This window comes from Hymenobacter cellulosivorans, from assembly GCF_022919135.1.
In the GTDB taxonomy this organism is placed as follows: domain Bacteria; phylum Bacteroidota; class Bacteroidia; order Cytophagales; family Hymenobacteraceae; genus Hymenobacter; species Hymenobacter cellulosivorans.
Genome location: NZ_CP095049.1, coordinates 284,507 through 342,177, shown reverse-complemented (window position 1 = coordinate 342,177; position 57,671 = coordinate 284,507). Strand labels below are relative to the sequence as shown.

At 58.8% G+C, this 57,671-nt stretch carries 43 protein-coding genes (2 of these 43 running past the window's edge); 27 read left to right on the top strand and 16 right to left on the bottom strand.

Annotation, left to right across the window (positions count from 1 at the left end; all coding sequences use genetic code 11):
• The 4 genes from MUN80_RS01560 to MUN80_RS01545 all read left to right on the top strand — a co-directional run.
• Positions 1 to 262 carry the 3' end of a hypothetical protein gene (locus MUN80_RS01560; RefSeq protein ID WP_244718714.1) on the top strand. The gene continues 299 nt to the left of window position 1, outside the view, so 262 of the gene's 561 nt are visible here — the last part of the coding sequence; its start codon lies off the left edge, out of view; the stop codon is at positions 260 to 262.
• Between the two features lie 149 nt (positions 263 to 411).
• Positions 412 to 939, top strand: a complete 528-nt coding sequence (locus MUN80_RS01555) for a hypothetical protein (RefSeq protein WP_244718711.1) — start codon at positions 412 to 414, stop codon at positions 937 to 939.
• A gap of 201 nt (positions 940 to 1,140) precedes the next feature.
• Positions 1,141 to 3,081, top strand: a complete 1,941-nt coding sequence (dxs, locus tag MUN80_RS01550; protein WP_244718708.1) for a 1-deoxy-D-xylulose-5-phosphate synthase — start codon at positions 1,141 to 1,143, stop codon at positions 3,079 to 3,081.
• A 414-nt stretch (positions 3,082 to 3,495) separates the two neighbouring features.
• A complete protein-coding gene (locus tag MUN80_RS01545; protein ID WP_244718705.1) occupies positions 3,496 to 4,044 on the top strand; it encodes a YceI family protein in 549 nt (182 codons plus the stop codon).
• A gap of 45 nt (positions 4,045 to 4,089) precedes the next feature.
• On the opposite strand, the gene MUN80_RS01540 is transcribed toward MUN80_RS01545, so the two are convergent.
• Entirely contained in the window at positions 4,090 to 5,115 is a 1,026-nt protein-coding gene (locus MUN80_RS01540) for an SRPBCC family protein (RefSeq protein WP_244718703.1), read from the bottom strand.
• Positions 5,116 to 5,207: 92 nt separating this feature from the next.
• Here MUN80_RS01540 and MUN80_RS01535 point away from each other — a divergent pair, with 92 nt between their 5' ends.
• The gene (locus MUN80_RS01535) at positions 5,208 to 5,966 is read left to right on the top strand and encodes an alpha/beta fold hydrolase (RefSeq protein WP_244718701.1); all 759 of its coding nucleotides are present in this window, start codon (positions 5,208 to 5,210) and stop codon (positions 5,964 to 5,966) included.
• A gap of 44 nt (positions 5,967 to 6,010) precedes the next feature.
• Here the strand turns inward: MUN80_RS01535 and MUN80_RS26170 are convergent, their stop codons facing one another.
• Together MUN80_RS26170 and MUN80_RS01530 are read right to left on the bottom strand one after the other, a co-directional pair.
• Positions 6,011 to 6,301: an energy transducer TonB gene (locus MUN80_RS26170; protein WP_375373975.1), complete on the bottom strand. Its 291-nt coding sequence runs from the start codon at positions 6,299 to 6,301 to the stop codon at positions 6,011 to 6,013.
• A 332-nt stretch (positions 6,302 to 6,633) separates the two neighbouring features.
• On the bottom strand, positions 6,634 to 7,632 hold the full coding sequence (locus MUN80_RS01530; protein ID WP_244718699.1) for an aspartate-semialdehyde dehydrogenase: 999 nt from the start codon (positions 7,630 to 7,632) through the stop codon (positions 6,634 to 6,636).
• Between the two features lie 198 nt (positions 7,633 to 7,830).
• On the opposite strand from MUN80_RS01530, the gene MUN80_RS01525 reads away from it, so the two are divergent.
• The 5 genes from MUN80_RS01525 to MUN80_RS01505 all read left to right on the top strand — a co-directional run bounded on the left by MUN80_RS01525 (position 7,831) and on the right by MUN80_RS01505 (position 15,310).
• The gene (locus MUN80_RS01525; protein WP_244718697.1) at positions 7,831 to 11,217 is read left to right on the top strand and encodes a lamin tail domain-containing protein; all 3,387 of its coding nucleotides are present in this window, start codon (positions 7,831 to 7,833) and stop codon (positions 11,215 to 11,217) included.
• 198 nt (positions 11,218 to 11,415) lie between these two features.
• Positions 11,416 to 12,873, top strand: coding sequence for a DUF1800 domain-containing protein (locus MUN80_RS01520; protein ID WP_244718695.1), 1,458 nt, complete (start codon positions 11,416 to 11,418; stop codon positions 12,871 to 12,873).
• 151 nt (positions 12,874 to 13,024) lie between these two features.
• On the top strand, positions 13,025 to 14,236 hold the full coding sequence (locus MUN80_RS01515) for a DUF1501 domain-containing protein (protein ID WP_244718693.1): 1,212 nt from the start codon (positions 13,025 to 13,027) through the stop codon (positions 14,234 to 14,236).
• Positions 14,237 to 14,373: 137 nt separating this feature from the next.
• Entirely contained in the window at positions 14,374 to 14,769 is a 396-nt protein-coding gene (locus MUN80_RS01510) for an SPW repeat domain-containing protein (RefSeq protein WP_244718691.1), read from the top strand.
• A 166-nt stretch (positions 14,770 to 14,935) separates the two neighbouring features.
• On the top strand, positions 14,936 to 15,310 hold the full coding sequence (locus MUN80_RS01505) for an SPW repeat domain-containing protein (RefSeq protein ID WP_244718688.1): 375 nt from the start codon (positions 14,936 to 14,938) through the stop codon (positions 15,308 to 15,310).
• A 69-nt stretch (positions 15,311 to 15,379) separates the two neighbouring features.
• On the opposite strand, the gene MUN80_RS01500 is transcribed toward MUN80_RS01505, so the two are convergent.
• From MUN80_RS01500 to MUN80_RS01490, 3 genes are all read right to left on the bottom strand, one after another.
• Positions 15,380 to 16,222 carry a transporter gene (locus MUN80_RS01500; protein WP_244718685.1) on the bottom strand — a complete coding sequence of 281 codons (843 nt, stop codon included), beginning with the start codon at positions 16,220 to 16,222 and terminating at the stop codon, positions 15,380 to 15,382.
• 97 nt (positions 16,223 to 16,319) lie between these two features.
• Positions 16,320 to 18,581 (bottom strand): TonB-dependent receptor, encoded by a 2,262-nt coding sequence (locus MUN80_RS01495; protein ID WP_244718682.1) that lies wholly within the window; start codon positions 18,579 to 18,581, stop codon positions 16,320 to 16,322.
• A 102-nt stretch (positions 18,582 to 18,683) separates the two neighbouring features.
• The gene (locus MUN80_RS01490) at positions 18,684 to 20,051 is read right to left on the bottom strand and encodes an Nramp family divalent metal transporter (protein ID WP_244718679.1); all 1,368 of its coding nucleotides are present in this window, start codon (positions 20,049 to 20,051) and stop codon (positions 18,684 to 18,686) included.
• A 170-nt stretch (positions 20,052 to 20,221) separates the two neighbouring features.
• Between MUN80_RS01490 and MUN80_RS01485 the strand changes: the two genes are divergently transcribed.
• On the top strand, positions 20,222 to 21,211 hold the full coding sequence (locus tag MUN80_RS01485) for a cation diffusion facilitator family transporter (protein ID WP_244718676.1): 990 nt from the start codon (positions 20,222 to 20,224) through the stop codon (positions 21,209 to 21,211).
• 74 nt (positions 21,212 to 21,285) lie between these two features.
• Here the strand turns inward: MUN80_RS01485 and MUN80_RS01480 are convergent, their stop codons facing one another.
• Positions 21,286 to 23,853 (bottom strand): T9SS type B sorting domain-containing protein, encoded by a 2,568-nt coding sequence (locus MUN80_RS01480; protein WP_244718673.1) that lies wholly within the window; start codon positions 23,851 to 23,853, stop codon positions 21,286 to 21,288.
• Between the two features lie 303 nt (positions 23,854 to 24,156).
• Between MUN80_RS01480 and MUN80_RS01475 the strand changes: the two genes are divergently transcribed.
• Positions 24,157 to 28,965 (top strand): NIDO-like domain-containing protein, encoded by a 4,809-nt coding sequence (locus MUN80_RS01475; protein WP_511181442.1) that lies wholly within the window; start codon positions 24,157 to 24,159, stop codon positions 28,963 to 28,965.
• Between the two features lie 84 nt (positions 28,966 to 29,049).
• Here MUN80_RS01475 and MUN80_RS01470 read toward each other — a convergent pair whose 3' ends face one another.
• Positions 29,050 to 30,459 carry a PQQ-dependent sugar dehydrogenase gene (locus tag MUN80_RS01470; RefSeq protein WP_244718667.1) on the bottom strand — a complete coding sequence of 470 codons (1,410 nt, stop codon included), beginning with the start codon at positions 30,457 to 30,459 and terminating at the stop codon, positions 29,050 to 29,052.
• 161 nt (positions 30,460 to 30,620) lie between these two features.
• Between MUN80_RS01470 and MUN80_RS01465 the strand changes: the two genes are divergently transcribed.
• The 4 genes from MUN80_RS01465 to MUN80_RS01450 all read left to right on the top strand — a co-directional run bounded on the left by MUN80_RS01465 (position 30,621) and on the right by MUN80_RS01450 (position 35,649).
• Positions 30,621 to 31,085 (top strand): GNAT family N-acetyltransferase, encoded by a 465-nt coding sequence (locus MUN80_RS01465; RefSeq protein WP_244718665.1) that lies wholly within the window; start codon positions 30,621 to 30,623, stop codon positions 31,083 to 31,085.
• Between the two features lie 211 nt (positions 31,086 to 31,296).
• The gene (locus MUN80_RS01460) at positions 31,297 to 31,947 is read left to right on the top strand and encodes an HD domain-containing protein (protein ID WP_244718662.1); all 651 of its coding nucleotides are present in this window, start codon (positions 31,297 to 31,299) and stop codon (positions 31,945 to 31,947) included.
• Positions 31,948 to 32,070: 123 nt separating this feature from the next.
• Positions 32,071 to 34,524 carry a S9 family peptidase gene (locus tag MUN80_RS01455; protein WP_244718659.1) on the top strand — a complete coding sequence of 818 codons (2,454 nt, stop codon included), beginning with the start codon at positions 32,071 to 32,073 and terminating at the stop codon, positions 34,522 to 34,524.
• Positions 34,525 to 34,722: 198 nt separating this feature from the next.
• On the top strand, positions 34,723 to 35,649 hold the full coding sequence (locus MUN80_RS01450; protein ID WP_244718656.1) for a hypothetical protein: 927 nt from the start codon (positions 34,723 to 34,725) through the stop codon (positions 35,647 to 35,649).
• Between the two features lie 48 nt (positions 35,650 to 35,697).
• On the opposite strand, the gene MUN80_RS01445 is transcribed toward MUN80_RS01450, so the two are convergent.
• Positions 35,698 to 35,931, bottom strand: coding sequence for a helix-turn-helix domain-containing protein (locus tag MUN80_RS01445; protein ID WP_244718653.1), 234 nt, complete (start codon positions 35,929 to 35,931; stop codon positions 35,698 to 35,700).
• Between the two features lies 1 nt (position 35,932).
• On the bottom strand, positions 35,933 to 36,637 hold the full coding sequence (locus tag MUN80_RS01440) for a DUF2975 domain-containing protein (protein ID WP_244718651.1): 705 nt from the start codon (positions 36,635 to 36,637) through the stop codon (positions 35,933 to 35,935).
• 243 nt (positions 36,638 to 36,880) lie between these two features.
• Here MUN80_RS01440 and MUN80_RS01435 point away from each other — a divergent pair, with 243 nt between their 5' ends.
• Both MUN80_RS01435 and metK read left to right on the top strand, forming a co-directional pair.
• Positions 36,881 to 38,086 (top strand): family 1 glycosylhydrolase, encoded by a 1,206-nt coding sequence (locus tag MUN80_RS01435; RefSeq protein ID WP_244718649.1) that lies wholly within the window; start codon positions 36,881 to 36,883, stop codon positions 38,084 to 38,086.
• Positions 38,087 to 38,287: 201 nt separating this feature from the next.
• Positions 38,288 to 39,550, top strand: a complete 1,263-nt coding sequence (metK, locus tag MUN80_RS01430; protein ID WP_244718647.1) for a methionine adenosyltransferase — start codon at positions 38,288 to 38,290, stop codon at positions 39,548 to 39,550.
• Positions 39,551 to 39,656: 106 nt separating this feature from the next.
• Here metK and hpf read toward each other — a convergent pair whose 3' ends face one another.
• The 4 genes from hpf to MUN80_RS01410 all read right to left on the bottom strand — a co-directional run bounded on the left by hpf (position 39,657) and on the right by MUN80_RS01410 (position 42,445).
• Positions 39,657 to 39,956 (bottom strand): ribosome hibernation-promoting factor, HPF/YfiA family, encoded by a 300-nt coding sequence (gene hpf / locus MUN80_RS01425; RefSeq protein ID WP_244718645.1) that lies wholly within the window; start codon positions 39,954 to 39,956, stop codon positions 39,657 to 39,659.
• Positions 39,957 to 39,992: 36 nt separating this feature from the next.
• Entirely contained in the window at positions 39,993 to 40,880 is an 888-nt protein-coding gene (locus tag MUN80_RS01420) for a tyrosine-type recombinase/integrase (protein WP_244718643.1), read from the bottom strand.
• 137 nt (positions 40,881 to 41,017) lie between these two features.
• The gene (gene rpsU / locus MUN80_RS01415; RefSeq protein ID WP_100337199.1) at positions 41,018 to 41,212 is read right to left on the bottom strand and encodes a 30S ribosomal protein S21; all 195 of its coding nucleotides are present in this window, start codon (positions 41,210 to 41,212) and stop codon (positions 41,018 to 41,020) included.
• 93 nt (positions 41,213 to 41,305) lie between these two features.
• A complete protein-coding gene (locus MUN80_RS01410) occupies positions 41,306 to 42,445 on the bottom strand; it encodes an acyl-CoA dehydrogenase family protein (RefSeq protein WP_244718641.1) in 1,140 nt (379 codons plus the stop codon).
• 233 nt (positions 42,446 to 42,678) lie between these two features.
• On the opposite strand from MUN80_RS01410, the gene MUN80_RS01405 reads away from it, so the two are divergent.
• From MUN80_RS01405 to MUN80_RS01365, 9 genes are all read left to right on the top strand, one after another.
• Positions 42,679 to 43,608, top strand: coding sequence for a polysaccharide biosynthesis/export family protein (locus MUN80_RS01405; RefSeq protein ID WP_244718639.1), 930 nt, complete (start codon positions 42,679 to 42,681; stop codon positions 43,606 to 43,608).
• Between the two features lie 70 nt (positions 43,609 to 43,678).
• A complete protein-coding gene (locus MUN80_RS01400; RefSeq protein ID WP_244718637.1) occupies positions 43,679 to 46,144 on the top strand; it encodes a GumC family protein in 2,466 nt (821 codons plus the stop codon).
• A gap of 21 nt (positions 46,145 to 46,165) precedes the next feature.
• Positions 46,166 to 46,936, top strand: a complete 771-nt coding sequence (locus tag MUN80_RS01395) for a tyrosine-protein phosphatase (protein ID WP_244718634.1) — start codon at positions 46,166 to 46,168, stop codon at positions 46,934 to 46,936.
• 54 nt (positions 46,937 to 46,990) lie between these two features.
• Entirely contained in the window at positions 46,991 to 48,010 is a 1,020-nt protein-coding gene (locus MUN80_RS01390) for an NAD-dependent epimerase/dehydratase family protein (protein ID WP_244718631.1), read from the top strand.
• Positions 48,011 to 48,098: 88 nt separating this feature from the next.
• On the top strand, positions 48,099 to 49,496 hold the full coding sequence (locus tag MUN80_RS01385) for a tetratricopeptide repeat protein (protein WP_244718628.1): 1,398 nt from the start codon (positions 48,099 to 48,101) through the stop codon (positions 49,494 to 49,496).
• Positions 49,497 to 49,677: 181 nt separating this feature from the next.
• Entirely contained in the window at positions 49,678 to 50,508 is an 831-nt protein-coding gene (locus MUN80_RS01380; protein WP_244718625.1) for a phosphosulfolactate synthase, read from the top strand.
• Between the two features lie 193 nt (positions 50,509 to 50,701).
• Positions 50,702 to 52,036 carry a PQQ-dependent sugar dehydrogenase gene (locus tag MUN80_RS01375; protein WP_244718623.1) on the top strand — a complete coding sequence of 445 codons (1,335 nt, stop codon included), beginning with the start codon at positions 50,702 to 50,704 and terminating at the stop codon, positions 52,034 to 52,036.
• 126 nt (positions 52,037 to 52,162) lie between these two features.
• Positions 52,163 to 52,837, top strand: a complete 675-nt coding sequence (locus tag MUN80_RS01370; protein WP_244718621.1) for a DedA family protein — start codon at positions 52,163 to 52,165, stop codon at positions 52,835 to 52,837.
• Positions 52,838 to 52,934: 97 nt separating this feature from the next.
• Entirely contained in the window at positions 52,935 to 53,681 is a 747-nt protein-coding gene (locus MUN80_RS01365) for a shikimate dehydrogenase family protein (RefSeq protein WP_244718619.1), read from the top strand.
• Between the two features lie 53 nt (positions 53,682 to 53,734).
• Here MUN80_RS01365 and MUN80_RS01360 read toward each other — a convergent pair whose 3' ends face one another.
• Together MUN80_RS01360 and MUN80_RS01355 are read right to left on the bottom strand one after the other, a co-directional pair.
• Complete coding sequence (locus tag MUN80_RS01360; RefSeq protein WP_244718617.1) at positions 53,735 to 56,266, bottom strand: TonB-dependent receptor; 2,532 nt, start codon at positions 56,264 to 56,266, stop codon at positions 53,735 to 53,737.
• A gap of 212 nt (positions 56,267 to 56,478) precedes the next feature.
• Positions 56,479 to 57,671, bottom strand: the final stretch of a protein-coding gene (locus tag MUN80_RS01355; protein WP_244718615.1) for a TonB-dependent receptor domain-containing protein. It continues 1,393 nt past the right edge of the window; 1,193 of the gene's 2,586 nt are visible here — the last part of the coding sequence; its start codon lies off the right edge, out of view; it ends in the stop codon at positions 56,479 to 56,481.

Here is a 57,671-nt window from a genome sequence, read left to right as displayed (position 1 = left end):
TAGCGCCCCCGAGTACGTCGATCCGGAAACCCATATCGGCACAATGCGCATCATCTTCACCAGCGACCAGAAAAACATCAACGAGGGCGACGACTTCGACCTGACCGACGGCGGCACCGTGCTGAGCCTGGAGAAGCCCGGTTTGCTGGGCGGCGACTACAAGCAGCTTAGCCTGCTGGAAGGCGTCTACAAAATTATCCACGGTGATGGTACTGACCGCAACCCCTACGGCTACGTGGATGTGCCTGTGCGGTGTGAATAAGCACTACGCCTACTAACCCGGGGCCGGTTCTGCGGCCGGCTCCGGTTCTAGACTATCATTTGTGTATTTGTAATTATTGTAAGTATCTATTTTATAGTATTTTATCTTTTATTATTATGCGATTCAATATCTATACATCTATAGTGGCAATGGGGACGGTGTTGCTGTTGGCCAGCTGCGAGCAAACCACGGTAGCACCGACCCAGCCCCGCGCCACCGCCACCACGCAGCGCGTGGAAGTGGGCGACAAAATCATCAATCCCGTGGCCGGTACCGAGCAAACGGCAGGCCGTCTCATTGACTGGCGCTGGGGCCGTTGGGACCGAAACTGCGGGGGCGCGGGCATTTGCTATATCCGTATCTGGCTCACGCAGCATAACGTGGCTGAGTACCCAGTAGTAGGCGAGGGCACGGGCTTCCTAAGCGCCCCGGTTAACGTAGATCCTAAGACGAGCCAGGGCACCATCCGAATCATCTTCACCAAACAGCAGGAAAATATTGATGCTGAAAAGCTGTTCACGGTAGCCAAGGAAGGCACCACGTTCGATGACGAAACTGCCCACGCCTTTGGCTACTCGCAGGTCGTAATTCAGGCCGGCGACTACCCCATTATCCACGGTGACGGCTCGGCCACCAATCCTTTCGGCTACGTCGACGTGACGGCCGCTTGCAAATAACGGCCTAGCTTTAACGGCCGCCTAACTACCCTTCCCCGACGGGCTTGCCCGTAGTCACCCGACTCACTGCCGTGCCCACAACCGGTACCTGTGAAAAGTCGTACCTTTGCGTGTTACAAAGGCAAATAGTACAAAGCCGCTAACCTTTAGGCTCCTCTGTCTGTTGCCTTGCTGAAAATCCTCCCCTTGCCCTCTCTCAAGATGCTTGTCGAACCCGGTGAATTGCTGGCGGCCATAAACTCGCCTGACGATCTTAAAAAGCTCAGTGAAGATCAACTGGTTCAAGTCAGCCAGGAGCTTCGACAGTTCATTATCGACTCGGTTTCCATTTACGGAGGCCATTTCGGGGCCTCTCTGGGCGTGGTTGAGCTGACGGTAGCCTTGCACTACGTCTTCAATACGCCCTACGACCAGCTGGTATGGGATGTGGGCCACCAGGCTTACGGCCACAAAATCCTGACCGGGCGGCGCGACCGGTTCCCCACCAATCGTCGCTACGGCGGTATGTCGGGCTTCCCCAAGCGCAAGGAGAGTGAGTACGACGCCTTTGGGGTGGGGCACAGCAGCACCAGTATCGGCGCGGCGCTGGGCATGGCCGTGGCTTCCGACTATAAGGGGGAGAAGGACCGGCAGCACATTGCCGTAATCGGCGACGGGGCCATGACGGCCGGTATGGCGTTTGAGGCTCTTAACCACGCCGGCGTAGCCAACTCCAACCTGCTTGTTATCCTCAATGACAACTGCATGAGCATCGACCCCAACGTGGGCGCGCTCAAGGAATACCTTACCGACATTACTACTTCCCGCACCTATAATAAGGTGCGCGACGAGCTCTGGAACGTGCTGGGCAAGCTCAGCAAGTTTGGCCCCAACCCCCAGCAGATTGCCCGCAAGGTGGAGCAGGCCATGAAGGCTACGCTGCTTAAGCAAAGCAACCTGTTTGAGGCTCTCAACTTCCGCTATTTCGGCCCCGTGGATGGGCACGACGTGCAGCACCTGGCCACTATTCTGCGAGACCTGAAGACCATTCCCGGTCCCAAAATTCTGCACTGTGTGACCGTGAAAGGTAAAGGCTACGCTCTAGCCGAGAAAGACCAGACCCTGTGGCACGCCCCGGGTTTGTTCGACAAGATTACCGGCGAAATCCACACCAAGACCTACGAGAAGCCCCAGCCGCCGAAGTACCAGGACGTGTTTGGCCACACGATGGTGGAATTGGCCGAGCAGAACGACAAGGTGATGGGCGTAACGCCCGCCATGCCTTCGGGCTGCTCCCTGAACATTATGATGAAGGCCATGCCCGACCGCGCTTTCGACGTGGGCATTGCCGAGCAGCACGCCGTGACCTTCTCCGCGGGCCTGGCCACGCAGGGACTGGTGCCGTTCTGCAACATCTACTCCTCGTTTATGCAGCGCGCCTACGACCAGGTGCTGCACGACGTGGCTTTGCAAAACCTGAACGTGGTGTTCTGCCTCGACCGGGCCGGTTTTGCCGGTGCCGATGGCCCCACCCACCACGGTTGCTACGACATTGCCTATATGCGCAGCATCCCGAACATGGTGGTATCGGCCCCGATGAACGAGGAGGAGCTGCGCAACCTGATGTACACGGCCCAGTTGCCCGATATGGGTCCGTTCAGCATCCGCTACCCCCGCGGCGAAGGCATGATGCCCGAATGGCGTACGCCGCTTAAGAAAATCGCCGTGGGCACCGGCCGCGTGGTGCGCGAGGGCGAAGGCGTGGCGATTCTGAGTATCGGCCACATCGGCAACTACGCCGCCAAGGCTACTCAGCAGCTGGCCGCCGAAGGCCTGAATGTAGGGCACTACGATATGCGCTTTGCTAAGCCCCTCGATGAGGAAATGCTGGCCGCCGCCCTGAGCAAGTACAAAGCCATTGTAACGGTGGAAGACGGCTGCCTGCCCGGTGGTTTCGGCGCCGCCATCCTGGAGTTCATGGCCGACCACGGCTACTCGGTACCCGTGAAGCGCCTCGGCATCCCGGACCGCATCGTGGAGCACGGTACCCAGGATGAGCTCTACAAAGAGTGTGGCTTCGATGTTGCCGGTATTGCCGCCGCCGTGCGCGAAATGGCCGGCAAGGTAGCCGCTAAGGCAGCTGTTGAGAAAGTGGTTCTGTAAGGGAATTAGCTATAGGAAAAGCCCCGCTGGATTCGTCCGGCGGGGCTTTGTGTTTTACTGGACTTGTAGCTTCCGAAAGGGTTGGCGGGAAAAGTAAACGGCCAGGAATCCCCAAGCTCTGTTTAGGAGGTAAAAACCACTTGGAAAGAAGTGACTGAGAGGGAGAGATGTGCTGGATAATGCCCGGTGCGGCGCCCAATACAGCTCGCCCAGAGGAGAGATTATCAGAGCCCTGATTCAGGATGGGGTAGGAGCAGAGCAGAGAATCGGATGAACCAAATAAAAAATAATTGATGTAGGTACATTGATGTATGTACACTAGTTGTATATTTGCATCATCAATCAGCCGCAGCAGCTCTGGCTGCCGCAGCTGAGCCAGCATCAATCAAGAAACAACCCCAATTTCACCGCATCATGGCCACTACCAAATGGGCAATTGACCCCACGCACTCCGAGGTTCAGTTCAAAATCAAGCACCTCGTGATTTCGACCGTAACAGGCTCGTTCAAGAAGTTTTCGGGCGAAGCCATTACCGAAAATGACAGCTTCGAAAATGCCCAGGTAACCTTCTCGCTCGACGTGCACAGCATCGACACCAACCAGGAGCAGCGCGACGAGCACCTGCGCAACAACGACTTCTTCGACGTGCCGACCTACCCGAACATCACCTTCGTATCGACGGGCATGAGCAAGACCGGCGACGACACCTACAAGCTGCTGGGCAACCTGACGGTGAAAGACGTGACTAAGCCCATTACCCTCGACGTGGAGTACGGCGGCACCGCCACCGACTTCTACGGCAACGAAAAGGCTGGCTTTGAAGTAACTGGCAAAATCAACCGCAAGGAGTTTGGCCTAACCTTCAGCGCCGTAACCGAAACCGGCTCCATCGTACTCGGCGACGACGTGAAGCTGTTTGCCAACGTGCAGTTCGTGAAGCAGCAAGCCGAAGTAGCAGCCTAAGTCTAGCGGAATCCGGACCTAGGCCGGCGGATCTGCCCCGCCAGCTTAGTGCCGCCCCGATACAATTCCCGAAGCCGAAGTAGCCTGTGCTGCTTCGGCTTCGCTGCGTTTGGCCACCACCCGCAGGATGCGCGCCTGGATTTCGCTCATCACGTAGTCGGTCCACAGCCCGGCGTAGGGATTGAGGCGGGTGCTCAAGCGCTGCTGGCTGTAAAGGATAAGCCGGGTTTGGCCGGGGCCGGCGGGTTGCAGCTCATAGGTACCGCGCAGCACGTCGAAAAACCGGCCGCCGACGGTGACGTGCTCATCGAAGGTGGTGGGCGGAATAGTGGCCGTATTGGGCACGATGCTGAAGGAAATGCGCCGCAGCGGCTCCCACACGTCCACGGTTTCGATAAACTCGACGCCCCGCTCGAAAGTAGCGTGCCGCACCCCGCCCACGCCCTCGAAAGACAACGTCGCCTCCACCGGCCTTGGAAAGCCGATTTTGTCTATCAGGCTCGGGCCCAGGTCCTGGGCCGAAATGGCGGGCACTCGGATGATGTTGTGCCACACGGCCTCCACGGGGGCGTTAATCAGAATCGTGTTTTCGACGCGGCGAAAGTCGTCGGGGGCGGCAAACTGGCTTTCCAGGGGAGCGGCCACGAAAGGCAACAGGGCAAAGCCCGCCACTATGAAGGTGCTGCGCCGGCCATTCGGGCCGGGGCGGTTGCGGGTTAGAATCCGGTAGAAAGCCGCTCCCAGCAGGGACATAACCACGTAGAGCGGTGAAATAATCAGCAGGCAGATAAAACCTTCGAGGTGAAACACGAAGGCTGTCACCATAAAGAGGATAGAGGCCAGCCAGGGCCGCCATAGAAATGCAAATCCTTTGACGTCGGCAGAAGGGGCAAAGTGCTCGGTAACGGCACCCAGCCCCAGCGGAATCAGCACCAGAAAGCCCAGCATGAGCAACCCGCCGCCCTGGTTGAGCAACTCACTGGCAAAGGTGAAGCGGCCCAGCAGGGCGAAGAATAGGCCGGCCAGTACGGCAATGAAGTAATGGGCGTAGCGACGCTGAACGAAGGGCATGAGCGCAAGGAGAAGAGAAACGGCTGGGGCAAAAGTGCGTACTTGTGCCCAGTTCAACCCTATGCCGCCTTCTTGCGGTAGTCTTTTACTGTATGTCATCCGCTCAACCCACCCTGGTTTTCCTGCACGGCTTCGCCGAAAGCCGCGAAATCTGGTCCGACTTCTGCCGCGACTTTCCCGACGGCTACCGCGTCATCACTCTCAACCTGCTCGGGCACGGCACCAACATCCACGACGTGCGCGACTACTCCATGGAGGCCCAGGCCCGCTACGTAGCCGACAAGCTGCGCACCGCCGGCGTGGATAAAGCCTTGTTTGTGGGCCACAGCATGGGCGGCTACGCGGCCCTGGCCTTTGCTGAGCGGTGGCCCGAACGGGTGGCGGGCCTGTGCCTGCTCAACTCCTCTGCCTACGCCGACTCGGAGGAGAAAAAAGCCAACCGCGAAAAGAACGTGGCCTTCGTGGAGCGGCATGGCGTGGAGAAATTCATGGAGTCGTTTATCCGGCCCCTGTTTGCCCCGGTACACCGCGAGGCCATGCAGGCCCAGCGCGAGTTTCTGGAGGAAATCGGCAAAGCCACGCCCCTCGAAACCATCGTGGGCGGCATGCGGGCCATGGCCGCCCGCCCCGACCGGACCAAGGTGCTACGCGAGGCCAAGTTCCCTGTGCTGCTCATTGCCGGCAAGGAAGACGTGGCCGTGCCCCTGGAGCAGTCGGTGGCTTTGGCGCCCCTGGCCCCGGTAAGCTACGCCCTGTTCCTGGCCGACGTGGGGCACCTGGCTTATTATGAAAAGCCACAGGAAGTGCGCCGGGCCGTGCTGGACTTTGCCGGGGCGGTGTTTGGGGAGTAGCAAAAAAGGCCCTCTGTGGAGGGCCTTCTTGTTTGATCTGCTGCCTAGTTGAGTATAAATCGGACGGGGACTATTATCGAAACAGGAACTAAGCGGCCGTTGTGCCGGCCGGGCTTCCAGGCGGGCAGGGTTGAAATAACGCGGAGCGCCTCGGCGTCCAGCAACGGATGCCGGGCTTTGACTACCTCGGCGCGTCGGACGTTGCCTTCCGGGTCTACCATAAAGCACACGGAAACGGCTCCTGCTATTTTTTCCTTTTTGGCTTGGGCCGGATACCAAAGATGACTTGCTATATACTGGTCTAAGCTGACCTGACCACCTGGAAATACTGGCATTTGCTCCACGAAAAAGTAGCCTCGTTCCTCAAAAACCCGCGGCTGTTGCCCCAGCGCCGACGTATTCTTCGGGGCTTGAGCCGCTTTCCGGATTGAGCTGGGTGCTGCTGGCTGGGCCACTCCCCAGTAGGGTAGTGCCAAACAGGCGCCTAGCGTAAGCAATAAGTATAGAACAGGCCTCATACTGGGAGGAAAAAAAGCGGGGATAGGCAGCGGTAAAGCATTGCTGTAGCTGGGCGGCGGGCTACTCAACGTAATTGGGCCTGCCAGCTGCTTGCCGACAGGCCCAATTATGTTGAGTATACCGGGGTTTTCACCCAGCAAGACTAGTACTAGGCCTTCAGCAGACCCAGCTTTATCATGTGCTCGGCAATCTGCACGGCGTTGGTAGCGGCACCCTTGCGCAGGTTGTCGGCCACCACCCACATGTTCAGGGTGCGGGGCTGGCTTTCGTCGCGGCGCAGGCGGCCTACCAGTACGCTGTCTTTGCCGTGGGCGTCCTTGGGCATGGGGTAGCTGTTCTTGGCCACGTCGTCCACGACTTCCACGCCTTCGGTTGCGCGCAGCAGGCGGTACACTTCCTCCAGCTCGAATTCCTGCTCAAACTCCACGTTCACCGACTCCGAGTGCCCGCCCATCACCGGGATGCGCACGGCCGTGGCCGTTACCTGGATGGAGTCGTCGCCGAGAATTTTCTTGGTTTCCTTCACCATCTTCATTTCCTCCTTGGTGTAGCCGTTGTCCTCGAACACGTCGATGTGGGGCAGCACGTTGAGGTCGATGCGGTGGGGGTAGGCCGGGTTGCTGGCATCCTGGCCGCTGCGCTCCTCCATGAGCTGGTCCACCGCTTTCTTGCCGGTGCCGGTCACGCTCTGGTAGGTGCTCACCACGATACGCTTGATGCGGAACGCCTCGTGGAGCTTGTGCAACGACAGCACCATCTGGATGGTGGAGCAGTTGGGGTTGGCAATAATCTTATCCTCCGAAGTTAGTTCCTTGGCGTTGATTTCGGGCACGACCAGCTTTTTGGTGGGGTCCATGCGCCAGGCCGAGGAGTTGTCGATGACTACGGTACCAACTTCGGCAAAGCGGGGGGCCTGCTCCTTGGACGTGCTGCCCCCGGCCGAGAAGATAGCCACGTCGGGGCGAGCCGCAATGGCGTCGTCCATGCTGATGACGTGGTAGGTTTTGCCCTGAAACTCAATGGGCAGGCCCACAGATTTCTCCGAGGCGACGGGCAACAAGTCGGTGACCGGGAAATTCCGCTCGGCCAGCACTTTCAACATTTCGCCCCCGACCAGGCCGGTGGCACCTACTACGGCTACTTTCATGGCAATAAGAGAAAAAAAGCGTCAGCCAGCTGGGCTGTACGCGTGGCAAATGTCGGGAAAAGCAAGTTACTTAGGCAGCTCGTGCGCCAATCATTACACAACGAACATCGGCTATTTTACAAACCTACTATGCAGAAAACTTCTACCCCAAAAAGTACCTTAGTAAATCTGCGAGGAGATAAACGACTTTTCGGCCTGGTGCTGCTCCTGCTGAGCCTTTGTCGGCCCGCTGCCTACGCCCAGCTGACCGAATCTTTTACCGACGGCGACTTCACCCAAAACCCGGCCTGGGTCGGTGGCACCGCCGATTTTGTGGTCAATGCCAGCCAGCAGCTGCAAAGCAACGGCCCGGCCGTAACACCCAGTACCACCCAATTGGTTACCGCCAGTCAGGCTGCCACGGGCACCACCTGGGAGTTTTACGCCAAGCTCAACCTGGCTACTTCCGGCTCCAACTACGCCGACGTCTGGCTTATGGCCGACCAGGCCGACTTGAAGGCGGCGGCCAATAAAGGCTATTTCGTGCGCCTGGGCGGCACCGACGACGAAGTATCCCTGTTTCGTAAGAATGCCTCGGCTACGGCGGCCGTACTTATCGACGGAGCCAACAGCACCTTAAACTCCACGACCAGCAATGTAGTGCGGGTGCGCGTGACCCGCTCGGTGCAGAACGTCTGGACGCTGGAGCGCGACCTGAACGGCGGGCAGAATTTCACGGCGGAAGGCAGCGTAACCGACGCTACCCACCAGCGCAGCAACTTCTTCGGAGTCACGCTGACCTACTCGGCTACGAATAACCGCAACTTTTACTTCGACGACTTTCGCATCAGCGACAACACCGCGCCCGTGCTGCAAAGTGCCTCCATCGTAAGTGCCCGGCAGGTGGATGTACTGTTCAATGAGCCGGTTTTTACGCCCAACGTAGCCACTTACCAATTTAATAACGGCACACCGGTCATCGTAAGCGTCGTGCGCGACGCCTCTGATGTAGGCCTCGTGCACCTGACGCTGGCCGCCGACCTGGCCCCGGGTGCCAATACGCTGACCTTGCGGGCCGGTGACCTCTACGGCAATATAACCGGACCCCTGACGACCACGCTCACCTTCTCGCCGCCCGCTGTGGCCCCGGGCTACTATCAGCTGCTCATCACTGAAATCCTGGCCGACGAGCTGCCGGTCGTAGGGTTGCCGGCTTCGGAGTTCGTGGAGATTCACAACCCTTCGGCCACGCAGACGCTGGATCTGGGCGGGGTGCGGCTGCTGCGTACGTCGAGCACCGGCACGCCGGCCGTGTTTCCGGCCGGGGCTCAGCTACTGCCCGGCGAGTACGCCGTGGTGTGCGGCAGTACCCGCACGGCCCAGTTTGCCGCTTATGGAAAGGTGTTTGGCCTGAGCAATTTTCCGTCTTTGACTAATGCCGGCGACGAGCTGCTGCTGCGGGGCCGCGACGGGCGGACTCTTTTCGAAGTGCGCTACACCGATGCCTGGTACCGCGACGCGGTAAAAAAGGAGGGAGGCTGGAGTCTGGAAATGATAGACACGGCTAACCCCTGCGGCGGCGCCACCAACTGGACGGCCAGCACCGATGCCAGCGGGGGCACGCCCGGTCGGGCCAACTCGGTGCGGGCCACCAACGCCGACCGGACCGCGCCGCTGCTGCGCCGCGCCTCTGTGCTCAGTCCTACCGTAGTGCGCCTAGAATTCGATGAAAAGCTGGACAGCGTGCAGGCGGCCAATCCGGCTCTCTACAGCCTGGCCCCGGGCCTGACCATTACCCGCGTAACGCCCGTGCCCTTTGATTTCCGGGCCGTAGAGCTGACGCTGGCTACCCCGCTGGCCGCGGCCCAGCTTTACACGGCCACCGTGCAGCGCGCCGTGGATTGCGTGGGCAATGCTACCGGCGCGGCGGCCAGCGTCACGTTTGGCCTACCGGTGGTGCCCACGGTAGGGCAGGTTATCATCACCGAAATCCTGGCCGACGAAACGCCGACTGTAGGTCTGCCGGCTTCGGAGTACCTGGAAATTCACAACCCCACCACCCGGATTCTGGACCTTGGCGGTATGCGGCTCCTTAAACCGGGCAGCAGCTCAGCCGCCGTGTTTCCGGATACGACCCGCCTGCAGCCGGGCCAGTACGCCGTGGTGTGCAGTAGTACCCGGACGGCTTTGTTTGCCCGCTACGGTAGCGTGTTTGGCTTGAGCAACTTCCCGAGCTTATCCAACGACGGGGACCAGCTCGTGCTGCGGGCCCGGGACGGACGGACGCTGTTTGAAGTCTCGTATTCGAGTACCTGGTACAAGGACGCGGCCAAGAAAGACGGGGGCTGGGCCCTGGAAATGGTGGATGCCGGCAACTTCTGCGCTGGTAATGAGAACTGGACGGCGAGCACCGATGCCAGCGGGGGCACGCCCGGTCGGGCCAACTCGGTGCGGGCCACCAACCCCGACCGGACCGCGCCGGTGCTCCTGCGGGCCGTGGCGGTTTCGCCCACGATAGTGCGGCTGTTCTTTGGGGAAAAGCTCGACAGCGTGTCGGCAGCCAACCCAGCCCTGTATACATTCAGCCCCAACACTACCGTTACCCGGGCCGCGCCCGTTTCCCCGGATTTCCGGGCCGTGGACCTGACGCTGGGCTCGGCGCTGGCCGCCAGTCAGCCTATTACCGTGAGTGTGCAGCGCGCCACCGACTGCGTGGGCAATGCTACCGGGGCGGCCGCTACGGCTACGTTTGGTTTGCCCTCAGCTCCGGCGCAAAATGACGTGGTTATCAACGAAATCCTGTTCAACCCGCGCAGCGGCGGCGTTGATTTTGTCGAGCTTATTAACCGCTCAAACAAATACCTGAACCTGCAGGGCTGGGAGTTGGGCAACATAGCTCCCGGCGGCGTGGTCTCTGAGCCTATCAGCAGCGGGCCCTATGTGCTGGCGCCGGGCCAACTGGTGGTGCTGACTACCAAGCCTGACCTGGTGCAAAGCCAGTACCCAACCAACGACCCCAACGCCTTTTTAACCCTGCCTGCGCTGCCCACCTTGGCCGATGATGCCGGCACCGTGTTGGTATTCGACTCGCAAAAGCGCCTGCTGGACCGCTATGACTTCGACGAAAACCAGCACCTGGGCTTGCTCGATTCCAAGGATGGCGTGTCGTTGGAGCGGATCCGGACCGACGGGCCGAGCGTGGCCAGCAACTTCCACTCGGCCGCCAGTACCGTGGGCTACGCCACGCCGGGCCGGCGCAACTCCCAATATCAGGACGACCCCGGCGGGAGCAAGCTCTTTACCTTGGAGCCCGAGGTGTTTACGCCCGACGCCGATGGCCAGCAGGACTTCACCACGCTCAACTACCGCGTCGACCAGCCCGGCTTTGCGGCCAGCATTACGGTGTACGACGCCCAGGGCCGCCTGGCGCGGCGGCTGGTGCGCAACGAAACCATGGCCACTTCGGGCTTTTTCCAGTGGGACGGCCTCAACGACCAGGGCCGCAAAGTCCCCATCGGCTACTACATTCTGCACATAGAGCTCCTACAGCCCAGCGGCGAGAAAAAGGAATACAAAAAGAGCGTGGTAGTCGGGGCTCGTTTCTAGACCACAGATTGGGCACGCCGAACTTGGTTTCGACGGATGTTGAGGATGGGTCGGATTGTGTGAATGGCGCGGGCGGTAATTGACGCTGTTTCGAACATGCACTGCGAAGCTCTGCGCCATGTACTACGGGACATTGCGCGAAATTCATTGGCCAGAATCTGAAATTAAACCCTTGGCACTAAGCTGCGTCCAAGGGATATGACGAACCAACAGCAACTGCAGCATTTGTACTGGCGCGCGGGCTTTGGGCCGCGGCCGCAGGATATTGCCGCTAACCCCAATCCGCGCAAGGCGCTGCGGCAGTTGCTGCGGGATGCGGCGGAGTATCAGCCCCTGGCTGGCCCCAGGATTCAGGCCGCCGAAATGCAGGCCATGACCCCGGTTCCGACCCCCGATTTGCGCCAGGACCCGCAGGCCCCGGCTTTGAAAAAAGGCGAGCTGACGTCCGAGCAGCGCAAGGAGCAGAACCGGCAGATTCGGGAGGCTTTCTACACCATGAATACCGGCTGGCTAGAGCGAATGGCCACGTCGCCGGCCCAACTGCGCGAGAAAATGACCTTTTTCTGGCACGGCCACTTCGCCTGCCGGGTTCGCCGCCCCGCTGCCGCTTTGCAGCTTAACAACACCATCCGGCAGTTGGCTCTCGGGAAGTTCAGCGACCTGCTGCTGGCCGTGAGCAAGGAGCCGGCTATGCTGCAATTCCTCAACAACCAGCAGAACCGCAAGCAACGCCCCAACGAGAATTTCGCCCGCGAAGTCATGGAGCTCTTCACCATCGGGCGCGGGCACTACGCCGAGCAGGATGTAAAGGAAGCCGCCCGGGCCTTCACCGGCTGGAGCTACGACGCCCAGGGCCAGTTTGTGTTTCGGGAGCGGCAGCACGACGCTGGCCCGAAAATCTTTCTGGGTCGCACCGGCAACTTCGGCGGCGAGGACATTCTCCGCATCATCCTGGAGCAGCCCCATACAGCTGAGTTCATTACCACCAAGCTCTACCGGTTTTTCGTCAACGACGCGCCCAACCCGGCCCATATTCAGCCCCTGGCCCAGGCATTTTTCCGGAGCGGCTACGACATCAGTGACCTGGTGGAGCGCCTGTTTACGGCCGACTGGTTTTACGACGCGGCTAATGTGGGCACCCGTATCAAGTCGCCCATTGAGCTGCTGGCCGGCATCAAGCGTACGTTGGGCGTGGAGCTGGAGGATAAGAAGCCGCTGATTGTATTCCAGAAAGCGTTGGGCCAGACCCTGTTTGAGCCGCCGAACGTGGCGGGTTGGGCCGGCGGCCGCAGCTGGATTGACTCGTCTACGCTGCTGTTTCGTCTGCAACTGCCGCAGGTGCTGCTCAGAAACGCCGAAATCAGCATCGCCCTCAAGGAAGATGAAAACGACCTCGACCCTCAGCAAACCAAGTCCGACCGAACCTTTCGCCAACCGGTGAAAGCCAAGGCCAAATTGGCGCCACTGGGCTTGTTGCTGGCCAAAACACCCGAAGCCCAGCAGCCCGCCGCACTCAGCCAGTTCCTGCTGCAGGCGCCCATCCGGCCCGAAAATCTGCAACTGGTGCAGCAAATGGCCCAGAAAGCTTCTGCCGAAGGCCGCCTGCGCACCATGGTGACCAGCCTGCTCAGCCTGCCCGAGTACCAGCTGATGTAAGCAGGAGCTTCTGCACCGAATAAATAGGCCGAGCGTCATGCCGAGCTTGCCGATAAATCTCGCGTGCAAGGACAATCAGATAACTTCTACGGGAAAGGTGCTTCAACAAGTGGACGCCAGATCAAGCCTGACTGCTTAACCCAAAACCAATATGCCTACTTCCCGCCGCGACTTTTTGAAAACTTCGGTGCTGGCCAGTTCCCTGCTGTTCGTGCCCAAATTTTTGCACGCCCTAGACCAGCAGGGCGTGCCGCAACTGCGCAACTCCAACGGCAAGCGTCTGGTGGTGGTGCAGCTCGGCGGCGGCAACGACGGTCTGAACATGGTGGTGCCTTTCCGTAACGACCTGTACTACAAGGCCCGGCCCACGCTGGGAATCAAGGAGCAAAGCGGAATTCTGACCCTGGACCAAGACCTGGGGTTCAATCCCCACATGACCCAGCTCAAGGGCCTCTACGACCAGGGTCTGGTGGGGGTGCTCAACAGCGTAGGGTACCCCAACCCCGACCGGTCCCACTTCCGGTCCATGGACATCTGGCAGAGCGGCTCGGCTTCCGACCAGTACGTGACGACCGGCTGGCTCGGCCGCTACCTCGACTCTAGCTGCTCGGCCTGCCAGGTGCCTTACAATGGTTTGGAAGTAGATGACACGCTGAGCCTGGCTATGAAGGGCGAGCTGCGCAAAGGCTTGGCGCTGAAAAATCCGGAGAAGTTTCACCAGGTCACCCAGAACCGATTTCTGCGGCAGGTGAGCGGGGAAAAAGCCGGTGGCAGCGGCTCCGAGCTGGATTATCTGTACAAGACCCTGGCCGAAACGGCTTCTTCGGCCGACTACCTTTACCAGACCTCCAAAGTCTATAAATCGGCCATAACATATCCGAATACGGAGTTTGGCAAGAACCTCAAGACCACCGCCGAACTGATTAATTCCGGCATCGAGTCCCGGGTGTTCTACGTTTCGCTCACCGGCTTCGATACCCACGTGCGGCAGCAGGAGCAGCAGGGTAAATTGCTCGGCGACCTGTCGGGCGGGCTGGGCGCTTTTGTTGAAGATTTGCAGAAAAGCGGGCAGCTCAACGACACGCTGATTCTGGTATTTTCCGAGTTTGGCCGCCGCGTGACTCAGAACGCGAGCAACGGAACCGACCACGGCACGGCCAACAATGTGCTGCTGCTCGGCGGCGGCCTGCGGCAAAAAGGCATCCTCAACGACGCCCCCGATCTGCTCAACCTCGACCAGGGTGACCTGAAGTATCAGCTCGACTTTCGCAGCGTATACGCCACCATCCTGCGCGACTGGCTCGGGGCCGATGACCAAGCCATTCTGGGCAGTGAGTTTGCCCGGCTTTCGGGGCTGGTATAGATAAGGTACAGCTGTACCGTTAAAGCTATAAACTCATCCATAAATTATATTTTTTATTAGCTCGACAATATCCTTTGGGTTGCAAGGGCGTACAAAAGCGCAGTTAGTACCACTTCCAACCCTTAAAACTTCGCACCATGAAAGTTATATCACCCCGCGTGCACGGCATGCTCGACTACGGAACGATTCTGCTGTTTGCCCTGGCCCCCACGCTCTTCGACCTGGACGGCACCTACGCTACCGTATGTTATGTACTGGCTGCCGGCTATCTGGTTGTTACGCTGCTTACTGACTTCCAAATGGGGGTTGCCCACCTGATTTCGTTCCCGATGCACGGCTGGCTGGAACTCGTTAGCGGCATTGCCCTGCTGGCCTCGCCCTTCCTCTTTGGCTTTGCCGATGACAACGAAACGGCCCGTAATTTCTTCATGGGCATGGGCGTGCTTTTCCTCGGTACCTGGATGCTGACCGATTGGCATGCTGATACTCACACTCAGACTCACGGCCACGGCACGATGATGCCCAATCACTAAGCTTAGCGTATTACGCTGAGCTGTCAAGTCGTAAAGCCCGGTTACTGCATAGTAGCCGGGCTTTTTTGTGGGTTTATAACGGGTAATAAATTGAAGGTCAACAATATCCTTCTCGACGTGCTAGCGTAGAAAAACTGCTTCGCCTCTTTTCAACCCTCACCGTGCTATGAAAATCCTTTCACCTTCCGCCCACGGAATCATTGACGTGTGCTTTATCACCTTCGTGGCCTTGGCCCCCGTTATGTTCGACTTGGAACCCGCCATTGACACGGCCTGCTTCGTGCTGGCCGGGGGCTACCTGCTCGTCACGCTGCTCACCGATTTCCGCCTGGGCCTGCTGCGCCTGATTCCTTTTCCGGTGCACGGCTGGCTAGACCTGCTCACCGGCGTGGCTCTGGCCGCGGCACCTTTCCTGTTCCACTTCGAGGCGAATAGCGACGAACGAAACCTGTTTCTGGGCCTGGGTATCTTCTCCATCATCGTCTGGCTTATCACCGATTGGAAAGCTCAAACCCGCTCCCTGATAACGGATAATGGCTAACCACTTGGTTATTGCTAATAAAAAAGCCCGTGCTGTAATCAGCACGGGCTTTTTTGTGAAGGCAGAACCTTACCGGCGGAAGCTGACGCCCAAAAAGTATTCGTGGTCTGTTTCTTTGGTCAGGGCCAGGTGGGTGCCGAAGTCCACGATGAGATTGTCGCTCAGGTGCAGCTGCGGGCCCACATTGAAGTTGGCCTGCCAGGCATTCTGGCGGGTATTCCATATCCCGACAACCTCGGCGAAGGCCGAGAGAAATTCCGAAAACTCCACGTCGACGGCGGTGCTGGGGGCCAGCATCACGTAGCGCTGCTGCTCGTCCCGGTCGTAGTCCAGGTCGCTGCGCAACTGGAATTGCAGGTTGAACTGCTTGCTAAAATCGTGGCTGTAGGGCACAATCAGGCCGTATTCTGTAACACTGGTACCCACCGCCGGCCCTACCGGTAGTCGCACGAACCCGATAAGCGCCAAGGCGTCGGGCTTACCGTCTTCGCCCAGAAAGGTGTGCTTTACCCGCAGGGTCAGGTCGCCGAAACCCTGGTGTTTTTCCTCGGGCTGGTCGTCGTCCCACTCTTTCTCAACGGAGTAGGAATCCAGCTCGGCCTGCACGTCGGTCCGGGTCGTAACGCCGAGCTTGAGCAGGGCGTGGTTGAGGTAGAAATTCCGTTCGTGGTGCTGCTCTTCCTGCTTGTTCACCAGGCGCAGCAAGTCACTCTCAATCTGAAAGTGGCCGGGGTCGACGGTGAATGGGCTTTCGGAGTAGCCGGGCCGGTCGGGGCGCAATTCCCGCATCATGTTGCGGGGCGTGGGCCGAAACAGGTTGTAGCCAGCCTTGGCCGTTATGGAATCCTGGTTTTGGGCGGCGGCCCAGAAGGGGAGTACTAGTGTGGTCAGGAGTAGGGAGCAGAACTTCATAGCGCGGAGGAAAAAATTGTACTATTCAGCCCGCATACGCAGAAGCTCGGCGGCCGGTGCATGCAGCAGCGCAATTGCGTACTTATACAGATGGTATTTACAGAGTATAGCGCAGCCCCAGGAAAGTGCGGCGACCTTGGACTGGGGCGTAGTTGTACTCAGTGTCAAAGGAATAGCCGTTGGGATTGTCCTGGCCTACGTATTTATCGAAGGGGTCAAAGGCGCGAATCAGCACGTGGCGGGGCAGAAAATCAAGCAGGTTTTTCAGCCCGCCGTATACTTCCAGGTGTTCACCGAGGCGCTTGGTGAGTTGCAGGTTTTGGAGGGAGTACCACGGGGAGCGGGCCGGGCGGTAGTCGTTGGGCTGCACGGGCAGCTGCATGGGTCCGTTCACCTGCCCGGTATAGTCTATCACCACGCCCAGGCGGGCCAGGGTGTAGCTCACGGCATAGGTGCCCGAGAAAACCGGGGCGTGGAGCTGCTGTACGCGCCGCAGGGGCCCGCCGCCTTCGGGCCGCTCCTGCCGGAACACGTCCATCAGCGTAAAGCCCGCAATAACCTTCAGGGGCCGGGAAAACGTGAAGTCCGTGTTTAGCGTCAGGCCCCGCGACACGGCGTAGCCATCCAGGTTGCGGTAGATAATCTGGTTGACGTCGGTGGTGTAGTCGGGGCTGATTTTGTTGGTGAAGTAAGTATAAAAGGCACTGGCGTCGACAGTGAGCTGACCGACGGCGGTGGTAAAGAAGCGTTGGTAATTCACGTTGGCATTCCAGCTCCGCTCGGGCCGCAGGGCTTCGGGTACTACCACCTGCCGGGCTCCGGTCAGAGCGGCGTGGTCTTCCGTAAATAGGTTTACCACGCGGTAGCCGTTGCCCACGCCCACGCGCACCACCTGGCTGTTGTCGGGCTTGCTCCATTTATAGTTGAGACGGGGCGAAAGAATGCTGCCGTGCACCGAGTTGTAGTCGTAGCGCAGGCCGGCCAGCAGGGTGGCGTTTTCGGTTACCTTCCACTCATCCTGGGCAAAAATGCCGGGCAGACTGGTTTTGTCGGGTTGGGTTACGGTCTGGTCGCCGTCGGGGCGGGCCGTGGCGGGTGTGTTGTCGTCGTACCAAGTGTAGCGGTAGGTAGCGCCCAGCAGCAGACTGTGCCGGATGCTCAACTCCCGGGCCCAGGTGAGCTGGCCGAATCCCACGCGCTGGGTGGCCCGGTACAGCGTGGTGCCGTAGGCCGAGTTTTGGCGGTGCTGGTTATAGGAGCCGCTGAGCATAAATTTCTGGCCTGCTACCGGCAGCTGGTACTGGCCCAGCAGCTCGTAGCGGCTCGTGTACACACTCTCTCCGTAGATACTGTCGCCGCCCCGAAACTCGGGTGTCCAGCCCAGCTGCCCCCCAAACCGGTCTTCGTAGTAATAGCGCCCGGCCAGGTTAGCTACCCGCTCCTGAGGCCGCTGCAACGACCATTTATTGAACACCGAACCGCGTTTCTGGGTCGGCAAGTCGGTGAAGCCGTCTTCGTTTACGTCGCGGCGCTGGTCGTAGCCAAACAGATTGGTGCTGAGTAGGGTAGTGGCCTTTCCAACCTTGGCTGCCGTGCCCAAATCCAGGTTCATTTCGCCATGGGAAGTCCCGAAGGCATCGGCTGTGAAGCGGGGTGCCTTCGCCGGGTTCTTGGTAATAACGTTGATAAGCCCACCCACAGCCTCTGAGCCGTAGAGCGTGGAAGCCGGCCCTTTCACCACCTCAATCCGGTCGACCATACTGTTGGGAATGCCGCTCAGCCCATACACCGTGGAGAGGGAGCTGACAATGGGCATACCGTCAATCAGTACCATCGTGTAGGGCCCTTCCAGCCCGTTGATGTGGATGTCACCGGTGTTGCAGATGTTGCAGTTGAGCTGGGGCCGCACCCCGTTGACCATCGTCAGGTTCTCAAACAAGCAGGCGCTGGGATTTTTCTGGAAGTAGCGCGGCGTATAAATCTCCACCGCCACCGGCGACTGGCTTTTCACTACTTCGCTCAGCGTGCCGCTTACCACCACGTCGCCCAACTCGTTGCTGTTGCCGCTCAACGCCACGTTCACCGTTGCTGCCTGCCCGCTGCTCACTGTCACGGTCCGCTCCGTCGGCAGAAAGCCTACCGCACTTACTACTACCCGCTGCGGCCCCGCTGGTACCTTACCCAACGAAAAGGCCCCGTTTTCGTCGGCCGTAGTGCCCAGCGTAGTGCCTTTCAGGCCAATGCTGGCGAAGGGCACTACCTTGCCTTCAGCCCGCACCGTGCCTTTTATAGAGCCGGTCTGGGCCTGGGCCAAGGCAGTTGTGCAGAAGTAGAGGAACAGGAGCAGAAGTGTTTTCATAGTGGAATAGTCGAGGTTTAGGATGAACTCTTATTTTTATTTAGACGAGTCTAAAAGTAAAGCCGCAATAAAGGCGCAGAGCCAAAGCCCTGCGCCTTCTGGCTATTTGAAGAAGGTAGAGAACAGCAGGTACAGGTTCAGGACGATGATGATGCCCGATACCACCCAGGCCACCAACTGTAACACCGGCCGGTTGACAAATACGCCCATCTTGGCCTTGCTGCCCGTGAACAGCACCAGCGGCACTACCGCAAAGCTCAGCTGCAACGACAGAATCACTTGGCTCAGCACCAGCAGGTCGGCCGTGCCTTTCTCCCCGTAGAGCAGTGTGACTATCAGGGCTGGCACCACGGCAATGGCGCGGGTGATGAGGCGGCGCACCCAGGGCTTGAGCTGCAAATCGAGGAAGCCTTCCATCACAATCTGGCCCGCCAGGGTGCCGGTCAGCGTCGAGTTTTGACCCGAGGCCAGCAAAGCAATGGCAAACACGGTCCCGGCCGCGCCGGCGCCCAGCACGGGAGCCAGCAGCTTGTGGGCATCGGTGATGTCGGCCACGTGAAACAGGCCGTTGGTGTGGAAGGTGGCCGCCGCGGTTATCAGAATGGCCGCATTCACGAAAAACGCCAGAAACAGCGCCACCGTCGAGTCGATAGTGGCAAACTTGATGGCCATGCGCTTGCCGGATTCAGTTTGCTCAATGGCCCGGGTCTGCACGATGCTGGAATGCAGATACAGGTTGTGAGGCATCACCGTAGCACCCAGAATGCCGATGGCAATGTAGAGCATACCCGGCGTAGTCACTACTTCTTTCTGCGGCACCAAGCCTTTGGCTATGCCCAGGTAATCAGGGTGGGAAACCAGGATTTCGTAAAGGAAACAGCCAAAAATGACCACAATAAGGCCGGCCACAATGCTTTCAATAACCCGGAAGCCCTTATTTTGGAAAAACAGCACCACCAGCACGTCCAGGATGGTGAGCACCACGCCCCAGGGCAGGGGCAGCCCAAACAACAGGTTCAGGGCGATGGCCGAGCCGATGACTTCGGCCAGGTCGCAGGCCGCAATGGCTACTTCGCAGAATACCCACAGCACCATAGCCACGGGCTTAGAGTAATGGTCGCGGCAGGCCTGGGCCAGGTCGCGCCCCGTCACGATGCCCAGCTTGGCAGCCAGGTGCTGGAGCAACATGGCAAACAGGTTGGAAATCAGAATGACGGAAAGCAGCGTATAGCCGTAGCGGGAGCCGCCGGCAATGTCGGTGGCCCAGTTGCCGGGGTCCATGTAGCCCACGGCTACCATGAGGCCCGGGCCCCAGAAGGCCACCAGCTTACGCCAGAAAGAGGCATTGGCCGCCGGTACCTTGATGCTGGCGTATACTTCACTCAGGGAGTTATGCTTGCGCTCCTGGCGCCAGCCGGAGTTATTCTCGGTCAAAGGAGGAGTGGGGGAAGCTTGTACGAGTGGGGGCATAATGAATAGAGTATCAGGTAGCTCAACAAAGAAACAAATTTTTAGAGTAGCCTAAACATTTTTTTAAGGCAATTTAAATACTCATTTAGCCGAAAAAGGTTGCAAACCGTAGGGAAGTGGGTTTTTTGCCGGACTTTTGCGGGCTCAATTTTGCTCAACCTCTCCCTTCCATGACGTTTACCCAATCGAAGAACCGGCTTGGCTTACTGTCGCTGGTTGTCAGCGTAGGGCTGGTTGCCATTAAGTTTTACGCCTATTCCCTCACGGCGTCGCAGGCCGTACTAACCGACGCACTGGAGTCGATTATCAACGTTTTTACCAGCGGCTTTGCCCTCTACAGCCTTTACCTCTCCGACCTGCCCAAAGACGAGAACCACCCCTATGGCCACGGGAAAGTAGAGTACCTGTCGGTTGGCTTCGAAGGTGCCCTCATCCTGTTTGCCGGCATCTACATCTTCTACAGCGCGGTAATGGCCGTGTTGGAACCACACGCCGTAGAGCGGCCCGACGCGGGCATGTACCTGCTGGCCGCTACGGCCCTGGTCAATCTGGCTGTGGGGTTTCTGCTGGTGCGCTCCGGCAAAAAGATGAACTCCGTGGCGTTAGTCGGCGACGGGCAGCATCTGTACATTGATGCCCTGAGTACCCTGGTTTCGTGCGTGGCCCTGGTGCTGGTAATTTTTACGGGCAACGTGCTTTTCGACGCCGGGGCCGCTTTGCTGCTGGGCGTGTTCATCGTCGTGAACGGCTACCGGATGGTGCGCCGATCGGTGTCTGCGCTGATGGATGAGTCGGATGTGGCGACGGTAGAGCAGGTCATTGCCGAGCTGCAACAGCACCGCCTGCCCCCGTGGATTGACGTGCACAACCTGCGCGTGCTGCGCTACGGGGCCAATCTGCACATCGACTGCCACATGCAGATGCCCTACTATTTCAGCCTGGAAGAAACTCATAACGAGCTCAACCGCATTGAGGACTTGATTAAGCAGCGCTTCGACGTAGAAGTGGAAATGTTCGTGCACGCCGACCCCTGTACGTTTGCCGCCTGTTCGCTGTGCCACATGCCCGAATGCCCCGTTCGGCAGCACCCTTTTGCCCACGAAGTACCCTGGACGTTGTCGAATGCCGTGAAAAACGAGCGTCACCGGCTGGGCCAGTAGCGGCCCGGTGTTCCAACAAAAAAGGCGCTGCGGGTTCGCAGCGCCTTTTTTAGGTCTTGTAAGCAGGGTGGGAGTTAGCGCACCAACTCTACCCAGCCCTTGCTGGTTGTCCCTTTCACGTCCGTGAGCATGTAGTAGTACACCCCGGCGGGCTGGGCGTCACCGGTCCAGTCGTTGCGGTAGCTATCCGTGCTGAATACCTGTCGGCCCCACCGGTTGAAGATTTGGATCTTGCTGTTGATGGCTTCCGTGGAAATAACGAAGGCATCATTGATACCGTCGCCGTTGGGCGTAAAGATGTTGGGTACCTGGGAGTCGGGCACGCGGATGTTTACTTCGGCCAGCGTTTCCTGACAAGGCGAACTGCTGGCCGCCCCGATTACAAGCGACGAGCGCAGGCGAATCTTATAGATACCGGCAATCATGAACTGCTGAGTTGCTACGGTGCTGGACTTCGAGAATTCCTGCTCCGTATCATTGATGGCCTGGCCTTTGGAATTGGCAATGCGCTGGTAGCTCCACTGATAGCGGGGCACGGTATTGGGCTGGGCCGCTACCTTCGACTGGTTGGTGAAGGTAAAGAGCAAGGGTGGCTGCTTGATGCTGCGGCCACCGACAGCGGCTGAATCTACTTTGAAAGCCGTCACGATGGGCTGGGCCACCCGTACCAGAACCGAAGCCGTGTCGGTGCCGCATACGGCGTTGGCCGTGGTGCTGGCAACGCGCAGCTTGTAGCGGGTCGTGGCAGTGGGCTTCACCGTCAGGGTCGCCTTTGTGGCATCGGCAGTGCTCAGGCCATTGGCCGCTGTCCACTGGTAGGTAAAGGTTTCCTGGGCATTGCCGGGTCGGGCCGCCGTGGCCGTAAGTGAGGCGGAACCCCCCGAGCAAACTAAGGGCACACTGGTAGCCGCTGTGGCTTTCACGGCCTGCTGCACGCGTACCAGTACCGAGGCCGTGTCGGAGCAGGTTCCTTCGCGGAAGTCCAGGCCCAGAATTCGGACGTGGTAGCGCGTCGTTACAGTGGGCGTTACGGTAATCTTCTGGTTGGTGAGCTGAGCCGTGGGTAGGCCTGGAGCCGCATCCCATTTATAACCGTAGCGCGCCGGGTTGCCCGCCACAGAGTCGGGCCGGAAGGGGCTGGCCGTCAGGCTTACGGGCGTACCAGCGCAGACTACCGGGTCGGATGTAGAGGCTACAACCTTGGCGAAGTTGCCTTTTTCAATCTTGAGTACGATAGTCCGGTACTGAATGCCTTTGAAGGGACAGGCATTGTCTTCAATCTTAACCGGAATCCGGTACGTTTTGCCTAGGAAGGCAATGTCGGGCTGAATCCGCAGGATACCGGCCGGCGAAGCAGTCCCATTACCCAGCAGCTGGAAGGTGGCTACGTCGGAGGGCAGGTAAGTAGGCTTGGCCAGCGTCGGGATAGAGGGGTCCAGCTCGGGGTGGCTCACCGTGAGAATGTCGCCGGGGTTCGGGTCGCTGAAGCGGAAGCGGACCTCGGTGTAGTTGCAGGTGTAGGCCGTGACGAAAGTAGAGTCGCGGGAGTTGACAATTTTCACCCCCGACTTGTCGAAGCCGCTGCCGATAGGGGGGCCGGGCAGGTTGTTGTTGTTGCAGTCGATAACCACTACCAGCATATCGCGGCGTACCTGGCCTACCTTGTAATACACTGGTTTACCGTTGGCGCCGGTAAAGCGGCGGTATTCCGTTACTTGGCCTACCACTACATACTTGTTTTCGGCCGAGTTAATGGCCGTGTTGAAGTTAGCGGGGGTGAAGGTAAACGTGCCGAGGTTGGGGTTGAAGTTAAACGCTTTAACGGCCGTCTTCAGGGGGCAAGCACCCGTCATGTTGTAAGAGGCAAGCGGGTAGGTGGGGCTGTAGGTGCCCTGGTTATCTTTAATATAAGCCCCGCATGGGTCACCACCGGGCAGGGTTAGGTCGATGAATGGAATACCGCCCGTGTACGACTTGTACGTGTTGGGCTCGTTGCAGCCCTGCAAAGGAGTTGCCAGAGCGTATACCAGAGAGTCGCCATCGGGCTCAGTAGTGGCAAAGGAAATGGTACGCTCCTGCGACTTACACACGAACGGTATCGGAATATCCTGAGCCTGGTACTGGGGCGAGGTATTGTTGATTTGGGTGCCGTTGGGTAACAGATTGTTTAGCCGGGCCTCATAGTACAAGTTGCCGGTGCCGGGGTTGATATTGGCCACACCCGGCCGGGCGTTCAGCGTCACGCTGATGATCCACTCCGCGGCCGGGGGCAGCGTGATGGTCGCTTCAAAGGTACCTTTCTGGTAGTTAGTCAACGAAGACGCACTGCACTGCGATGCGCCGCCGGGCGTGTTGGCGCAGTACGGACTGCCGGCTTCCGGATTGCCGGTCAGGGTCATGGGAAGTTCGGGGCCGGAAGCGCAGCCGGTGCTGCTGAAGTTCAGTTTGGCGCTGATGGTGCTGAAAGCAGCTCCGCCGCAGTCGCGAAATACAGTTAGGGATACTTTATAGCGGTTGTTCCCTAAAGCCTCATACGTGAGCTGTCCTCCTTGAATGTGGGAAGCGTGCGCACTCGATATCCCGATTAGCGAAATACACCAAGCAACTGCTAGAATGTAGGTGGCATGTAAAAGTTTCTTCATGTACTGAAACAAGAGTTAAAAAGATGTGACACGTAGCAATAGGTGGGAAGAACGTTGCCGTAAGATATACGGATTTTGTTTTATAGTCATAAAAAAGTACAGCAAAATTCGGTTGATAATGCCAATTGAACAAAAAAAGGAAAATTGAAGACAAATCAGAGTATAGCGTTTCGCAATTACAAAACTCTGTCTTAGATTTAGGACATTCAGCCGGCGTGCTGAACCTCAGAATCCACTCCGCTCTATTTCTTATCAATCCCACCTATTTACCATTTTTTCTCTTTTCACCCCATCTAGCTATTGATGATGAAAAAACCTTTACCCCAATTAGTCAAACGCATAACTGATTGTACTATAAGGTACAGTCGGCGCTGGCAAGGAGCCGCCCTCTTAGTACTCAGCTTCTGGCTGGGGTTGGCCGGAACCGCTCAGGCGCAGGTCGACACGTATACCTTCGCCGCGTCGCAGGGTACTTTCACCCCAATTAGCGGCGGCACAGTGCTATCCGGCATGACAGCTGATACCTACTTGTCGCCGGCCATTCCATTAGGATTTAGCTTTGTTTTTGATGGTGCTACCTTCACGGAAGTAAAGGCTTCTTCCAATGGTTGGCTGAGCTTCAACACAGCTGGCACCAGCAACCCTGCTGCAACCCTGGCGGGTGTGTCGGCGGCTACTCGTCCCATGGTAGCACCGCTGCTCGACGACCTGGATGGCAACCCCACCGGGGCCACGGCTACGGGCTCTTACAGTACGACCGGTACCGCTCCCAACCGGGTGTTCACCTTTGAGTGGATTAACTGGGAATGGCGCTGGAACTCCAACGCTGCCGGCCTGTCTTTTCAGGTAAAGCTGTACGAGGGTTCCAATCGGGTCGAGTTCATCTATCGTCAGGAATCGGGAGCTATTAACGCTACTGCTTCGTCGGGTGCTTCCATCGGGCTGGCGGGTACGGGTACCGGTGCGGGCTCTTACCTGTCGTTGAGCGATGCTACGGCTGCTCCGACGGCTAGCTCAACCACTGAAAACACCAATATCTTCACCAAGCCGGCTACCGGTCAGGTGTACGCATTTACACCTCCGGCCGCCACGGGCTGCCCCCAGCCGCGCAACCTGAGCGTATCCGCGCTGACCAATACCACGGCCGCAGTGACCTGGACGGCTACCGGTAGCGGCACGTATAGTATTCAGTATGGAGTGAAAGGCTTCACGCCCGGCTCCAGCGCTGCTACTACCGTTACCTCGACTACCACCTCCGTGACCCTGACAGGTCTGACGGCGAATACGGCGTATGATTTTTACGTGACCCAGGTGTGCGGCGGTAGCGCCGGCACCAGCCTGGTGAGCCCCGTGGGCTCGTTTACGACCCGCGCCGTCGGTCCGCCCACCAACGACGAGTGCGCCGGCGCTGTGACCCTGACTCCGGCCGCTGACGCCACGTGCGCGGCAGCCACCAACGGTACTGTAGAAGGTGCTACGGGCCCGGGTACCCTGGTAGCTCCGGTTGGCACGGCCGACGATGACGTGTGGTACAAGTTTACGGCCACTGCGGCCGTACATACCGTCACGCTAACGGGCACGGGTGACTACGTGCAGCAACTGCTGTCGGGCTCCTGTGGCAGCCTGACTCCCGTCGATTATTCCGACCCCAGCGTTAAGACCTATACGGGGCTGACTGTAGGCACCGTGTATTATGTGCGTGTGTACTCCTACGGTGCAACGTTCCCCACGGCAGCCGCGGCGGCTTTCACTATCTGCGTTACCTCGTCGCCGGCTCCTAACAATGATGCCTGTGCCAATGCCGTAACCCTGACTCCGGCCACCACTGGCGCGGCTTGCACCGCTGCTACCAACGGCACGATAGAAGGCGCTACCGGTACGACCGGTCTGGCCGCCCCAACTGGTACAGCCGACGACGATGTGTGGTATAAGTTCACGGCCACCTCGACCGTACACACCGTCACGCTGACGGGCACGGGCAATTATGTACAGGAACTGCTGACGGGCTCCTGCGGCAGTCTGACCTCATTCGACTTTTCGGACCCCAACGTCAAAACCTATACGGGCCTGAGTGTCGGCACCGTGTATTATGTGCGCGTGTATTCGTTTGGCACTACCCAGTTGGCGAGTGCCGCCGCGGCCTTCACGATTTGCGTTACGACGAGCACGCCGCCAGCTAATGATGCCTGTGCCAACGCCGTTACGCTTACGCCGGCAGCCCTGGATGCTGCTTGCACGGCCGCTACCAGCGGCACTATAGAAGGCGCCTCGGGCACGGCGGGCCTGGCTACTCCCGTTGGAGCAGCTGACGACGACGTGTGGTACAAGTTCACGGCTACTGCAGCCGTACACACCGTCACGCTGACGGGCACAGGTGACTACGTACAGGAACTGCTGTCGGGCAACTGCGGCAGCCTGACCTCGGTAGGCTTCTCCGACCCCAATGCCAAAACTTACACCGGCCTGAGCGTCGGCACTGTGTATTATGTGCGCGTATACTCTTACGCCTCTACTACACTCTCCACAGCGGCATCTGCCTTCACGATTTGCGTCACGACGCCCACGCCGATTACTCCCCCGGCCAATGATGAGTGCGCAGCTGCCATTACCCTTACTCCCAGTGCAAACTTTACCTGCACGGCGGCTACAAACGGTACGCTGGTAGGTGCGACTGGCCCTGGCACCCTGGTAGCTCCGGTTGGCACGGCCGATGATGATGTATGGTACAAGTTTATTGCTACCGCTACTTCTCATACCGTCACGCTGACGGGCTCGGGCGACTACGTGCAACAACTGTTGTCGGGCTCCTGTGGCAGCCTGACTTCGGTAGGTTTTTCGGACCCCAGCGTGAGGCTGTACACGGGTCTGACGATAGGTAACACGTATTACGTACGCGTGTTCTCTTACAGTGCCACGGTACCTTCGGCTACTGCGGCCGCATTCACCATCTGCATCACAACGCCTCCCGTCAACGATGAGCCTTGCGGGGCTATTACGGTTCCGGTAGTGGCCGGCTGCGCTTCGCCGACGCAGGGAACCAACGACGGTGCTACCACCACTACGCCCAGTGGCTATACCAACCCTGGCTGCGGTATTGCTGCCTCGCCTCTGGATGTATGGTACAAGTTTACCACGGCCGCTACGGGGGCCAGCAGCACGGCCGTCAGCGTAACCACGACGGGTGTTGCCGCCGGGCAGGTGCGCGTTTTCTCGGCAGCTAGCTGCACAGGGCCGTTCACGCAGGTGGGCTGTAAGTTTAGCTCGACGGCAACTGCCGGTACCTTGGACCTGACGGCTCTGACCCCGAGCACGACCTATTATGTCTTCGTATCGGGCTACAGCTCAACCACGGCTACGGGTGCCTTCACGCTCTGCGTAACGCCTCCGCCAACTTGCGCTGCGCCAACCGGATTGGCTGCTTCGGCTGTCACCCTGACCTCGGCCACGCTAAGCTGGACGTCGCCGGCAGGCAGTGGCCCCTTTACGGTTGAATACGGTCCGCGTGGCTTCACGCCGGGCTCTACCCAGGGCACCGTGGTAACTGCTACCACGACCTCCGTGAACCTGACGAATCTGGCTAGCGGCACCACGTACCAGTTTTACGTAACCCAGAACTGCGGCGGCACGAGCGGCAGCAGCCTGCCCAGTGGCCCGGTGGCCTTTACCACGCTGGCGGCACCGCCTGCCAACGACGAATGTGCTACGGCTACGGAAGTAACGGTGCAGTTTGGCAGCACGTGCAGCAACCGGATTGTGGCCACCAATGCCGGCGCTACCGCGTCGTCTAATATTCCGGCGCCCGGCTGCTCGAGCTACACCGGCGGCGACGTATGGTTCAAGGTGGTAGTGCCTTCAACGGGCAGCCTCATTGCTACCACCGACTCCGTGGCGGGCAGTGACCTGAAGGATACGGGTATGGCCATCTATTCCGGCACGTGCGGCGCACTAACCGTAGTAAATTGTAATGACGACGGTGGTGATGGATTATTCTCCCAACTCGAACTCACGGGCCGGACGCCTGGCGAGGTGCTGTACATTCGCGTGTTTGAGTACGGCAACGACGTATTTGGCCGCTTCAAGCTGTGTGTGCGCTCCAACTCGGCTTGCCCGGCTCCAATAGGCCTGAATGCCTCAAACATTGCCACGACCAGCGCCCGTCTGAACTGGGCCGTAACCTCTACCGTGGCTGGTGCCACTTTCAACGTAGAATACGGTCCGCAGGGCTTTACGCCCGGTTCGTCGGCTGGCACGCGCCTGACGGGCCTCACCGGTACCTTCGTGGATATAACCGGCCTGACCGCCAACACCGAGTACTGCTACTACGTGTCGCAGAACTGCGGCAACACTGGGGCTACTGCCGGTACAAGCCCGGCTACAGGCCCCGTGTGCTTCTCGACTCCGGCTCCCATCCCGGCCAACAACGATGCGTGCGGCGCTGTGAACCTGCCAATTTCCAGCGCGGCCTGCACGCCCGTCAACGGCAACAACACCGGCGCTACCACCAGCGTGGCCAACGGCTACGTGAACCCGGGTTGCACTACCTCCAACTCGCCGAAAGACGTGTGGTTCACGATGACGACCAGTGCCGCGGCCGGAAGTGTGCAAATCACCACCACCGGCGGCCCCGCTGGCCAGGTGCGGATTTTCACTGCAGCAGCTTGCTCCACGGCCTTCACCCAGGTGGCGTGCCGCGCCAGCAGTGGCAACAACCAAACCGTTGGCTCTTTCGACGTAACCCTGGCTCCCAGCACGCAATACTACGTGATGGTGGCGGGCTACGGCTCCAACGACGCCACGGGTGCCTTCACGATTTGTGCCCGGCAGACTGTGCTGAGCAATGCCAAAGAGTTGCCCGGCGGTGAAGTAAGCGTCTTCCCGAACCCCAGCAGCACAGGCACTGTTACCCTGCGCATCCGCGGAGCTGAGCAAACCAAAGCCGTACAGGCTACGCTGCTCAACGCCCTGGGCCAACAGGTGCTGACGCAGTCGGTGGCCGTGCAGGCGGGGGCTGTGGAAGCGCCACTGTCGGTAAAAGGCCTGGCTACGGGCATCTACACCCTGCGGGTGAAAGTCGGCGACTACACCATCACGCGCAAAGTGGTGCTGGAATAGGGGTAAAGCCTTTCCGATAAGCCTAAAAAAGGCGCTGCGGTATTCCGCAGCGCCTTTTTTGCTTTCCAACTAGGTTCCGTCGGCTTACCGGACTACCAGTTGCTGGGTGTAAAAGGAAGTGCCGCTCAGGGCGCGTATGGCGTAAATGCCCGGGGTCAGGCCGGCAAGGGTAAGCTGCAAATCAGCCTGACCGGAGGCAAAATACGTGGTGCGGGCCACGCGGCCCAGCGCGTCGAGAATGGTGGCTTGCACGGGTGCCGCCGGTGCCGAGGGCAGCCGCAACGTCACGGTACCCTGGGCGGGATTGGGCCACACACTCAGCTTGGCGGCTTTCGAGGCGGAGGCGGTGGAAGCTGGCAGGTAAGCGCGGTTTTCGAGCACCAAAATTCGGTCGTCGGTGGCGGGCGGATTGCTATTGCGTCCGTCACGGTTGCTGGTACCGACGTAGATTTTGCCCTGCGGCGACACGCAGATGGCCCGCAGGCGCCCAAACGTGGTCAGGTAGGTATTCTCGGTGCCGATATCATCAGTGGCCGAGGTCAGGGGCATCTGTACCAGCCGGGTGGCCTTCAAGGCCACCATCAGCAGACTGTTGCGCCACTCCGGAATAGCCGGATGGTCGTAGTGAATCAGGCCGGCGGTGGCAATGGTCGGCGTCCAGGTACGCAGGGGCTGGCGTACGTTGTTGGCCGCGCAAAATGTTTGTTCGGCCGGCAGATTGCACAGGCCTTCCACGCTGGGCCAGCCGTAATTGCGGCCCGCCTCAATCAGGTTGATTTCGTCGTCGGTAGTCTCCCCGTGCTCTGAGCTGTAGATTTTGCCATTGGAAGCCCGGGTCAGGCCCTGGGGGTTGCGGTGGCCCAGCGAATACACCAGGCTGCCGGGCGTGGGGTTGTTGCTCGGTACCGTCCCGTCCAGGTTCAGCCGCAGGATCTTGCCGTTCAGCGAGCTGCTGTTCTGCGCTTCGGGCCGCAGCTGGGCGTCGCCGGTCGTCATCAGCAGGGTCCGGTCGGGCAGGATTAGCAGGCGGGAGCCACTGTGGGTGGTGTTGGCCGTAATGTTGCCCAGCAGCACCAATGGGCTGCTTAGGGTGCGGGTGCTGGCAGCGTAGGTGTAGCGCACCAGTTTTTCCTTCAGGTCGTTGCCCTCTCGGTAGTTGTAGACGATGTAGAGGTAGGGTGAGGCAGCAAAATCGGGGTGGAGGGCCAGGCCCAGCAGCCCGCTTTCCCCGGTTTGGGCCACGTCGGGCACGGTGAGCAGGGGCAGTACCTCCCCCGTATCAGGGTTTACCCGGCTGATGCGCCCGTTGCGCTCCGTCATCCAGATAAAGTTGTCGGGACCCCACACCAATTCCCATGGTACGCTCAGGTTAGAAGCCAGGGGCGAAACGGAAACGGTGGTGCCGCCCACGGTAAAGGTGGTCGTTTGGGCCCGCGCGGCGGCAGAACCTAGTAACAGCGCGGCAGTAGCAATACAGTAGACAAAACGTTTCATAGACAACCAGTTGAGGGTGAAAGAATAACCTTAATAGGTCTTAACGAGAGAGAAGCCGCAATGGATTAGCTTGCTTGAGAATTCGGGGCCGGTAGCTTTGTAGGTAGGCCAGAGCCAGGGTTTGGCCGGCCTCTTTCCTGAACTTCTTTTTCGCGCCGCGTATGCCTTTCGTCGAACACACCCACCCGCACCAGTTCCGCATCAGCACCGACCCTGCCCAACTCGACGTGGCCGCTATTCACCACTACCTGGCCCACGACTCTTACTGGGCCCAGAATATTCCGCGGGCTACGGTAGAGCGGGCCATTGCCCACTCCCTGAATTTTGGCCTCTACGCCCCCGACGGCCGCCTGGCCGGCTTTGCCCGCGTCGTCACCGATTACGCCACCTTTGCCTGGCTCTGCGACGTATTCGTGCTGCCCGAGTTTCGGGGGCAAGGCTTGTCGAAGTGGCTCATGAGCTGCGTCTGGGCCCACCCCGAGCTGCAGGGCCTGCGCCGCAAGATGCTGGCTACCCTCGATGCCCACGGGCTGTACACCCAGTTCGGCTTCGAGCCTCTGCCCACGCCCGAGCGGTTTCTGGAAATCCGGCTGCCTAACCCCTACGGCGCCCCCACGGCCAACTAGCCGCGCCGGCTCCACGCTGCCAGGCCGGCCATCTGGGTAAGGTCCAATTCCATTTTGCGCTGCCCCGCCGGCTACCCTGGACCTCCCCGCCATCTCCCCGCCACCTTCCCCGAAGCGCCTGCTGGGAAAGTACAATTTTGCCATCTTCTTCTATGTGCCCCGCTTTCCCCATCCTGTTCGTACGTAGTAGCTACTATTCTTACCCCCGTATATGATACCCACTACTCTCGAAGCCCGCTGGGGCCAGCTGGCCACCCGGCTGGGCTTGCCCGAAGCCTTACGTGACGCCACCTACCGCCAGCTCGCCACGGCCTACGAAGCCTCCGGCCGGCACTACCATTCCCTGACCCACATCCGTAAGCTGCTCGAAACCGCCGAGCAGCACAAAGCCCTGCTCCACGACCCGGAAGTGGTGCAGCTCGCCATCTGGTTTCACGATGTGGTGTATAGCCCCATGCGCGACGACAACGAGGCCCGCAGCGCGGTCCTGGCTCAGGAGTTTCTGGCCAAAACGACGCTGCCCATCGAGCGGCGGCAGCGGGTGAGCTTCCTGATTGAGCGCACCAAGGACCACACCCAGCCCCAGCCCGCCGCCGACACCGACCTACACCTCTTCCTCGACGCCGACCTGCAGATCCTGGGGGCCGCTGAGGCCGACTACTGGCAGTACGCCCGCCAGGTGCGGCAGGAGTACCGCCTCGTGCCCGACATTCTTTACCGTCGGGGCCGCAAGCAGGTGCTGGAAAAGCTGCTCGGGGCTCCTGTTCTGTTCCAAACCCCGCTGTTCCGGGACAAGCTCGATGCCGCCGCCCGCCGCAATCTGCAGGCCGAGCTGCGGCAGTGGGAGAAGGGCGGGCTGTAAGAGTCCGGGGCAAATTCGTCGGGGCTGGGGAAGTTGGGTTGCAACATCCGTTGGCGCGGTAGTGTCCTTGCCGGAGGCTTGCGTATTTTGCGGGCCATCCTTCAGGTCCTTTCCCCGTTGCCTATGCGTTCCTCTACTCTGTTGTCCGTGCTGGCGTGGTTGCCGGCCACCGTGCTGGCCCAAGCGCCGCCCGCCACCCCGCTGACCTCCCTGACCGTTGAAAAAATCATGCGTGACCCGGCCCAGTGGATCGGCAGCGCACCCTCCAACATCGGCTGGAGCGAGGATGGCAAGCGTATCTACTTCAGCTGGAACCCCGAAAAAGCCCGGCGCGACTCGCTGTACTCCACTTCGGCCAGCGGCGGGGCCATCCGCAAAGTCAGCCTGGCCGAGCAACGTACTTTGCCGACCACCAACGGCGACTACGACCAGAAGTACGCCCGCAAAGTGTACGAGAAGGACGGCGACATTTTCCTGCTGGACCTCAAGTCCGGCAAGGCCCGCCGCGTCACCCGCACGACGGAGCGCGAATCCGACGCGGGCTTTGCCTTGCAGGGCAAGCTGATTAGCTACACCCGCGGCGGCAACCTCTTTACCTGGGACCCGGCCACGGGCGAAACCGTGCAGCGCACCGACTTCCGCCGCGGCAGCCGCCCCGCTGGCGGCCAGCCCACCGACAAGGCCGAGAAGTTTCTGCGGGCCCAGCAGCTGGCTCTGTTCGACATCATCAAGCAGCGCGACCAGGACCAGAAAGCCCGGCAGCGCCTGCAAAAGGCCACGGCCCGCCTCAACCCCAAGGCCATCTGGCTGGGGCAGCAAACCGTGCAAAGCCTGCAGCTCTCGCCCGACGGCCGCTTCGTAACCTACCGCCTGGTCCAGGAGCCGGCCGCCGAGAAAGTAGCCGTAGTGCCGAACTTCGTCACGGCCTCGGGCTTCACCGAGGACATCCCGACCCGTACCAAGGTGGGTGCGCCCCAGGCCACGGCCGAGCTGGGTATCTACGACATCGGGCGTGACACCACGTTTGTCCTCGGCTACAAAGAGCTCAAGGGCCTCGATGAACAGCCCGCCTACCGCAAGGAATACGCCCTGCCCGCCAAAGCTCCCGCCGCCGACGCCGACAAGGCCGGTGCGCCCAAAAAGGACAAGCCTGGCACCGAGCTGCGCCGGGTAGAGCCCTACGGCCCATTTTGGTCGGAAAACGGGCAGCATGCCTTCCTGGTCATCCGCTCCAGCGACAACAAGGACCGTTGGATTGTCGGCCTAGACCCGGCTACCCAGAAAATCAGCCTACTCGACCGGCAGCGCGACGAAGCCTGGATCAACGGCCCCGGCATCGGCTACGGCCCCGGCAACGTGGGCTGGATGCCCGACAATAAGCGCGTCTGGTTTCAGAGCGAAGAAACCGGTTATTCCCACCTCTATACCGTGGACGTGACCAACGGCCAGAAGAAAGCCCTGACCAGTGGCAACTTCGAGGTACAGAAAGCCCAGCTCAGCCGCGACAAAAAGCTCTGGTACCTGACGGCCAACAAAACCCACCCCGGCGAGCAGCACTTCTACCGCATGCCCGCCGACGGTGGCCCCATGACCCAGATTACCTCGATGCCGGGGGCCAGCGAAGTAACCCTGTCGCCGGATGAGAAAACCCTGGCCGTGCGCTACAGCTACACCAACAAGCCCTGGGAGCTGTACGTCATGGACAACAAGCCCGGCGCTAAGGCCCGGCAAGTCACCAATTCCCTGACCGAGGAGTTCAAGAGCTACCCCTGGCGCGACCCGGAAGTCATTACCATCAAAGCCCGTGACGGGGCCGACGTATACGCCCGCCTCTACCGGCCCGCCAAGGCCGAAGCCCAGGGCCCGGCCGTCATCTTTGTGCACGGCGCCGGCTACTTGCAGAACGCCCACAAGTGGTGGAGTCAGTACTCGCGCGAGTACATGTTCCACAACCTGCTGGTAGACAAAGGCTATACGGTACTCGACATTGACTACCGCGGCTCGGCCGGCTACGGCCGCAACGTGCGTACGGGCATCTACCGCTACATGGGCGACAAAGACCTCACCGACCAGGTGGACGGGGCCAAGCTCTTGGCCGAGAAGTATGGCGTGAGTCCCCAGCGTATTGGCATCTACGGCGGCTCCTACGGCGGCTTTATCACGCTGATGGCCATGTTTACCCAGCCCGACGTGTTCAAGGCCGGCGCTGCCCTGCGCTCCGTAACCGACTGGGCCCACTACAACCACGGCTACACCGACAACATCCTCAACTCGCCCTACAACGACAGTATTGCCTACGCCCGCTCGTCGCCCATCTACTACGCCGATGGCCTGAAAGGGGCCCTGCTCATGTGCCACGGCATGGTCGATACCAATGTGCACTTCCAGGACATCGTGCGCCTGAGTCAGCGCCTGATTGAGCTGCACAAGGAAAACTGGGAGCTGGCCGTCTACCCCGTCGAAGACCATGGCTTCGTGGAGCCTGCCTCCTGGACCGACGAGTACAAGCGTATCCTGAAGCTGTTTGAAGCCAACCTGCGGCCCGGCGCTACCAGCTCCGGCAGTAGCGGCAACTAACCCATAGACCAGGCACAAAAAAGCCCGGCCCGCCAGGAGCCGGGCTTTTTTGTGCCTGATGCAAAGCCGATAGGGCAGAACGAAAAAGCAGTAGCCGGGAAATCAGCATAAGAAGCGCGAGAAATATAATATTCATTGAATATTTTTAACCGGATATTGCCACTTCCTTCCTTTTCTCTATTCCTTTCTTTTCCACCTATGAACCTTTATTACCAACCCTCCAAGCGAATAACTATTGGCGGCGTGCTGAGCTTTTTGCTGCTGGGCGCCGTAGCAGCCGTGCCGCTGGCCTTTGTCTACGTCTACGCCTCTTGGTACATCCCCTTCATCTACATCAACGTGCTGCTGACCGTGGGCTTCGGTGCGGGGCTGGCCATTGTGCTCAAAGGCCTGACCACGATGGGCAAGTTGCGGAATCCGGCGCTGGTGGGCTGGTTGGCTATAGTCGTGGGGCTGTGGGCGTGGTACGTGCAGTGGGCCCTGTATCTGACCCTGCTCAACGGGGCGGGTGAAACCGAATCGTTGGGTCGCCGGGCCTCCTTCACCCACACTACCTTCGACGGTGACGTATTCCTGAGTATACTAACCCAGCCCGGGATGGTGCTCAGTATGCTGCCCCGCCTGGCCGAAAACGGTACCTGGAGTATCTTCACCGTTACCTTCAGTGGGGTGGCCCTGTATGTGGTGTGGTTTATTGAGCTGGCCATAATCTTGTTCTGCGCCTGGGCGCTGGCCCATTCCCAGGCCGCCACGCCCTTCTCCGAAACTACGGGTCAATGGGCCGAAAAGCTGACTTTCCCGGTAATCACAGCTTCCTTCACCGACACCGAAGCTACCAAAGCCGCCCTCGAAGCCGCCGACTGGACCCACCTGCAGCCCCTGGCACCGGGAGAAGAAGCACCCAGTGCGTTTGGCCGCCTGCACCTCTTCCACGTGCCCCAGGACGAAGACTGCTGCTACCTCTCGCTCGAAAACGTGACTATCGAAGTCGACGATAAGGGTAAGACGAGCGAGAAAACCACCGACGTGCTCGAATACCTGCGCGTGGCACCCCACGTCTGCCGCGACCTGCACGCCCGGTTCGGCACGGCGGGCGTGCCGGCCGAAAGTGCCAACGTCAGCTAGTTCCAACAAAAAAGCCTGCTAGAAGTAGCAGGCTTTTTTGTTGAGGGTTTATTCGGCGCTCGGGCGCAAGTCGGCCGGGTCGGGGCGGTGCTCCAGGATGTCGGCGGGCTGGCAGTCGAGGGCTTGGCAAATGGCGGCCAGGGTGCTGAACCGGATGGCCTTGGCTTTGCCGCTTTTCAGAATGGACAGATTCGCCAGCGTGATATTGACGGTAGCGGCCAACGTACTCAATGACATTTTGCGCCGGGCCAGCATCACGTCCAGGTTTACGATTATGGGCATATTATACAGTCAGTTCGGCTTCCTGCGCCATGACGACGCCCCGCTGGTACACGGCCGCAATGACCAGCAAAACTAAGCCGAATTTCCAGGCCCCGGTTTCTTCGGCCGGGTCCAGCGTCAGGTACTCCAGCACGGTGCCCTTCAGCCCCGGCGCCCGGAAATGCGGCACGATGCTCAGCATATAGCGGAAGGCTATGTACTGGTAGACGTCGACGCCAATCATGAGCAGGCCCAGCCAGCGGATGCGCCGGGCGTTTTTCTCCGTGAAAGGTGAGGCCAGGCTCATGTCCGTTAGGATGTGGTAGAGCAGCATGCCCGTGAGCATGGAGTAAAGCGTCAAGACGACAGAACCACGCCCCCCGGAATGGTTGTTAAGGCCCAGAATCATCAGGCCCACCCGTTTGCTAAAACTCCGCTCAACATACACCAGCGCGAGCCTTTGACTTTTGGGCACCAGGCGGAACGTCCCGGGCATAGTCTTCAAAGAATCGAGGGTCTCACCGTGGACCTGCCCCTGCCGCGGGTGCTTCACTTCCAGCGTCAAAGAGGGCAGCGTGTAGGAGGCCATTTGGGAGTCTGGTCTCAGGTCGCGTATACTATTCAACACAAAAAGCAGTAGGGCAATGGCCGACAGTACGTACTGAGCGGCGGCCAGCACCCGCACGAAGCGCAGGAAGGGGGGGAGAGTAGTATAGGGAAGAGCCATAATGAGATAATAGAGGTTGCCCAAAGGAAGGAATATTTATTGATAAACAATAAATATTTTCCGCTTTGCAGAAATAATTTGCTGCTAATCGTGAAGGTGGTTTTGAGTGACGGCACGTTGAGCTATTCCGGCCCGAATAGCTGGCCGCCGGGACTAATTCATGAAAACTCCATTCGCTCTTTGCTTCTTGCTAGCGTACAACCCTGCTACTGCTCGGTTCACCTCACCATTAATCACTCCCTGATGCCCGCCAATAAATTCATGTTTGCCACTGGCATCGAGAATAGCTACCCCACCATTCTACTTCCAAATGGCCAGGAAAAGCGCGTCGACGAGCTGGAAAAGGCTAAGCACTACGAAAACTGGCGGCGCGACTTTGAGCTGGTCAAGGAAATGGGCATCGAGTTTCTGCGCTACGGGCCGCCCTACTACAAAACCCACCTCGGCCCCGATAAGTACGACTGGGAATTTACCGATTTGACTTTCAACGCCCTGCGCGAACTGAACATCACGCCCATCGTGGACCTGTGCCACTTCGGCGTGCCCGACTGGATTGGCAACTTCCAGAACCCCGATTTCCCCCGCCTCTTCGCCGAGTATTGCCGGGCCTTTGCCACGCGCTTTCCCTACATCCAGTTCTACACGCCCATCAACGAAATCTACATTGCGGCCTTTTTCTCGGCCCAGATGGGTTGGTGGAATGAGCGCAAAGCCTCCGACCGGGACTTCGTAACCACGCTCAAAAACCTGTGCAAGGCCAACGTGATGGGCATGCAGGCCATTCTGGAAATTCAGCCCGAAGCCACCTTTATTCAGAGTGAAAGCTCGGAGTACTACCACCCCGAAGCCCCCGAGCTGATTCCCAAGGCACAGTTCATGAACGAAAAGCGCTTCCTCAGCCTGGATCTGACCTACGGCTACCCCGTGTCGGTGACGATGTATGAGTACCTGCTCGACAACGGCATGACCCGCGACGAGTACCACTGGTTCGGTAAGTCCGACATCAAGGCCCGCTGCATCATGGGCAACGATTACTACGAAACCAATGAGCACCTCATCAAGCTCGACGGCAGCATCGTGCCCAGTGGGGATATTTTCGGCTATTACGTCGTCACGAAGCAGTATTTCGACCGGTACCACCTGCCCGTGATGCACACCGAAACCAACATTCGGGAGCCCTTGGCCGTGAACTGGCTGTGGCGGCAATGGGCCAATGCCCACCGCCTCAAGCAAGACGGCGTACCACTGGTCGGCTTCACCTGGTACTCCCTCATCGACCAGGTCGATTGGGATACGGCCCTGCGCGAAGACAATAACCGCATCAACCCGCTCGGGCTTTATGACATGGACCGTAACATCCGGCCTGTGGGCAAGGCCTACAAAAAGCTGATTTCCCAGTGGAAGGACGTACTGGAGAAAGAGAGCTACGGCATTCACCTCAATTATTGAAGGCCCGCAGATTGATTCAGGTGGAATGTTACGGCTGTTTTACCGACCTGGCTCTACCATGGCTTGCCGTGGCTCAGCCGCGCTGGTATATTCAGCGCGCCTACCTACGCCTTTTTAATTAGCTTTGCGGCCCCGTGCACCCGCCCATTGGTGGAGGCCGGGCCCTTCGTTTCCCGACCCTAGTCGCTAGATTGAACCCTGATGCCGTATCTATTCACCTCCGAATCCGTTTCGGAAGGCCACCCCGATAAAGTAGCCGACCAAATCTCCGATGCCATCCTCGACGAGTATTTGCGGCAGGATCCCGCTGCCAAAGTAGCCTGCGAAACGCTGGTCACGACCGACTTTGCGCTGGTAGCCGGGGAAATCAAGTCGACGGCCCACGTGGATGCCGAGCCCATTGTACGGGGCGTAATCAGCCGTATCGGCTATAACAAGCCCGAATACCTGTTCAATGCCGACACCTGCGAGGTGATGAACCGCCTGCACGAGCAGTCGCCCGACATCAACCAGGGTGTGGAGCGTGCCAGCGACGAAGAGCAGGGTGCCGGCGACCAGGGCATGATGTTCGGCTACGCCACCAAGGAAACAGCCAACTACATGCCCCTGGCCCTGGACCTCTCGCACCGTCTGCTTGACGAGCTGGCCAAGATCCGCAAGATGGGTGAGCAGATGACCTACCTGCGCCCCGATGCCAAAAGCCAGGTAACCATTCGCTACGCCGACGACAACACGCCCGAGGCCATCGACACCATCGTGGTCAGCACCCAGCACGACGACTTCGACGAGTCGGAGGAAAACATGCTGGCCCGCATCAAGGAGGATATTATCAACATCCTGGTGCCCCGCGTGAAGGCTGGTCTGGACGCCGAAACCCAGAAGCTCTTCACCGACCAGATTACCTACCACATCAACCCCACCGGCAAGTTCGTCATTGGTGGCCCCCACGGCGACTCCGGCCTCACTGGCCGCAAGATCATCGTGGATACCTACGGTGGTAAAGGTGCCCACGGCGGCGGTGCTTTCTCGGGTAAAGACTCTTCGAAAGTAGACCGCTCGGCGGCGTATGCCACGCGTCACATTGCCAAAAACCTCGTAGCCGCCGGCGTTGCCGACCAGGCCTTGGTGCAGGTAGCTTACGCCATTGGTGTGGCCCAGCCCGTCGGCCTCTACGTGACGACCTACGGCACGACCAAAGTGAAGGGTGCCAACGGCGAGCTGCTGACCGACGGTGCAATTGCCGAGAAGGTCAACAAGCTCTTCGATATGCGCCCATACGCCATTGTCCAGCGCTTCGGGCTGCGCAACCCCATCTTCGCCGAGTCGGCTGCCTACGGGCACATGGGGCGCCCGGCCGGTACCAAAGAAGTGGTGATGCCCTCCGGCGAAACCAAGACATTCGAAACGTTTACCTGGGAAAAGCTCGACTACGTCGACAAGATTAAGGCCGAGTTCGGACTCTAGGAAATCCTGCAGCCTGAAGCTGAGGTACAAAAAAGCCCCGCCGGTAGTGTTCCGGCGGGGCTTTTTTGTGGCTGTCTTTCTTGTCGAAAAACCGCGGGGTGAGTGCCTAGTGGCTGGTTATCTTTTCCTTGTGCTTGGTAATCTGGCGACGCAGGTTGTCGGTAGCGGCATCAGCAGCGGCTTCGAACGAAGGAGCGTCTTCCTGGCTGAATAGGGTGGTACCCGGAACAAGCAGCTTAATTTCGACGGTTTTGTTATCGATGCCGTCCTTGTTATTGAGTTTCAGAATTACCTCGCCTTCCGTGACCCGGTCATAGAAAGTTTCAAGCTTATCGAGGCGCTTCTGGATGAAATCGAGCAATTTTTGGTCGGCGTCAAAGTGTACCGAATGCATCTGTACTTTCATCGTTCTTAGGGGTTTGGGTAAAAGAAAAGGAAACAACTAGGCCTTAGGATGGGCCTTTTCAAATACGGATTTGAGCTTGTCAATCGATAAGTGCGTGTATACCTGCGTAGCGGCCAGATTGGCGTGGCCCAGCAGTTCCTTGATGGCGTTCAGGTCGGCGCCTTTGCTAAGCAGGTGCGTGGCAAAGGAGTGCCGCAGTACGTGGGGGTGCTGCTGCGAGGAGGCCGTTGTTATCTGGCTTAAATAGTGCTTCACGGTACGGTACACGAGCTTTTCGTAGAGTGGCTCTAGCTTCTCCGTAACGAGCAGGGGCCCGCGGGCGTTGTCGGCGCCGCCAAATTCGGCCTGCTTCTGCGCTATATAGCGTTCCAGAACTATTATCAGGCTGGGGTTCAGCGGCACGATGCGCTGCTTGTTGCCTTTGCCCGTCACACGCACGGTTTTGCCGCTCAGGCTCAGGTCTTCGTGCTTGATGCCAATAAGCTCCGACAACCGGATTCCGGTGCCGTAGAGCAGCTCCAGCACGGCCTGGTCGCGGGAGCCGACGAAGGTGGGCGGGAACTCGAACGAGTTGAGCAGGCCATTGAGCGAGTCTTCGGGCACGAAGTCGGGCAGCTTCTTGGCCACCTTCGGCGACTTGATGCGCAGCATCGGGTTTTTGCTGATGACACTCGTGCGTAGCAAGAATTTGTAGTAGGAGCGCAGGCAGGCAATCTTGCGGTTCACGGTGCGCGGATCCAGCTCCTGCTGCATCAGACTCACCACCCAGGACCGGATCAGGGTATGGTCAGCCTGTTCGGGCTGTTCGAGCTCGTAGGTAGCCTTCAGGTAGTCCGAAAACTGCCGCAAGTCGGTTTGGTATGAGAGCACCGTGTGGGGGCTGTAGCGCCGCTCGAACCGCAGATAATCAAAAAATAATTCCATACGCTGAGTGCCGAACCGCTAGGGCCGGATACCCAATGTATGGAATTATCCTGGAAAGTACGAACGCGAAAAAACCGCCTGATTCGCTTCGGAAAGCAAATCAGGCGGTTAATTTCTAGCTGGCAGTATGCTGCTACCTAGTAGTTGTCGGTAGCGTACATCGTCTGCTTGTACACGGCCTTCTCCTTCTGCTTACGCTTGGTAACCGAAGGCTTCTGGAAGAACGTGCGACGACGCAGCTCCTTCAGAACGCCGGTGCGCTCAAACTTCTTCTTAAAACGCTTCAAGGCACGGTCAACAGACTCGTTATCCTTAATCTGGACGATGATCATATGCTCAGTTGGAATGAAAAACTTTCTTCTTTAGGGGTCGCAAAGATAACAGGCTCTTTCTTACCGTGCAAGCCCTAATCGAGTTGCGGGGTTTTACTTCAGCAAAGTGCGGGCAATTACCAGCTTCTGAATCTCCGAGGTGCCCTCGCCGATGGTGCACAGCTTGGAGTCGCGGTAGTACTTCTCGGCCGGGTAATCCTTGGTGTAGCCGTAGCCGCCGAAGATCTGTACGCCTTCGTTGGCGGTGCGCACGCACACTTCCGAAGCGTAGAGCTTGGCCATGGCCGACTCCTGGTTCACGTTCAGGCCGCGGTCCTTCATGTCAGCTGCGCGGTAGGTGAGCAGGGAAGCCGCCTCAATTTCGGTAGCCATATCGGCCAGCTTAAAGGAAATGCCCTGGAAGTTGGAAATCGGCTGGTTGAACTGGTGGCGCTCCTGCGAGTAGCGCAAAGCCGCTTCGAAGGCACCCTGGGCAATACCCAAGGACAAAGCGGCAATGGAAATCCGGCCGCCGTCGAGCACCTTCATCGACTGGATGAAGCCTTCGCCGACTTCACCCAGAATGTTGGCCTTGGGCACGCGGCAGTCGGTGAAGATCAGCTCGGTGGTTTCCGAGGCGCGCATACCCAGCTTGTCGGCTTTCAGACCGTGAGTAAAGCCTTCGGTAGGCTTCTCAATCACGAAGGCCGTCATGCCGTGGGAGTCGCCGACTTCGCCAGTGCGGGCAATGACGACGGCAATGTTGCCACTCTTGCCGTGGGTGATAAAGTTCTTGGCGCCGTTGAGCACGTAGTAGTCACCGTCTTCTACGGCCACGGTGCGCATGTTGCCGGCGTCAGAACCAGTGTTGGGCTCGGTCAGGCCCCAGGCACCAATCCACTCGGCCGAGGCCAGCTTGGGCAGCCACTTGTGTTTCTGCTCTTCCGAGCCAAACTGCAGAATATGGCCGGTGCAAAGTGAGTTGTGGGCCGCCATGCTCAGCCCGATGCTGGGGTCAATCTTGGAGAGTTCGGCAATAGCCGTAACATACTCGACGTAGCCAAAACCAGCGCCGCCGTACTCCTGAGGTACCAGCACGCCCATCAGGCCCAGCTCACCGAGCTTCTTAAACACCTCGACGGGGAACTCCTGACTTTCATCCCACTTCATCATATCGGGTTTGATGTGGGTTGCGCCGAAGTCGCGCACCATTTGGGCAATCATTGTTTGATTTTCGGTGGCTACAAGTTCCATGAAAAGAGCGGTTGGGTGGGGAAGGTTTGGGTATAACCAGAATGGTCTGGTTTAGGGTTCGCGAAAGTACGCTTTTAGCCGTAGAGAAGCCAGCTTAACCCGGCCGCCCCGCCTTCCGATTTTGAAAGGGCGTGCCAATTCGGTTACTTTGAAGGTTTTTTAGGGAAAAATATACCTGGTTAAACAGGTAGCTCCCATCGCCTTCGAACCAAACCGTGGCTTTATCAGCCTGCATGCAACAACCCGCTTTTCACCGCCTTCTGCGCCTCTGGCTGCTGTGCGTGCCTTTTGCCGTACTATTTTCTTCCTGCACCACAGGCCGCTACTACCGGCAGAACATCATGTTTCGCACGCCCACCGGGGAAGGTGTCGACACCATGAAGCTGCGCTCTTTGGTGGGGCGTACCAGTCGTAACTACCTGATTCAGCCCAACGACTACCTCGAAGTTCGGGTGTATACCAACAAGGGCGAAAGAATTCTGGACCCCAACGGTGAACTGCAGTTCGGCAATCCGAGCCCGGCGAGTACTACTACGGCTACCCCAGTGCCTACAGGGCGGGGAGCGGTAAGCGGTAACCGGGGCGGCAACGCGCAAAGCGCGCAAGTGTCGGGAAACCAGTTTCTGGTGCAGGCCAACGGCATGGTCAATCTGCCCATGGTGAACCTAGTGAAAGTCAACGGCCTGACCCTGCTCGAAACCGACAGCCTGCTCAAAACCAAGTACGACGTATTCTACAAAGACTCGTACGTATCGACCCGGGTGACCAACAACCGCATCGTGGTGCTGGGAGCGCCGGGTGGGCAGGTTATTCCGATGACGAATGACAATATGAACCTGCTGGAAGTGTTGGCTGCTTCCGGAGGACTGGATGCCGGAGGCTTTGGCGGCGGCACTTCCGGCAACCGTGGCCGGGCCTACAACATCCGGCTGATCCGCGGCGATTTGCGCAATCCACAGGTGCAGGTTATCGACTTGTCCACGATTGAGGGAATGCGCCGGGCCAACCTGCAGGTGGAGCCCAACGACGTAGTGTACATCGAACCTGTGCGCCGGCCTTTCTTTGAGGCACTTTCTGATGCCGGATCCGTGTTTGGTCTGATAGGTGGGTTGGCAGGAATCTTGACATCCTACGTTTTAGTGAGGGATCTAATCAATAAGTAGCAAGGAGCTTCGGCCCCCTCAGCTCTGGAGGTAGGCCCTGCTGGCTCTAAGACTAACTTGTAACGACGGAATGGCAGTAAACGAAAACGCTGAACTGGAAGAACTTATTCGCAGTGCCGGCGGCGCCGAACCCAATGCGGTGGAAGACGAAGGTGGGGGGCTGGACCTAACCACTTTACTGCTGGTAGCACGCCGCAGCATTATCTGGATCATCCTGCTTATTGCGCTGGGCCTGTCCGCTTCGTGGTTGTTGCTGCGCTATACCAAGCCCGTCTATAAATCCTCGTCGCTGCTCAAAATCGATGAGAAAACAGAGGCCGGCATTCTGGGTCTGGACGGTCCGGTAGGCCAGGCCGTGGGGAGCAGCAATGTCAACAAGCTCTCAGGCGAGGTAGAGTTGATTAAGTCCAACATTATCTATCAGAGGCTCAAGGATTCCCTGGAGCTCAACGTAAACTATTACGTGGAGGGCACCGTGCTGGAAACCGAGCTGTACGGCATCTCGCCCTTTCAGGTAGAGTACAAAATCAAGGACCCGAACTTCTTCAATTCCAAGTTTAGTCTCAACTTCACCGGCGGGCAGCAGTTTCGTTTGTCCTACCTGTATCTGGGCCAGGAGCGCAGCGGCACCTATACGCTGGGGCAGCCCGTGGCAGTGCCCGGCATGGAATTGCTGGTTACGGCCACGCCCCTGCTGACTGAGGAAGCCCGTGAAAAGAATTACCACTTCGTCATCAACGACGACGGGGCAGTAAATAATTATCTGAACACCAATCTGAGCGTCGACATCATTAATCCCGACGCCAATACGATTCAGATTGCCTTTACCGACTTCAACCCGGCCAAGGCGCGGGACATCGTCAACAAGATTGACACGGTGTACCTGCAGGAAAAGTTAGCCAAAAAGCAGGAAGCCACGGCTCAGACGCTGCAGTTCCTGGATAAGACGCTGACCGAGAACCAGCAGAAGCTGCAGAGTGCGGAAGAAAACCTGCAGGCTTTCGTGCGGCAGAACAAGACGTACGACGTTAAAACAGAAGTTGCTACCATTACCGAAAAGCTGGCCGAGCAGGAAGAAGCCCGGCTAAAGCTGGTGGAAAAGGCCCGCTTGCTGGGCGAAATTACCCAGCTGGTAGAGCAAGACCGCCTGACCCAAAGCGAAAACGCTACCCTGGAGCAAAGCATCCCGGGTATTGGCGCTATCGAAGATGCCCAGCTGACCCAGCAACTAGGTGAGCTCAACGCCCTACAGTGGAACCTGCGCCGCCTGCTGCGTTCTTACAACGAAACCACCGAAGCCGTAAAGCAGCAGCAGGCCCAGCTGGCGTACGTGAAAAACAACATCCGCCGCCTGCTCCAGCAAAACCGCCGTCTGCTGCAGACCCAAATTGACCGGATGAACCAGCAGCGTGACCAGTTCAATGCCGAGCTGCAAACCCTGCCCCAGAAAGAAACCGAGCTGGCCCGCCTGAAACGTCCGTTTGAGCTCTACGAGAAGTCGTACCTGATGCTGATGGACAAGAAGGTGGAGTTCAGCATTGCCAAGGCGGGGACCACGCCCGACTTCCAGATTCTGTCGCCGGCCAGCATGCCGAGTGCGCCCATCTCGCCTGTGCGGACCATGATTTACGCCATCGGCCTGGCCGGTGGTATTGCCCTGGGACTGGCCCTGATTGCGGTGCGCTACTTCATGCACAACACCGTTACCAACGTGCGGGAGCTGGAGCGTTCCACTTCCGCATCGGTGTTGGGCGTGATTCCCACGTACGACAAGGAAAAGATGACCGTGTCGAAGCTGGTGGTAGACAAGAACCCCAAGTCGGCTATTTCGGAGTCGATCCGCTCGATTCGTACCAACCTGGACTTTATCAGCTCGGCCAAGAAAAAGCGGCTGATTTCGGTAACGTCCACTATTTCCGGGGAGGGTAAAACCTTCGTAACGGTAAACCTGGGCGGTATTATTGCCCTTTCCGAACAGCGCGTGGTGATTCTGGACCTGGATATGCGCAAGCCCAAGGTAAACTTGGCTTTCGGGGCCGATAACGTGAAGGGCGTCAGCACTATTCTGATTGAAAAGCACACGATTCAGGAGTGCATTCAGCATACCAGTATTCCCTCGCTGGACTTTATTTCGGCCGGGCCCACGCCGCCCAACCCATCAGAGCTGATTCTGAGCGCCAAGTTTGACGAGATGCTCGAGGAGCTTTACCAACACTACGACGTGATTCTGATTGACACGCCGCCGGTAGGCCTCGTAACGGATGGTATTCTGATTATGCGCAAAGCCGATATTCCGATTTATATCGTGCGGGCCAACTATTCGAAGAAGGCCTTCCTGAAAAACGTCAACAAGCTGATTCGGGCCAATAACTTCACCCGGATGTGCGCCATTCTCAACGACTCGACGGCTAGCGGCCTGTACGGCTACGGTTATGGCTACGGCTATGGCTACGGCTACGGCTATGGGCAGGGCTACTATGAAGAAACCCGCCCTGTCGTAGGGCTCTTCTCGCGCCTACGCAAGCGCTTCACCTAACCGCAGCTGATTCCTTCGCGCATGGCGTCTTTCTTTCAGCGGCTTTTTGGCAGTTCTTCCGCTTCGGCCGCTGCCCCGGCGGCTACTTTGGCGGCGCTGGAAGTCGACATGCACTCCCACGTGCTGCCTGGCCTCGACGACGGTGCCGAAACTGTGGAGCAGTCGGTGGAACTGCTGCGGGCCCTGCGGGAGCTAGGCTACCGCAAGTTGATTATGACGCCCCACATCATGGGCGACTTTTACAAGAACACCCCTACGGGAGTGCGGGCGGCGCTTCAGCAACTGCAGAATGCGGCTACGGCAGCTGGCATTACGGACGTGGCCCTGGAGTGCGCCGCTGAGTACTACCTGGATGAGTGGCTGCAGCAGAAAATTGACAGCGGAGAACCGCTGCTCAGCTTCGGGGGCGACAAAAAGTACCTGCTCTTCGAAACTTCCTACATCAACGAGCCCTTCAACTTCTCCGAAACGGTGTTCAACCTGAAGTCGGCAGGCTACCAGCCGGTGCTGGCTCATCCCGAGCGGTACACCTACTTCTACGGCCGCTTTGACGAGCTGGCCAAGGTGCGGGAGAATGGCGTACTGCTGCAGCTCAACCTAAACTCGTTAGCGGGTTATTACTCGGCTGGGGCCAAGCGGGTGGCGGAAAAGCTCATTGATGCAGGTCTGGTAGACTTGGTCGGCACGGATGCCCACAACGTGAAGCACACCGACACGCTGCTGCGTAAGGTGCTGCCGACACCTTACCTACAAAAAGTACTGGCTCTGCCGCTGCTGAATAACTCCTTGTAACAACGCCGTAGAATAGCGTTGTTTAAGGCCATTGTCTAAACTGATCCTGGGAAAATGGTTTTCGTTACCGGTGGCAGCGGCCTGATTGGCAGTTTTCTGATTTCGGCCCTGCTAGAGCAAGGGTACCAGGTTCGGGCGCTGTTTCGCCAGCAGGTGCCGGCCATTGCCGGGGCTGGGCAGGTAGAGTGGGTGGAAGGCGACGTGCGCGACATTCTGGCCCTGCGCAATGCCCTGGACGGTGTGACGCACGTGTTTCACTGCGCCGGACTGGTATCATACGCCCCGCAGGACGAAGATGCCCTGCAGCAGATCAATGTGGAAGGTACGGCCAATGTGGTGGATGCCTGCCTGGACCGGCCTGGTATCCGGTTGTGCCACGTCTCGTCGGTGGCGGCGCTGGGCGGCGGGGCCGCGGCCGCCGAGCAGGAGCCGGGCCGCACCCAGCAACTGACCGAAGATGCCAAGTGGGATTTGGGCGCGGCCTACGCTGCTTATGCTACCTCGAAGTATCTGGGCGAGCTGGAAGTGTGGCGCGGGGTGGCCGAAGGCTTATCGGCCGTAATCGTAAACCCGTCGGTAGTGCTGGGGCCCGCCGACTGGGAGCGCAGCAGTACCCGTTTGTTCCGGTACGCGTATAATGAGCATGCCTTTTATACTCCCGGCAGTGTTAATTTTGTGGACGTGCGGGATGTGGTGGAAGCCATGTTGCGGCTGACGTTTAATCCCAAGATTTTGGCGGAACGCTTTATCCTCAATGCCGGGGCTGTGCCCCTGCAGGAGTTCCTGGCTCAGGCGGCGGCCTGTTTTGGCAAGAAGGCTCCGCGCATTGCCGTACCCGACTGGGCCGCCGAAGTTATCTGGCGCGCCGAGCATGCCCGTTCTGTGCTGACCGGGGCTCGCCCGCTGATAACCAAAGATACGGCCCGGGCCGGCCGCAAACCGGTGGTGTACCACAGCCAAAAGGTGCAGCAAGCTACCGGAATGACGTTCCGGACGCTGGCCGAAACGGTATCCTGGTGCTGCCAGGGGCTCCAAAAGAACTCCGCTGCCTCCGGTGCGGTTGTTGTATATTAGGCTGGTGACCGGCCGCCATCAGTCACTGGTAAAATTAGTCGCAAAGCCTGCCTTTTTGGCGTCTTTGCGTTGCTTGTAGAGAATGAGAATGAATGAGAATTTTGAGGACCAGGAGCAAGTGCTGGACACCGTACGCCGTTTCGAGCGGATGGTAGCCAACAACGAGCCCGTGTTTTTTGACCTGGCCGATTTCGAAAGTATTATCGACCACTATACTTCCAGTACCCAGTACGATAAAGCGCTGCAGGCCTGTGAAGCGGCCATTGCGCAGTATCCATTTTCCACTGAGCTGCTCATCGACCGGGCCCAGGTGCTGGCCATGAAAGGCGAATACACCCAGGCTGCCCAGCAGATTGAGGCGGTGGCCGAGCTGGACCCGACCAACCCCGATGTGGCCGTAACCCGTGGCATTATTGCCACGCAGAAAGGTGACTTTGCCCAGGCTGTGGACTTCTTTAAGGCCGCCGTCGAAAATGCAACTGACCGCGACGATATCTACTTCAACCTAGGCCTGGCCTACCAGAGCTGGCAGAAGTTTAAGAGTGCGGCCAAGTATTACAAGCAGAGTCTGCGGCTAAACCCCGACAACGACATTGCCGTGCAGGAGCTGCTCTACTGCCTCGAAATTTCGGAGCGCCTGGAGAAAAACCTGGACTTTTTCCGTGGCTTTACCGACGAGGACCCATACTCGACCACGGCTTGGTACAACCTGGGGCAGGCCTATTTCCGGCTCGGCAACTTCGAGGAGGCCGTGGCGGCTTTCGAGTACGCCATCTTGATTGACAATAAATTCTACGACGCCCACGGTTTTCTGGCCAGTGCTTACGTGGGGCAGGAAAAGTACCGGGAGGCCATTACCGAGTTTCACCTCAGCTACGAGGAAGGCAAGCCTACGCCCGAAGCCCTGTGCAACATCGGGGAGTGCCACGAAAAGCTGAGCGAATGGGACGCGGCCCGCAAAAACTACCAGCACGCCATCGACCTCGACCAGACTATGGACGAGGCCTGGTTTGGCATCGGCATTGTGCTGACGGCCCAGGAGCGGTGGTTTGAGGCCATTCATTTTTTCCGCAAAGCCGTGGCCCTCTACGACGAAAGCGCCGAGTACTGGATGGCCCTGGCTGCCGCTGAGTACCAGGTGGGAGCTGTGGTAAGTGCCCTGGAGTGCTACGACAAAGCCACCCAGGTAGCCCCCGACAACAAGGACGCCTGGCTGAACTGGAGCATTATCCTCTACGAGCAGGGCAACTTCGACGAGGCTATTGACCTGATGCGCAATGCCGTGGAAATTCAGCCCGGCGAGGCCGAACTGCACTACCGCCTGTGCGCATATCTATTGGCGGCGGGCCGTTACCGGGAGGCGTACCAGTATCTGGAAAATGCGCTGGTGCTGGATTTCGACAAGCACCGCCTGTTGTTTGAGTACTTCCCCGAGCTGGAATCGCAGCGCGCTCTGGCCCGCCTGATTGACCAGTACCGCAAGTAACTTTTCATGGCTTCGGCTGCAAGGTCCGGGCTGCTTGGCAACACCTGCCAGCGGCCCGGACCTTTTGCCTGTAAGAGCGGTTACAGAATTCGGGCGTACTTTTGGCGCGGCCTCCGGAGCCTCTCGGGCTTCGAGCGGGCGGCAACGTGTTTTCTAGACCTTAAGATCCAAGTCTCAACGCATGAATTACAGCCTCAACAACCTCCCCGAACGCACCAGCAAGCCCCGTGAACAAGGCTACACGATGGTTATGGACAAGGGCCTCAGCATCCGCGAAGTAGAAAACTTCCTCGAAGTGGGCGGCGAGTATACCGACATCGTGAAGCTGGGCTGGGCCACTTCCTACGTGGTGCCCAATCTGCGCAAGAAGCTGGACGCCTACAAGGCAGCCGGTATTCCGGTGTATTTCGGCGGAACGCTGTTCGAGGCTTTCATTATCCGCAACCAGTTCGACGACTACCGCCGCCTGCTGGCCGAGTTTGACATGGAGTATGCCGAGGTGTCTGACGGCTCCATCGACCTCAAGCACGACCGCAAGCTGGAATACATCCGCACCCTGGCCCAGGATGTGAAGGTGCTCAGCGAAGTAGGCTCCAAGGATGCGGAGAAAATCATTCCGCCCTACAAGTGGATTTCGCAGATGAAAACCGAGCTCGAAGCCGGGGCCATCAAGGTTATCGGCGAGGCCCGGGAGGCTGGCAACGTGGGCTTGTTCCGCAGCACCGGCGAGGTACGCTCGGGTCTGGTAGAAGAAATCCTGACCCAGATTCCGTTCGAGAAAATCCTGTGGGAAGCCCCGCAGAAAGCCCAGCAGGTATGGTTTATCAAGTTGCTCGGGGCCAACGTCAACCTGGGCAACATTGCTCCGAACGAAGTAGTGTCGCTGGAAACCATTCGCCTGGGTCTGCGCGGCGACACATTCACCCACTTCCTCGATATGGACGCCGTAGACGAGGATTTCAAGCCTGAAAAGCCTACCGGCAAGCCCGGCACCTCCATGCCCCGCGGCTAAGCGCCGTCGAATTCTAAATTCATGAAAAGGCTGTCCTGCTCCGGGGCGGCCTTTTTTGTTGCTCTGCGGGTTTTGGCGCTGGAGAGGGGAGAAGTGGGTCGTGGATTTGGGGGCTGGTAGCTGACAACGAAAAAAGCTCAACAACCAACTTGCGCAAAGCCAGTAAAAAGCAGAACCATATGTCATCTGCTTTATGAAAAAAATGTCGTTTTACGTTCCGCTGCTGGCCGCTGTAGCTGCTTGCGGTGGCCCTAGCAAGGAAGAAAAAGCCCAGGCCCAGGCCGATACGCCGGCCGATACTGTGGCCACGGCCGCCGCGCCCGTCGATTTGCCCGAGCCCTACGCCAGCAAGTCCGTCACCAAGCGCAGCAAGGTTATCGGCTGGCCCGCCGGCCGCACCCCGACCGTTCCGGGTGGCTTCACCATCACCGAGTACGCGGGCAACTTCAACAGTCCGCGCTGGGCTTACGTGACGCCTAACGGCGACGTGCTGGTGGCCGAATCCAACACAATACCGACTACGGTTAAGAAGAAAGTAGCCGCCGCCCTGGACTTGGATCCGTCGAAGTCGCTGAAACCAACCAGCGCCAACCGCATCACGCTGCTGCGCGACACCAACAAGGACGGCAAACCCGATGTGCGCGAAACCTTTCTGGCCGACCTCAACCAACCCTTGGGCATGCTGGTGCTAGGTGATTATTTCTACGTGGCTAACACCGACGGCGTGCTGCGCTACGCCTACAAGCCTGGCCAAACCAAGATTACTGGTCCTGGTCAGAAGATTCTGGACCTGCCCGCCGGTGGCTACAACAACCACTGGACCCGCAACCTGCTGGCCTCGGCCGACGGCTCCAAAATCTACGTATCGGTAGGTTCGGGCTCCAACGTGGGGGAAAATGGCATGGAGAACGAAAAGCGCCGCGCCAATATTCTTGAAATCAATCCGGATGGCTCTGGAGAGCGGATTTATGCCGCTGGCCTGCGCAACCCCGTGGGCATGGACTGGGCTCCCGGCACCAACACGCTCTGGACGGCCGTCAACGAGCGGGATGAGCTGGGCGACGAGTTGGTGCCCGATTACCTGACTAGCGTGAAGCAAGGGGCCTTCTACGGCTGGCCCTACGCGTACTTCGGCGCGCACGAAGACCCCCGCCGCAAAGGCGAAGCGCCCGAGTTGGTGCAGAAAACGGTGGTGCCCGATGTGCCGCTGGGCCCGCACACAGCCTCGCTGGGCCTGGCCTTCTACGACCAGAAAGGCTTTCCGGCCAAGTACCAGAACGGCGCCTTCATCGGGCAGCACGGCTCCTGGAACCGCTCTGCTTTCTCGGGCTATAAAGTGGTATTCGTGCCCTTCCAAAATGGACGACCGAGTGGAAAAATGGAAGATTTTGCCACCGGCTTTATTGCCAACGAGGAAGGCAAAGAAGTATACGGCCGGCCCGTGGGCGTAACAGTGATGCCCGACGGGGCAATCCTCATTACCGACGATGCCGGCAACAAGGTATGGCGGGTAAGTGCCGCTATATAAGCGGCCAGGCACCAGAATTATTCCGGGCAAATTCTGCCAACAGGCTGCCACTTTCCCGGCAGCCTGTTTTCTTTGTAGGATATTTCCCGGTTACGACCCAGTCATTCTTCTCACTTACTTCCTTGCATGGAGCTGATTAAGCATTTCCTCGACATCATTCTGCACCTCGATGTGCACCTTAAGCTGCTCGTAGGTGAGTACGGCAACCTGATTTACCTGATTCTGTTCCTGATTATCTTCACCGAAACCGGCGTGGTGGTGCTGCCCTTCCTGCCCGGCGACTCGCTGCTGTTCGTGGCCGGGACGCTGGCCGCCCAGCCCGTAGCCGCCGGCTCGCCCGATACGCTGCTGAACATCTTCTACCTGATTCCGCTGCTCATTGCCGCCGCTTTCCTCGGCGACAACCTCAACTACTTCGTCGGGGACTACCTCGGGCCGCGGGTGTTCCGGGAGGATTTCCGCTTTCTGAAGCGCAAGTACCTGGAGCAAACCCAGGAATTTTATGCCAAGCACGGCGGCAAAACCATCATCATGGCCCGCTTTATTCCCATCGTGCGCACGTTTGCTCCGTTTGTGGCCGGCGTGGGCACCATGAAGTACAGCTTCTTCATCGGCTACAGTATTGCCGGGGCCCTGCTCTGGGTTATTTCGCTCACCCTGGCCGGCTTCTTCCTGGGCAACATTCCGTGGGTGCAGCACAATTTCACCTACGTCATTTACGGCATCATCCTGTTCTCGATTCTGCCGCCCGCTATTCAGTTCCTCAAGGAGAAAATGCGGGGCAGTTCGGCTGCCGCGTAAGCTGACCAGTTGGATTTATTTTTTCGAAACCGCCCCAACCAGTATGGTTTGGGGCGGTTTTCTTTGTTTTTTCGGGACGCTATTCTCTTCTGATCCTATGCGCCAGTTTGGACTTATCGGCTTAAAGCTCGAACACTCTTTCTCCCAGACGTACTTCTCCCAGAAGTTTGAAACCCTGGGCCTGGACGATTGCCAGTACAATTTGTTCGAGCTGGGCAGCATCAAAGACCTGCTGCAGCTGTGCGACCAGCAGCCTGACTTGCAAGGCCTCAACGTCACGATTCCCTTCAAGGAGCAAGTGTGGCCTTACCTGGATGAAGTGGCACCCTCGGCGGCCCGCATCGGGGCCGTAAACGTCATTGAGTTTACGGCCGACGGCCGACGCGTGGGCCACAACACCGACTATATTGGTTTCCGCGACTCCCTGCGCCGGTTTTACCCAGTCCGTGGTGACGAGGCCGGAGCCCTGGTGCTGGGTACCGGCGGCTCATCGAAGGCGGTGGAAGCGGCCCTGCGCGAGCTGGGTATCCGCTACTGGCTAGTTTCGCGCAACCCCCTGGCCCAGGGCCTGACTTACGCCGACCTGACGCCGGCCATTGTTGCCGCCCATTCCCTGATTATCAACACCACGCCACTGGGTACTTTCCCCAACATGGACGAGTGCCCCCCGATTCCGTACCAGCAGCTCACGGCCCAGCATTACCTCTACGACCTGATTTACAACCCCAGCGAAACGCTCTTTATGGCCAAAGGTGCCGAGCAGGGCGCTCAAACCAAAAACGGCTTCGAAATGCTTTGCCTCCAAGCCGAAGAGTCCTGGCGAATCTGGAACCAGCAAAGCTGAAAAGAGTGACTGGGGAGGTGTGAAGGAGTAAGGGCTCCACAACGTGCCCCTACTCACCCTCCGCCTTTGCTGCTGCCCTGCTTAGAGTCATCGTTCTGGATGGTGCGGCGCTGACGGCCCCCGCCGGTGTCCACTTTGCCAAAGCGGTAGTTGAATGACAGGCGAAAGTTGCGGCGGTATTGGTAGAACGAGTTGCTGGATGTGAATTGGTCGGTGGTGGTGCGGTTGACAAAGGCCAAGCCCGGGGTCAGAAAGTTGCTGGCGTTGAGCGTCAGGTCCATCTTCTCGTTGAGAAACGTGCGCTTTATACCCGCCACGTAGTAGTAGCCTCCGGAGTTGCGGGTTTGCAGTTGCACGTCGCCGGTCCAGACGCCACCAAAAGCCTGAGCGGTGTACACCTTGGCGAATTTGTAGGACGTGTTCAGGTTGATAAAGGCGTTGAGCCGGGCGCTGGTGCGCTGCAGGGAAGCGCTGTAGATGCGGGTGTAGGTGGGCTCCACATTGGTGCTCAGGTTGAGGGCCGCAGTGGGCTTGAGCGAGCCAAACAGGCTGATGCCATAGCTGGTGCTGGTAGCAATGTTGGCGAAGGTGGTTTCAGTCCGGGCCAGGGCCGTGTTGTAGTTGTTTACCTCGTCGATGGCGTTGCCGGTGCGGCGCACGAAGGCCGAGGCATTCAGAGAGCTTTTCTCGCCGAAAGTGCTGTAACTCAACTCCAGTGCGTCGGTAGTTTCCGGCGACAAGCTTGGGTTGCCAAAGCGGATGGCATTAGCCGTAACCTGATTGACGTACGGATTCAGGTAGTAGATCTGGGGGCGCTGAATGCGGCGGGAGTAGCTCAGGCGCAGGGTCTGGCCAGGCTTTTTGAGGTTGCGGCTGACGTTCAGGTTGGGCAGCACGTTGAGGTAGCTGTTTTTGAAGCGGCTGTCCTGGCTGGAAAACTCGCCCGCAATGGCCGTATGCTCCAGGCGGGCGCCCAGGCTGAAAGAGTACTTTTTCCCGGCCGAGAAGTTGTAGGTAGCGTAGGCGGCCAGCACATTCTGACGGTAGTCGAAGGCGTTGGAGCGGCCGGCACTGCGCACGAAATCGGGCTGACGGCTGAGCAGCACCGTGTCGAGGCTGTAGTCGCTGCTGACTTGGCGACGGATGGTCTTAGCGCCTATTTCCACCGTGCTGCTGTCGGGCATAGGTTGGGTGTAGTCGGTCTGGATGGTCGTTTCCAGGTTTTTGGCCAGGTTGAAGCTTCGCTCCCGGTATTCAAGCGGACCGGCTAGCACCTCGGCGGCGCGGTACTGGTCGAGCGAGTAGTTCTGGTCGTTGCGGTTGCGGGTGTGCTGGGCCAGTATGCTCCACTCGCGCCGGGGCTGGGCCTCGCCGAAGGTGCGGGTATAGCCGGCGTTCAGGTCGTAGTTTCGTCCCTCATAGCTCTGGGTGATGTCGCGAGAGTAAAGGGTGTCGCGTAGGCGCTGACCAGGGAGCAGGATGAGGGGGCTGCGAAAATCCTGATATTGGTTGAACAACGATTGAGGCGAACTACTGCGGTAGAGGTTGCCGTTGCCGCTGAGCGTGAAGCTGTGCAGGGGCGAGGGGTCGTAGGTCAGTTCCAGCTGCCCGTAGCCGCCGCTGCCCTGGTTGCGGGAGTTGCCCACCTGATTGAGTTGGCCCTGCACGCCCGTGGGGCCCGTAGGACTGGTCACAAAATCAGTGCGGGTGTCGGTAGAGCGGAAAGGATAGAGGTTGCGGAAGCCGCTGAGCTTGGTGTTGACGCCTACCTTGCCCCGCTTCACGTTCAGGGAGCTGTTCAGGTTCTGGTTGCGGTTACCGATGCTGCTGCCCACGCTGCCATTGGTCCCCTGCAGGCTGTTTTTCTTCAACACAATGTTGATAACCCCACCCGAACCTTCCGCGTCATACTTCGCCGAAGGCGCCGTGACCACCTCAATAGCCTTAATCTGGTCGGCCGGAATCTGCTTGAGAGCCTCGGCCAGGTTGCCCGCCAGCATGGCTGAGGGCTTGTTGTTAATCAGAATCCGCACGTTGGAGGTGCCACGCAGCTGCACGTTGCCGTCGGCGTCCACGTTCACCATTGGGGTTTTGCGCAGAATGTCGGAGGCGGTGCTGCCAGCTTTGGTAGCGTCCTGGTCTGCGTTATAGATCAGACGGTCGGGGCGGGTTTCTACGATGGGCCGCTCGCCGGTCACGGTTACCTCGCCCAGCTTCTGGGCCGTGGCCGTCAGCTCAAGCCGGCCTACGTCGGTTGCCCCAGCGGTTATGGTCACGGGCTCCACGCGCGTGGTGTAGCCCACAAAGCTTACTTGCAGGCGGTAGGAACCGGCCACCAAATCCTTCAGCTCGAAGCGGCCCTGGTCGTCGCCGGAAGCTCCGGTAACAGGTGTCGTGCTCCCAGTCGGTAGTAAGGCAACGGTAGCATATTCGACGGGCTTCTGGGTGGCGGCATCCACCACGCGGCCGGTAAGACGGCCCGTCCCTTTCGCGGCAGTTGTGGTGGATGAAGCGGGGTTCTGGGCCCGCACAGTGGCTGGAACTGCCAGCGCCAGGAGGACAGCAAGGGTACAAAAATGCTTCATGCAGGCAATCAGATACGTAAATGGATAATCGATAAAGCAGATAAAAGCGACCCATAGGGGCTTGATGCAGCAAAACGCTGGATTGTAGTAAATATTGCCGCCGCCTAATAGAAGGAATTCCGCCGGCCCGCCCCGGCAGTTTGGACCACTGTCCACACCGCAGGAGCCGGCCGGCGAAAACCTTACAACTTCACAAGCTTACAATTCCACCCTTACTGCTGTCCCTGGCCTTGGCCGCCTTCACCCTGTTTGACATCGTCGTTCTGGATGCCTTTGCGACGCTTCTGGGGCTGAGTTGACACTTTGCCAAAGCGGTAATTAAAGGCCAGGCGCACGCCGCGCAGGTAGATGTAGTTGTTGCTTTCCTGCCGGAACTGCTCGGTATCGAGCGTCGACTTCAGGTTGCGGGTGGCCTGCAGAAAGTTGTCGGCGTTCAGGGTCAGGTCGGCTTTGTCCTTGAGCAGGTTTTTGCGCAGGCCCAGCGAATAGAACGTCCAGGCGGCTTGCTTGCCCTGAAGCTGCACGCGGGGCGAGTTCAGGCCGCCGTAGCCCTGAATGCTCAGACCCTTTTCGAATTTGTAGCTGGTGTTGATGTTGATGCTGTACATCACCCCGTCGTTGGAGTAGGCTGCCGTATTTACGGCGCCCTCGCGCAGGCTCAGGGCCGGGCTCTTCAACGAGACGTAGTACACGTTTACGTTGCCGCTGACATCCCACTTCGGCACCGGCTTTATCGAGCTGAAAAGGCTGACGCCATAGGTAGCGTTGCGTCCGATGTTGGCGAAGGTCTGGTTGTTGATGCCGTTCTGGATAAAGCGGACACTTTCAATGGCATTGTTCGTACGCCGCATGTAGGCCGACATATTCAGCACCGAGCCTTTGATGAAGGTGGTATAGTTCAGCTCGTAGCTGTCGGTCAGCTCCCGCTCCAGCTTGGGGTTGCCGTAGCTGACGTTGAGCGTGTCGGAGGTGTTGCGGAAGGGGTTGAGGTAGAAAATCTGGGGGCGCTGAATCCGTTTCGAGTACGCCAGCCGCAGCGACTGTCCGGGCTTCTTGGGATTATTCGGCTGGAAGCTCAAACTCACGTTCGGCAGCACGTTGAAGTAGTCCTGCGACACGCCCGAATTTTCGGTCTGCCGCGGCTCGAAGTTGCCCCTGACGCGCGTGTTTTCCACCCGGGCACCCAGCTTGAAGCTCAGCTTTTTGGAGGCCGAAAACCCGTAGGTGCCATAAGCCGACACCACATCCTGGTTGTAGTCGAAAAGGTTGGAGCGGGCCGGGTTGAAGTTCAGCGCCAGCTGGTCGTACACGTCATAGTCGCTGCTGACGCGGCGCAGAATGGCTTTGGCCCCGGTTTCGAGCAGGGCTGTTTCCGAAAATGGGTGGGCGTAGTCGGTCTGAAGCG

What these genes read in the sequence shown, in the direction of transcription:
- MUN80_RS01555 (WP_244718711.1), top strand. Translation starts at nt 412, where the DNA reads ATGGGGACGGTGTTGCTGTTGGCCAGCTGCGAGCAAACCACGGTAGCA.
- dxs (WP_244718708.1), top strand. Translation starts at nt 1,141, where the DNA reads ATGCTTGTCGAACCCGGTGAATTGCTGGCGGCCATAAACTCGCCTGAC.
- MUN80_RS01545 (WP_244718705.1), top strand. Translation starts at nt 3,496, where the DNA reads ATGGCCACTACCAAATGGGCAATTGACCCCACGCACTCCGAGGTTCAG.
- MUN80_RS01540 (WP_244718703.1), bottom strand. Translation starts at nt 5,115, where the DNA reads ATGCCCTTCGTTCAGCGTCGCTACGCCCATTACTTCATTGCCGTACTG.
- MUN80_RS01535 (WP_244718701.1), top strand. Translation starts at nt 5,208, where the DNA reads ATGTCATCCGCTCAACCCACCCTGGTTTTCCTGCACGGCTTCGCCGAA.
- MUN80_RS26170 (WP_375373975.1), bottom strand. Translation starts at nt 6,301, where the DNA reads ATGCCAGTATTTCCAGGTGGTCAGGTCAGCTTAGACCAGTATATAGCA.
- MUN80_RS01530 (WP_244718699.1), bottom strand. Translation starts at nt 7,632, where the DNA reads ATGAAAGTAGCCGTAGTAGGTGCCACCGGCCTGGTCGGGGGCGAAATG.
- MUN80_RS01520 (WP_244718695.1), top strand. Translation starts at nt 11,416, where the DNA reads ATGACGAACCAACAGCAACTGCAGCATTTGTACTGGCGCGCGGGCTTT.
- MUN80_RS01515 (WP_244718693.1), top strand. Translation starts at nt 13,025, where the DNA reads ATGCCTACTTCCCGCCGCGACTTTTTGAAAACTTCGGTGCTGGCCAGT.
- MUN80_RS01510 (WP_244718691.1), top strand. Translation starts at nt 14,374, where the DNA reads ATGAAAGTTATATCACCCCGCGTGCACGGCATGCTCGACTACGGAACG.
- MUN80_RS01505 (WP_244718688.1), top strand. Translation starts at nt 14,936, where the DNA reads ATGAAAATCCTTTCACCTTCCGCCCACGGAATCATTGACGTGTGCTTT.
- MUN80_RS01500 (WP_244718685.1), bottom strand. Translation starts at nt 16,222, where the DNA reads ATGAAGTTCTGCTCCCTACTCCTGACCACACTAGTACTCCCCTTCTGG.
- MUN80_RS01495 (WP_244718682.1), bottom strand. Translation starts at nt 18,581, where the DNA reads ATGAAAACACTTCTGCTCCTGTTCCTCTACTTCTGCACAACTGCCTTG.
- MUN80_RS01490 (WP_244718679.1), bottom strand. Translation starts at nt 20,051, where the DNA reads ATGCCCCCACTCGTACAAGCTTCCCCCACTCCTCCTTTGACCGAGAAT.
- MUN80_RS01485 (WP_244718676.1), top strand. Translation starts at nt 20,222, where the DNA reads ATGACGTTTACCCAATCGAAGAACCGGCTTGGCTTACTGTCGCTGGTT.
- MUN80_RS01480 (WP_244718673.1), bottom strand. Translation starts at nt 23,853, where the DNA reads ATGAAGAAACTTTTACATGCCACCTACATTCTAGCAGTTGCTTGGTGT.
- MUN80_RS01475 (WP_511181442.1), top strand. Translation starts at nt 24,157, where the DNA reads ATGATGAAAAAACCTTTACCCCAATTAGTCAAACGCATAACTGATTGT.
- MUN80_RS01470 (WP_244718667.1), bottom strand. Translation starts at nt 30,459, where the DNA reads ATGAAACGTTTTGTCTACTGTATTGCTACTGCCGCGCTGTTACTAGGT.
- MUN80_RS01465 (WP_244718665.1), top strand. Translation starts at nt 30,621, where the DNA reads ATGCCTTTCGTCGAACACACCCACCCGCACCAGTTCCGCATCAGCACC.
- MUN80_RS01460 (WP_244718662.1), top strand. Translation starts at nt 31,297, where the DNA reads ATGATACCCACTACTCTCGAAGCCCGCTGGGGCCAGCTGGCCACCCGG.
- MUN80_RS01455 (WP_244718659.1), top strand. Translation starts at nt 32,071, where the DNA reads ATGCGTTCCTCTACTCTGTTGTCCGTGCTGGCGTGGTTGCCGGCCACC.
- MUN80_RS01450 (WP_244718656.1), top strand. Translation starts at nt 34,723, where the DNA reads ATGAACCTTTATTACCAACCCTCCAAGCGAATAACTATTGGCGGCGTG.
- MUN80_RS01445 (WP_244718653.1), bottom strand. Translation starts at nt 35,931, where the DNA reads ATGCCCATAATCGTAAACCTGGACGTGATGCTGGCCCGGCGCAAAATG.
- MUN80_RS01440 (WP_244718651.1), bottom strand. Translation starts at nt 36,637, where the DNA reads ATGGCTCTTCCCTATACTACTCTCCCCCCCTTCCTGCGCTTCGTGCGG.
- MUN80_RS01435 (WP_244718649.1), top strand. Translation starts at nt 36,881, where the DNA reads ATGCCCGCCAATAAATTCATGTTTGCCACTGGCATCGAGAATAGCTAC.
- metK (WP_244718647.1), top strand. Translation starts at nt 38,288, where the DNA reads ATGCCGTATCTATTCACCTCCGAATCCGTTTCGGAAGGCCACCCCGAT.
- hpf (WP_244718645.1), bottom strand. Translation starts at nt 39,956, where the DNA reads ATGAAAGTACAGATGCATTCGGTACACTTTGACGCCGACCAAAAATTG.
- MUN80_RS01420 (WP_244718643.1), bottom strand. Translation starts at nt 40,880, where the DNA reads ATGGAATTATTTTTTGATTATCTGCGGTTCGAGCGGCGCTACAGCCCC.
- rpsU (WP_100337199.1), bottom strand. Translation starts at nt 41,212, where the DNA reads ATGATCATCGTCCAGATTAAGGATAACGAGTCTGTTGACCGTGCCTTG.
- MUN80_RS01410 (WP_244718641.1), bottom strand. Translation starts at nt 42,445, where the DNA reads ATGGAACTTGTAGCCACCGAAAATCAAACAATGATTGCCCAAATGGTG.
- MUN80_RS01405 (WP_244718639.1), top strand. Translation starts at nt 42,679, where the DNA reads ATGCAACAACCCGCTTTTCACCGCCTTCTGCGCCTCTGGCTGCTGTGC.
- MUN80_RS01400 (WP_244718637.1), top strand. Translation starts at nt 43,679, where the DNA reads ATGGCAGTAAACGAAAACGCTGAACTGGAAGAACTTATTCGCAGTGCC.
- MUN80_RS01395 (WP_244718634.1), top strand. Translation starts at nt 46,166, where the DNA reads ATGGCGTCTTTCTTTCAGCGGCTTTTTGGCAGTTCTTCCGCTTCGGCC.
- MUN80_RS01390 (WP_244718631.1), top strand. Translation starts at nt 46,991, where the DNA reads ATGGTTTTCGTTACCGGTGGCAGCGGCCTGATTGGCAGTTTTCTGATT.
- MUN80_RS01385 (WP_244718628.1), top strand. Translation starts at nt 48,099, where the DNA reads ATGAATGAGAATTTTGAGGACCAGGAGCAAGTGCTGGACACCGTACGC.
- MUN80_RS01380 (WP_244718625.1), top strand. Translation starts at nt 49,678, where the DNA reads ATGAATTACAGCCTCAACAACCTCCCCGAACGCACCAGCAAGCCCCGT.
- MUN80_RS01375 (WP_244718623.1), top strand. Translation starts at nt 50,702, where the DNA reads ATGAAAAAAATGTCGTTTTACGTTCCGCTGCTGGCCGCTGTAGCTGCT.
- MUN80_RS01370 (WP_244718621.1), top strand. Translation starts at nt 52,163, where the DNA reads ATGGAGCTGATTAAGCATTTCCTCGACATCATTCTGCACCTCGATGTG.
- MUN80_RS01365 (WP_244718619.1), top strand. Translation starts at nt 52,935, where the DNA reads ATGCGCCAGTTTGGACTTATCGGCTTAAAGCTCGAACACTCTTTCTCC.
- MUN80_RS01360 (WP_244718617.1), bottom strand. Translation starts at nt 56,266, where the DNA reads ATGAAGCATTTTTGTACCCTTGCTGTCCTCCTGGCGCTGGCAGTTCCA.